We start from the raw sequence: 57,671 nt of genomic DNA, 5'->3' as shown, positions 1-57,671 counted from the left end.
TCAATTCTTCAATAGAAGACGGAGAAATAACTGGAGGGATGATTCCAAAAGTAAAATCCGCCATTTCAGCTCTAGAAGAAGGACTAAATACAATCAGTATTGTTTCGGGGAAAACAGGATTTTACGACGGTCAAAGTTGGCTTGGTACAGAAATCAGAAATAGGAAGGAGCTGCAAATATGAGTTATCTTTTTCCGGTATATTCAAAATGGGAAGTGGAACCTATTTCAGCTGAAGGAAGCAGATTAATCGATAAAAGCGGAAAGAACTATTTAGACTTCACTTCCGGGATTGGTGTCTGCAACTTAGGACATCGTCCTGCCAATGTGCAAAAGGCAATAGAAAACCAGCTTAATAGCTTTTGGCATGTATCCAATCTATTTATTCAGAGTAAACAGGATGAAGCTGCCAAGCTGCTGGCTGAAGCAGCAGGTCTCGACCTTGTTTTCTTTTCCAACAGCGGTGCTGAAGCAAATGAAGCTGGCATTAAACTGGCTAGAAAAGCGACAGGACGCAATAAAATTATCACATTTTCAAACTCATTTCATGGGCGGACATTTGCAGCCATGTCTGCAACCGGTCAGAAAAAAATCCAAACTGGTTTTGGCCCATTGCTTCAGACATTTAAACATGTGTCATTTAATGATCTAGCAGGACTAACTGAAGAATTGGATGAAGACACAGCTGCTGTTATGCTTGAGATTGTTCAAGGAGAAGGAGGCATCCATATAGCAGCAAAAGAGTTTTTGAAGGAGCTGCAGAATCTATGTCAAAGCAATGGAACATTACTGATTGTAGATGAAATTCAAACAGGAATGGGAAGAACAGGAAAGCCTTTTGCTTACCAGCATTTTGATCTGACGCCTGATATAGTGACGGTTGCTAAAGGACTTGGAAGCGGATTACCCATTGGCGCTGTCATCGGAAGTAAAAAACTTGAGGAAGCGTTTGGACCTGGCAGCCATGGATCAACATTTGGCGGCAATCCAATTTCGGTTGCAGCGGCTACAGTGACAATGCAGACTATATTTGAACCTGGCTTTTTGAAAGAAGTAATGGAGAAGGCTGATTACTTAAAGAATTCATTAAAAGAATTACTGAGCAATCCTTTTGTAGCGGATGTTCGGCAGCTAGGTTTGATGGCAGGTATAGAGCTAAGGAAAGAAGCTGCACCGATTTTAGCACAGTTGCGGGAGCAGGGTTTACTGCTGCTTCCAGCCGGTGAGAATGTGATTCGCTTATTGCCCCCATTAACGGCTACTTACGAACAAATTGATGAAGCAATGTACATTGTTAAAGCAGTATTAAATGAAGTGCACGCAAAAGTTTAAAAAGAATCCAGCGTCTTATCTCTGCGGAAAACAGAGGCCAATTTTTTGTTCGTTATGCATAAAAATAAATGTATATTAATAAAAATACATCGTTTGAGGTGTTCACATGGAAGGTTACCTGCACTTAGAAAACGGAGAGACCTATAAAGGAGAATGGCTGTCCCATTCATTAGATCATGAGGTAAAAGGGGAAATAGTCTTTTTTACTGGCATGACAGGCTATCAGGAAGTGATCAGTGATCCTTCGTACAAAGATCAAATCATTGTTTTTACGTATCCGCTAATTGGAAATTACGGAATCAATGAAGACCATTTTGAAAGCAAAAAACCGCATGCAGCGGGGGTTATTATTTATGAGAACAGTGAAATGCCATCACATTACAAAGCCAAATATACGTTTAAACAATATTTGGAGAAATGGAATGTACCGGTATTAGGGCACATGGATACAAGGGCGATTGTCAAGAAAATAAGAGCTCATGGCACAATGGGAGCTGTTATGACAAAAGAAGCTGACCTTGATAAAAAGAAATGCTCTTTAAAAAAGGATCAAAAGGTAAGGAAGGTAGTGTCATCTGATATTGAACATTTTGGAGATGGAAAAAAGCATATTTTGGTCATTGACTATGGTGCAAAGAAATCGATTGTCGACTGTTTGCTGAAAAGAAATTGCCGGGTCTCAACCATTCCATACTCTGCATCCATCAATGACATTCATAATCTTAAACCAGATGGAATAGTCCTCTCAAATGGTCCAGGAGATCCAAAAGAATTAGAACAGAAGCTACTTGTTATAAAGGAAATGGTGCAAAACTATCCCACGCTTGGAATTTGTTTAGGACATCAGCTGGTTGCCCTAGCTCTAGGTGCAAACACCAAAAAGCTGCGATTTGGTCATCGCGGGGCAAACCATCCGGTTGCTGATCTGGAAAGAGGAAAGGTATTTATGTCCTCACAAAACCATAGTTATGTTGTGGATGAAGACAGTTTACACGGTACTGGTCTTAAGAAAAGATTTATCAATTTACATGATCAGTCTGTTGAGGGCCTTGTACACGAAGAGCTGCCTATACAAACCGTTCAGTTTCACCCTGAAGCACATCCAGGGCCGTCTGATGCAGAATACATTTTTGATGAGTTTTTGAAATTGACTACGCTTAAGAAGAGGAGTTATATAAATGCCTAAAAACAACAGTATCCAGTCGATCCTTGTGATTGGATCAGGCCCGATTGTGATTGGGCAGGCTGCAGAATTTGATTATGCAGGCACACAAGCATGTGCAGCATTAAAAGAAGAGGGATATAAGGTTATCCTCGTAAACAATAATCCCGCAACCATCATGTCTGATGAAAAGTTTGCGGATCGTATCTATGCAGAACCGCTAACTGCTCTTAGTCTAACCAAAATTATTGAAAAAGAACGTCCTGATGGCCTGCTTGCAACCTTAGGAGGGCAAACGGGACTGAATCTTGCTTTTCAGCTGCATGAACAAGGTGTACTAACCAAATTTAATGTTAAGCTATTGGGCACAAGTATCGACTCCATTAAACGTGGAGAAGATCGAGAAGCTTTTCGTGCAACAATGAAAAAATTAAATGAGCCTGTGCCAGATAGTGAAGTGGTAACAGATGTAGCTGCGGCAATAAAGTTTGCTGAGGAGATCGGCTTCCCAATTATTGTTCGTCCAGCTTATACACTTGGCGGAACTGGAGGAGGCATTGCTGATAGTATGGAGGTGCTGAAACCTCTTGTTGAAGGAGGTTTGAAGGAAAGTACGATAGGTCAATGTCTCGTTGAAAAAAGCATTGCAGGATACAAGGAAATTGAATACGAAGTCATGCGTGACTCGAGTAATACGTGTATTACAATCTGCAATATGGAAAATATTGACCCAGTCGGTATTCACACTGGCGACTCAATTGTCGTTGCACCTTCTCAGACATTGACAGATGAAGAATATCAGATGCTGAGAACTGCCTCAATCAAAATTATTTCGGAATTGGGCATTATTGGTGGATGCAATATCCAATTCGCACTAGACCCTAACAGTCAGTCATACTATCTTATTGAAGTAAATCCGCGTGTCAGCCGCTCTTCAGCCCTGGCTTCCAAAGCAACCGGATACCCAATTGCAAGAATGGCTGCAAAGCTGGCAGTTGGTTATCAATTATCAGAATTGATTAATCCTGTAACAGGAGATACGTTTGCAAGCTTTGAACCTGCGCTGGACTATTGCATTGTCAAATTTCCGAAATGGGCTTTTGATAAATTTCCATATGTGGATCGAAAACTTGGCACACAAATGAAAGCGACAGGAGAGGTAATGGGAATAGATCGGAATTTTGAACGTGCTCTCCAAAAAGCAGTTCATTCATTGGAGCTGGACTGCATTGGATTATCTTTACCAGAGCTGCAGCAGTGTAAAACCTCTTTATTACTCCAATATTTAAAAGAGCAGAATGATCAGCGCTTCTTTATCATGATGGAATTGCTTCGCAGAGGTATGAAAACAGAGGAATTACATCAAGCAACCAACATGGATTATTTCTTTTTAGCTGCATTTGAACGTTTAGTGAAGATCGAAGGACAAATTAAAGGAACGTCAGCTGAAACCGTAACAGAGAAAGACCTTGCATTCTTTAAAGAAAAAGGTTTCTCTGATACATTCTTAGCTTCTGCCTGGAACAAAAAAGAAGCAGACATTCGCCTTTTGCGCAAAGAACTCGGTGTTTTACCTGTTTATAAAATGGTTGATACGTGTGCGGCTGAATTTGAAGCACAATCCAATTACTTTTATTCAAGCTATTATGGAGAAAATGAACAAACCTTTAGCGATAAACCTAAGGTGCTTATTATTGGGAGCGGTCCTATTCGGATCGGACAGGGAATCGAATTTGATTATTGCTCCGTTCAAGGTGTTTATGCGTTAAAAGATGCCGGAATTGAAACCATCATGATTAATAATAATCCCGAAACAGTGAGTACCGACTATACGACTGCTGATCGCTTATATTTTGAACCGCTGATACTAGAAGATGTTCTTAATGTAATCGAAGCTGAACAGATTGAACAAGTTATTGTTCAGCTAGGAGGGCAGACTGCATTGAACTTGGCAGAACAGCTTGAAGACTATGGGGTTACATTACTAGGCACAAGCTCAAAAGAAATAGCAAAACTAGAAGACCGGGAATTATTTTACCAGCTGCTCGATGAATTGCAGATCCCTCATATTGACGGAGATTTGGTTCATTCAAAGCAAGAGCTGGATAATGCTGTAGATAAGATTGGTTTTCCTGTCCTGCTTCGTCCTTCATATGTAATCGGCGGAAAAGGGATGGAGTTAATCAGAGATGGTGTTAGCTATAAAAACTACTTGCATTCTAAACGGATTGTCTATCCAGTTTTAGTGGATCGTTTCCTTGAAGCAAAGGAAGCAGAGCTTGATTTAGCAGCTGATGGAGTTCATATCCATGTACCAGCGATCATGGAGCATATTGAACATACAGGTGTTCACTCAGGCGATAGTATGTCAATGCTGCCTCCGCAAACCTTGTCACTAGCAGTACAGGAAAAGATGCTTACTTACGCAAAACAGATTGTCCAAAAACTGAATTACAAAGGCTTAATGAACATTCAGTATATTATAGACGGAGAACAGGTGTATCTGCTGGAGGTAAACCCGCGTGCAAGCCGGACAGTGCCTATTGTCAGCAAAGTAACTGGTGTTCCAATCGTACAAATTGCGACAAAAATATTGCTTGGGAAATATGACATGGAACAAGATCAATTTCCTGCACACCAATTTCCCTTTGTATGTGTTAAATATCCTGTATTTTCAAATTATGCGTTAAAAGGTTTGGATAGTTTTGTTGGACCGGAAATGAAATCAACTGGTGAAGGGATTGCCTTAGCTTCTGATATCACAGAGGCATTAAGAAAGGCATTCGAATCGAGTTTAAAACCAGGATTTGAAAAAGTAATCATTTCTGCTGATGTTTCCGTGATACAAGAATTTGCGGATGAATGCAGCAGTTACGGTGTGAAAATGGTTCCTGCAAATGCTTTTGATTGGAGTCATGATAAAGCTATAGCATTGTATAATCCCTTCGAAGGCAATCATGCTGCGGCTGAGAGGGAGCTTGCTGTAAAGAACAGATTAATTTCGTTCTCGAAGAAAGAATCATTGGAAGCCTTTTTACAGGCGTTAAAGAATACAGAGTGGGAAGTAACGAGTATGAATGAATGGCTGCTGAGAAGCGGGTTAAAAGTAAGTGAAGGAGTGAATGTATCATGACAGGACTTATAGCAGATGAAATCAATCTAAATATGAAAGGCAAAGATTTTTTAACACTGGCAGATTATAGCACAGAGGAAATTAAAGGTCTTTTATTGAAAGCACAGCAATTAAAGCAAGGTATCTATTCAGGGGAAGACCCCACGCCTTTAAAGGGTAAAATACTCGGCATGATTTTTGAAAAATCATCGACGCGCACAAGAGTATCTTTTGAAGCAGGGATGCTGCAATTAGGCGGGCATGCTCTCTATTTAAACAGCAGCGATCTGCAGATAGGCAGAGGAGAGAGTGTTGCTGATACTGCAAAGGTGCTATCGAGCTACGTTGATGGTATTATGATCCGCACTTTTTCCCATAAATTAATTGAAGAACTGGCAGAACATGCAACCATTCCTGTGATAAATGGGTTAACAGATCTTTACCATCCGTGCCAGGCGCTTGCCGATATGTTAACAATCCTTGAAGAGAAAGGAAGTCTGAAAGGAATCAAGCTTGTTTATGTCGGTGATGGAAATAATGTTGCACATTCTTTATTAATCGCATCCGCTAAATTGGGGATAAATATGACTATTGCTTGTCCTAAAGGCTACGAGCCACAACAGACTGTATTACAGCTGGCCAAAGAATTTGCACAGAAGAGCGGTGCAGAGATTGATGTAAACTACGATGTTGAGGAGAGTGTGAAAAACGCAGATGTCATTTATACGGATGTCTGGACGAGTATGGGACAGGAAGAAGAGAACGAAAAACGACTTATGATCTTTAAAGATTATCAGGTAAATGAAGAACTAATGGCATTAGCCAAGCAGGATTCAATTTTCCTTCATTGTCTGCCGGCTCATAGAGGTGAGGAAGTGACAGCAGCTGTTATTGATGGTCCAAACTCTTCAGTATTTAATCAGGCAGCAAATCGTCTGCATGTTCAAAAAGCACTTTTATCAGAATTATTATAAGCCTATTTATAAAAAATGCTCAATTCCGTTATAAGGAATTGAGCATTTTTGGGTCTAATCAGGAAAATACTAAAACGAGTGTCCCGGCGATAAAACAATAAAAAGCAAAGATCTTCAGATTGCCTCGAGCCATAATGCCCATAAACCATTTTAAAGAAAAATAAGAGGCAATTAATGAAGCAATAAACGCTATGACATATGGAATAGCAAGGGTAGAAATATTCGGATCGTTCAGCATGTCGCTAAAGCCTAATATAGCACTCCCAACACTAACGGGAATATACATTAAAAAGGAAAAGCGCAAGGCTGTTTCCTGCTTCATGCCTAACCCCATTGCAGCTACAATGGTAGCTCCTGATCTGCTTATACCAGGAATTAACGCTACTGTTTGTGCAAGACCAACAATAATTGCATCTTTTAAAGTAATGGTTGAATCATTTTTTCTTCCCCGCAGGTTTCTGATGATCCAGAGGGCAACCCCTGTAACTAACAATGTAATACCAACGGTTTTAATATTGCCTGTTAAATAATCACCAAATAGTACACCAATTACACCTGCCGGAATTGTTGCAACAATTAAATAAATAATAAAACGAAAGTCCGCTTCTGCCTTTTGGTCCTTCGTTTTTAAATAGAGCACACCATTTTTGACGAGCCTATATATATCTTCTCTGTAGATGAGAAGGACAGCAATTAAAGAGGCAGTATTGACAAGAATAGCAAAGCTCATTCCTTCAATATTTAAGTCAAAAAAATAAGCAGCAATTTCTACATGTCCGCTTGATGAAACGGGAATGGGCTCAGTTAAGCCTTGAAGTAACCCAAGGAATAAATATTTGAGCAAAGTAATAAAATCAGTCACATTGTTATCCTCCAGTATTAAGATGACACCATTTCATTAAACAATAAAAACAGTATATAAGTAAAGCAATAGCTTGAAGTTCAATGGAAATAATTTTACTAAATTGAATAAGACATAAAGGCAATACTAATAAAGCCTTATTTGAATAAGGAGGTTATTCTTTTGGGACAAAATCGACAATTTAAAGCAGGTCAGGCAGCACCTAACAATGGGATCTATATAGAAGTCGGCGAAACTGGAAGCAATGTCAACAACCCGCAAATGATCAAACTAAAAGCTGGTGATCATTTTCCTGAAAACTCAAATCATAATCGGATATGGACATACAAACGCAAACCTTAAAACACAGCAAAAGCCATTCAATGAAAAGTTGAATGGCTTTACATATATAAAAAAACGGATATAATAAAATAAAGGTCAATAATGGTCAAAGGAGGATGTGCGGATGGATATAAATTCAATGACACAGCATGTTCGGGAAGGGTTAATAAGTGCGCAAAACTTAGCTGTTCGCAAAGAACATCAGGAAGTTGATGATCTGCATCTGCTTTATTCACTTATTGTAAAAACAGAAGGATTAACTTCATCAATCTTAAAAGCAGCATCCATTAATGCGGATCAGCTGATCCATAATATTGAAAATCAACTACAAACAAAACCACAAGTTTCCGGCAGCGGAATTAAGGCAGGAACATTATATATTACAAATACACTTCAACAAGTATTAGCTGAAGCAGAAAACCTTATGAAAACGTGGCAAGACGAGTATTTATCTGCCGAACATTTTTTGTTGGCATTGTTAAAAGTGAAGAAATCGGCAGCAGGGAAACTGCTGAGAGAATCAATTAATGAAGAAGGTAAATTAGAGGGAATCATTAACCAAATAAGGGGGAATCAGCGCGTGACCTCGGAAAATCCAGAAGCAACTTATGATGTGCTGAAAAAATACGGAAGAGACCTTGTCGAAGAGGTAAGAGCAGGTAAGGTGGATCCAGTCATTGGCCGTGATCAGGAAATACGCAATGTTATTCGGATATTATCACGCAAAACCAAAAACAACCCGGTATTGATCGGTGAACCGGGAGTTGGGAAAACAGCAGTTGTAGAAGGACTTGCACAGCGGATTGTCAGAAAAGATGTTCCAGAAGGTTTAAAAGACAAAACGATTTTTTCACTTGATATGAGCTCTTTAATCGCAGGAGCAAAGTTTAGAGGAGAGTTTGAAGAAAGGCTAAAAGCGGTATTAAATGAAGTGAAAAAGAGCGATGGGAAAATACTGCTGTTTATCGATGAGCTTCACACCATAGTTGGCGCAGGAAAAACAGAGGGTGCTATGGATGCCGGCAACATGCTTAAGCCCATGCTTGCCCGAGGAGAACTGCATTGTATAGGGGCAACCACTTTGGATGAGCATCGCAAGTATATTGAGAAGGATCCAGCACTTGAACGGAGGTTTCAGCAAGTTTTAGTACAAGAGCCTAATGTGGAAGATACAATCTCCATTTTAAGAGGGCTAAAAGAACGGTTTGAAATTCATCATGGAGTAAATATTCATGACCGTTCTCTAATTGCTGCTGCCACCCTATCTGACCGCTATATTACAGATCGATTTTTGCCAGATAAGGCGATTGATTTAATAGATGAAGCATGTGCAATGATCCGTACGGAAATGGATTCAATGCCAACTGAGCTAGATGAGGTAACAAGAAGAGTCATGCAGCTGGAAATTGAAGAAGCTGCACTGCAAAAGGAGAAAGATGCCGTAAGTAAAGAACGGCTTGTTATCCTGCAAGAAGAACTTTCTGCTTTAAAAGAAAAAGCAAAAACCATGCAGACAAAATGGCTGCTCGAAAAAGAAGGAATTCAACGATTACAGGAGAAAAGAGAACAATTAGAAAAGCATCGACGTGACTTGGAAGATGCGGAAAATAAATACGATTTAAACACCGCTGCTGAATTAAGACATGGGAAAATACCAATGCTGGAAAAAGAATTGAAGATGCTTGAGAAGGAAGTTAATGAAGGACAATCAGATAAGCTGGTACGGGAAGAAGTAACAGAGGAAGAAATTGCAGGGATTGTCGCCAGATGGACAGGCATCCCTGTTGCAAAGCTAGTAGAAGGAGAACGTGAGAAGCTGCTTCGGCTGGAGGAAATCTTACAAGAAAGAGTTATTGGCCAAAATGAGGCAGTTCAGCTTGTGTCTGATGCAGTAATTAGAGCACGTGCTGGTATTAAAGATCCCCATCGTCCAATCGGTTCTTTCTTATTTCTGGGACCAACAGGAGTAGGTAAAACAGAGCTGGCCAAAGCATTGGCACAAGTGTTATTTGACAGTGAAGATCAAATGATTCGTATTGATATGTCGGAATATATGGAAAAACATTCAGTGTCAAGATTAGTTGGTGCTCCTCCAGGGTATGTTGGCTATGAAGAAGGAGGACAGCTTACTGAAGCAGTAAGACGAAAACCGTATTCGGTCATCTTATTAGATGAAATTGAAAAAGCACATCCTGAAGTTTTTAATATTTTACTGCAGGTGTTAGATGATGGACGAATTACTGATTCACAAGGAAGAATGGTTGACTTCAAAAATACAGTGATTATTATGACATCCAATATAGGTTCAAATTTCTTACTGGAACGCGATGAAGTGCGAGAGAGTGACTATATTATAGAAGAAACTAGAAATAAAGTACTTCATCAGCTTAGAAATCACTTTAAACCAGAGTTTATCAACCGCATAGATGAGATTATTCTCTTTAAACCTTTATCGCTTGCCGATTTACATGGAATTGTAAGAAATATGCTAAATGAACTTCAAGAAAGATTGACCGATCAGCAAGTGAATTTACGAATAACGGATCATGCAGTTGAATATATTGCTGAAAATGGCTATGACCCTATTTATGGTGCTCGACCGTTAAAACGCTATATTCAAAAAAATGTAGAAACAGCACTGGCAAAGGAAATTATCTCTGGGACGATAAAAGAAGAAAGTGACGTTGTCATTGCTCTGGAGGAAAATAAACTGACAGTAGCCGTAAAATGAAAAATCTTATCAAATAAAATATCGTCAGCCTGAAAACAGGCTGACGATATTTTAACAATTAATGAATCGCTTTTTTCTCTGCAGGCTCGTCTGGAATGATGGCAGGAATAACATAAATTAATAGAGTTGCTGCAACTGCAAGGATCGCACTAGTTTGAAAATCATAAGAAGCGCCTAGCATATTACCCGCAACATACGATAGCATTTGAACAAGCAGAAATGTCCAAATGAAAGTCCACAAATACTTCATCAATAGTTCACCTCTTACATAATTGAATCCCTTTACATCTTACCATAACAACCCAAAATAATAAACTTGAATGTGGCAAGAAAAGCGGAAGCGCCTTGCTCAGCTCCGACAAGCTTAAGGCGAGCCTGGCAAAAGGTCGTACTTTGACCTTATGCCAGGTTTGACTTAAGACCTCGAGGGGCTAGGCGCTGCAGCTGGACAGAGAAAAGCGGAAGGCGCTTGCCCAGGGGCGACAAGCATAAGACAGGCCAGGCAGAAGGTTGTTCTTTAACCTTTTGACTGGAATGGCTTATGACCTCGAGCCCCTAGCGCCTGGAGCTGGACAGAGAAAAGCGGAAGCGCCTTGCTCAGCCCCGACACCTCAAGTGGCTAGCCGCTGAGAGATTAATGATGCTTTGGTATTCTCCAAAAATAGGTAATATCCCATTCCAATTCAACTATCCAAGCATACATTGAATATGAACGAAAAATAAAAGGAGTTTTTGGAAATGAAACACCGAAACTTTAAGATGGATACTGAATGGAGCATGATTCATTACCCTGATAAGCCAAGTGGTTTCGGTATATTAATTATCGGGGATGAAAGGCACTTCGTAGACGAAAACAGCAGTTTTTGGACTCAAAATGAAGGAAAAGCAGCATTAATTCACAAACTTGAAGAAGCAGGATATACGATCTTTTATTCCAATTTATTCGGAAGAAACTGGGGAAGCAATGAAGCGGTTCAAATGGCGAAAACCCTGTATGGTTATGTGACACGGACTGAAATTCTTAATGATAAAATTCATATAATTGCAGAAGGTATGGGGGCTTTGGCCGGATTAAAGTTAATGGACGTGATGGGGGACAAAATCCGTTCAGCGGTATTTATTAATCCTATATTATCTGTAAAAAACCACCTTAACCAAGAGAAAGAACATAAATTCTTTTATAAAAAATTATTAAAAGAACTTGCGGCCTCATATAAAACGGAAAGCAGTAAAGTCATTGAATTGGTCAATACCTATGATGAACAATATTTAATTGAAAACTTAAAATCACCAGTAAAAATCATTCATGTATTATCCGGGGGAAAAGCGTATAAGCAATCAAATATGCTCAAACAGCTTTCTGTAAAATGGAAGGATGAAGAAGCGCCGATATCCGTCTATTATATTGTTCCTGAGAAAATGCAGCTGATGGGGACGCAAATGATCGGTTTTTTTAAAAAATATGAGAAAGTGCTGTGAATCTTGTGCATACGCTACAGTAAGGATGTACTTGGGAGGATTTATATGAATGATTCAGTAATCATATATGGCGGTTTTGATTTTATTGGTTTTCATCTCACTAAAGGGCTGCTTGATGAAGGTTATAGCATATCATCAGTAAGATCAGACTTAATCGCTGATGATATGCTTGAAAACAAGCGTCTTGAGCTAGGGAGAAATGCAAACTTCTTAGAATGGGATGACTTAAAAGAACCATTTGGCAGCGAGGTGCCAAAACACATTTTTTTTGACTTTTATAGTTTGTACTTGCGCAATGACACGAAAAGAATTAAAGAGATGTATGGCAAATGGATAGAACATGCAAAAAGTGCGGCAGGAGCAGATACAGAGATTACGCTATTATTGCCAGTTCAGATGGAGATAAATCAAGATATCTGCAAGTCAGAAATAAAAGAAGCTTTTAAGGAACACGAAAATAAGTTATGTTTCATCTTTTTGCCGACTATTTATGGTGAATGGCAGCCTGAAGAATTTGCCTTTCAACAGGCATGTTTAAAAAAAGCAGATCAAGCTGGCACTTTAACGATCAGTGGCCGCGAATGGCAAGAGGATGCTATTTATGTTCAGTATACCATTAAGGCGATATTGGATATCTTCGAAAAAGGATCATCTGGAGATTGGTTCGTTCGAAATAAGATTGCTGGGCAATGGCAGCACTGTGCTGCACTCTTAGAGATTGAAAAAGAATACATTCGAAATACAGAGAGAGAAGCAAAGCTTCCAGAACACCTGCACATTTATGAAATCGAATCCGATGAAGAGAAATGTGAGGGCATAAAAAAACAGAAGCAACATATTGTATTCAACCGTATATAGCTGTGCATACTCTGCAGTGAAAAATCAAGTATAAAGAAGCCTGTATAAGTGATATTGGAAAAAAATCTTTTCAAACAGCGTCATAGCAAGGTAAAATAGGACTAGTGCAGGAAAATTTCACCTAGATTGAAAGTTTTGCAGCTTTCCAAATGAGAGGCGGAGAAAGAAGAGATGCATCTTTTATTCAAGAAATTCGGGTTCCTTCTTTTGTGCCTTATTTTTTTATCTTCATGCGGACAGGCTATGTCGCCAGGAACATTGCAGAAGGCTGGTTTATTAGTGCCTGACACAGTGAACGATCAAGTATGGGGAACAAAAGGCTATAAAGGAATGCTAAAGATTCAATCTCATTATAATATTGAGGTTTATTATAAAGAGGGGATGAACTCTGCAGCGATCGTCCAGCGTGCAGTAGAGGAATTTGATCAAAAAGGTGTCAACCTTATTTTTGGGCATGGAAATGAGTATGCTGAATATTTTAATGATTTTTCCGAAGACTATCCTCATATACAGTTTGTCAGCTTTAATGGTGATGCAAAAAACAAGAATACGACAAGCCTGGGATTTGAAGGATACGCAATGGGGTTTTTCGGTGGAATGGTCGCGGGTCATATGACAAAAACAAATACGGTTGGCGTGTTGGCGGCTTTTGAATGGCAGCCTGAAATAAAGGGATTTGCTGAAGGCGCAAAATTCCAAAATAAAGATGTTAATGTTAAAATAGAATACGTCGGAGGCTGGGACGATCATGAAACAGCCAATATCATGCTGGGGAAGCTAAATAATACAGGTGCGGATGTTATTTACCCTGCTGGAGATGGCTACAATGTCCCGATAATCGAAAAAATAAAAGAAAACGGGCAATATGCGATCGGTTATATCTCGGATCAGAGTGATCTTGGGGAATCAACGGTGTTAACAAGTACCATTCAGCATGTCGATGTCTTATATGAGCTTGTTGCTGATAAGTTTAACAATGGAGAGCTGCCATCAGGGAATTTATCTTTTGATTTTCAAGATGATGTCATTTCATTAGGTAAGTTTAGTCCAGTGGTGGATCAAGTTTTTAAAGAAGAAATGAACCAAGCAATCAATCAGTATAAAAGCACAGGAAAGCTGCCAAATAATGAGCAGCAGTAAAACGGAGGATCTAACTATGCAAGCAAATGATAAAACGATGGAATTTATGGCGATCGCAATGAAGTACTTACCGGAAGCGAAGCAGCAGCTTGAAGAGGCTGGAGTAGAGCTTTCTATGGAAATGATTCAGCCATTTATGTCGTTATTTACAAAAGTTATGAATGAGGCGTACGAGCTAGGAAAAGAAGATGCATTAAAAGAAGACTAAAACCGGCTGATGCCGGTTTTTTTGCATTTTACATTAGCAGTGCAGAAAATAACCGGCACTGGACAACTTACAACGAAGTATATTTGCTTTTATGGTTTCCTCTTTACTCAAGGAGAAATGTGATTTGATTAGTCTTTTTTATTTAAAAACTTTTGCAGTAGCGGCCCGGCTTTTTTCATCAATGGCTTCAATTCACCAACAGATGACATCAATGTGCCAAGATTATTCATTAGCCCATCCAAATCAACATTTTCAAGGATCTGTTCAATCTTTTGCTGTGCAGCGCTATTAACGTCTTTATCCTCTTTATCCTCTTTAAACTCTATGTCTTCAGCTTTTCTTCTGCCTAAAATCCAGTCCTGCTTTACAGAACGCTCTTGTCTATTGCTCCCAAACATTAACTGAGAGAAAGGGTCCTGTCTAAATTCTTTGTCTTTATCACTCACTTGAGTCTCCCCCCGCCTACACTCATTGCTTTTTACTAGAATGAGTCTGAAATAATCGAAAACAGCACAAACTAAAAATATATAAAAGGTTTTAAAGAATTCTACATACAGATCTTCTTTTAGTCATAGTATATGTGTTTAATTTCAAAGTGTATGGACATTCATATCAATTAGTTGCAAAAGTGGCCCTATTTTTGATAAAATTAGTACCAAGTCATAATAATTGATAATAATATTAAATATTGGATTGCAATGACCATTATGTTGGGAGTGGAAAATATGAATGCAGGTGTACTAGGTCTCGGCAGAGCATTACCTGAAAAAATTTTAACAAATAGTGATCTTGAAAAGATGGTAGATACATCTGATGAGTGGATCCGAACACGCACAGGTATTCGTGAAAGAAGGATCGCTGATGATCAGACAGATACGTCTGATTTAGCTTACCAATCTGCAGTAGAAGCATTAAAAAATGCGAATATAACAGCGGAAGAACTTGATTTGATTCTTGTAGCGACAGTAACACCAGATCAGCCTTTTCCAAGTGTAGCATGCATGCTGCAGGAACGGCTTGGTGCTAAAAAAGCTGCAGCTATGGATCTTAGTGCAGCATGTGCTGGGTTTATGTATGGCATGATCACAGCGCAGCAATTCATTAAGACTAACGCCTATAAATACGTCCTAGTTGTCGGTGTAGAGAAACTTTCTAAAATTACAGATTGGGATGACAGGAATACAGCTGTCTTATTTGGAGATGGAGCAGGTGCAGCAGTAATGGGACCGGTGTCAGAAGGAAGAGGAATTTTATCTTTTGAACTGGGAGCTGATGGATCTGGCGGAAAGTACCTTTACCAAGATGAGAATATTGTTATGAATGGCCGAGAGGTCTTCAAATTTGCAGTAAGACAAATGGGTGAAAGCTGTATTAATGTCTTAGAAAAAGCAGGATTATCAAAGGAAGATGTTGACTTTTTAATCCCTCATCAGGCTAATATAAGAATTATGGAAGCTGCTCGTCAACGCCTTGACCTGCCGGTTGAAAAAATGTCAATGACCGTTGAAAAATACGGAAATACCTCTGCTTCCTCTATTCCCATTGCAATGGTAGAAGAGCTGGAGGCCGGAAAAATTAAAGATGACGATCTGATTGTTATGGTCGGTTTTGGCGGCGGTTTAACATGGGGTGCAATTGCACTTCGCTGGGGAAGATAAATTTTAATCACAATAACATTTAAAGGGGCGGTATGATTTATGAACAAGAGGAGAGTTGTCGTTACGGGAATTGGTGCTGTAACACCACTCGGGAATAATGCACAGACATCTTGGGGTAATGTTAAAGAAGGTAAATCAGGTGTCGGACCATTAACGAGGTTAAATGCAGATGAATATCCAGCAAAGGTAGCAGCAGAAGTAAAAGATTTTAATGCTGAAGAATTTATAGATCGTAAAGATGCACGTAAAATGGATAGGTTTACCCATTATGCCATTGCAGCTTCATTAATGGCTGTAGAGGATGCTAAGCTTGAAATCAATGATCAGAATGCGGAACGTATTGGGGTATGGATTGGTTCAGGGATTGGCGGAATGGAAACATTTGAAAATCAGTTTGAAACCTTTTTAAATCGCGGATACCGCAGAGTCAGCCCATTTTTTGTTCCAATGATGATACCAGATATGGCAACAGGGCAGGTTTCTATTACATTAGGTGCAAAAGGCTTTAACTCTTGTACCGTAACAGCATGTGCAACAGGTACAAATTCAATCGGAGATGCCTTTAAGGTCATACAGCGCGGAGATGCTGATGCCATGATCACTGGAGGTGCAGAAGCACCAATTACAAGGATGTCTGTTGCCGGTTTTTGTGCAAATACTGCTTTATCAACGAATCCAGATCCACAGACAGCGAGCAGACCGTTTGATAAAAATCGTGACGGGTTTGTTATAGGAGAAGGTGCCGGAATCCTTGTACTAGAGGAAATGGAGCATGCATTAGCACGAGGAGCGGAAATTTACGCAGAAATTGTTGGGTATGGCGCAACTGGCGACGCATATCATATAACAGCTCCTGCGCCAGGCGGAGAAGGCGGAGCACGAGCGATGAAAATGGCAATTAATGATGGAGGCTTAACTCCAGAAGATATCGATTATATTAATGCCCATGGAACAAGCACAGATTATAACGATAAATTCGAAACATTAGCCATTAAAGAAGTGTTTGGAGACCATGCTTATAAACTTGCTGTAAGTTCTACAAAATCAATGACTGGCCATTTATTAGGAGCAGCTGGCGGTGTTGAAGCTATTTTCACACTGATGGCAATGAAGGAAAACATTCTTCCTCCTACCATTAATTACGAAACACCTGACCCAGAGTGCGATTTAGATTATGTGCCAAACCAGGCAAGAGAAAAAGAAATTAAAGCAGCTATGAGTAATTCACTAGGATTTGGCGGCCATAACGCAACCATCGTCTTTAAGAAATTTAGTTAAAAATAAACGAAAGCTGACTCCATTGAAAATGGGAGTCAGCTTTTTTGCATAAATGGCACACACGAACCAAGACATTCGTTCTTTCATAACCTATTGAATGAGGAAAGTAAAGGAGACGATTGACTTGGGATTATAAACACCAGTGAATGGCTGGAACAGCATTTTGATAAACCATTAGACATCATCAAAAAGATTATGCCGCTTTTTCATGAAGATGAGCCTGAAAAGCTATATCAGTACTTAAAGAGCTTTGGCATGTATACTCCTAACCGCAAAACCTATGATTATGTTCAGAAATTGCAAAAACAAGATGTATGGCTTCAGGTGAATGAGCTATTTAAAATGTATCAAAGGAAATGGAATGGACCAGATATCCCCATTTATATTTTTCCTGTTGAAGCAAAGCAATCCCTTTTTGTGAGACATCAGCTTGGAAAGTCAGGCGTTTCTTTTAAAGATAAAGTTTTTCTCTTTTTATCGCCTGCAGAAGACCCCAAAGAACTTGAAGCTTTATTCGTACATGAATACCATCATGTCTGCAGAATGAATAAATTAAAGAAAGCAGTTTCCGAGTATACCCTGCTGGATTCCATTGTATTAGAGGGTTTGGCAGAACACACAGTAAAGATCTGCTGCGGTGAAGATTATGTTTCTGACTGGTGCACATATTATACGGAAAAAGAAATTGAAGCCTATTGGAAACAGTTTATTAAACCATATTTAACGAAGAAGAAAAAAGAAAGGCTTCATGATCATGTATTATTTGGAAAAAGAAATGTGCCAGACATGCTTGGATATGCAGCTGGTTATGTAATTATTTGTAAATATGCAGAAAATAATCAAATTACCTTGTCAGATTCCCTTACAAAACCTACTGATGAATTTATATCTGCTTGGAATGCTGACACAGAAGCATTTGAGTAATATACCAAAAAGGAGAATGAAAATATTCTCCTTTTTTATTTAATCTGGAAAGCGTTGTCATTATTGGTTTATTTGCAATGTATTTAATAATAAATTTATTTTAAATTAATCAAAAAAGAATAATTTTAAAAAAACTTCTTGAACTCGTAATGTTTTTGTAATAATATACAGATAATTAATCTGAAAATTTCCGAAATTAATATATTCTAAAAAATAGAAAAACGCTATTTTAATATATTTATCGGAGTCTATTTTTTAAAGATGGACGGGGGATATTATGACAGCACTATTAGAACTCAAAAATTTAAAAACACACTTTATGAAAAAAAAGGCCAATATTCCAGCCGTTGATGGTGTTGATTTAACAATCCAAAAAGGAGAAACAGTAGCACTTGTTGGAGAATCCGGTTCTGGAAAAAGTATTACATCTCTCTCCATTATGCGGCTCATTCCTAGTCCGCCAGGTAAAATTGTTGATGGTCAAATTCTATTTAATGGACAGGATTTAGTTACACTTACAGATGATCAAATGTGTAAAATCCGCGGAAATGACATCTCAATGATCTTTCAGGAGCCAATGACATCATTAAATCCGGTTTTAACAATCGGAGAACAAATTATAGAAGTGCTGATGTATCATCAGAAATTGAATAAAAGCCAAGCAAGGACAAAAGCGGTTGAAATGTTAGAACTTGTAGGATTCTCAAGAGCAAAAGCTTTAGTCGACGAGTATCCTCACAGACTGAGCGGAGGCATGAGGCAGAGGGTCATGATCGCAATTGCGATGAGCTGTAACCCAAAACTTCTAATTGCTGACGAACCTACGACAGCATTGGATGTAACAATTCAAGCGCAAATTTTAGACTTAATGAAGGACTTGAGCAAAAAATACGATACTTCCATTCTACTGATCACACATGACCTTGGTGTCGTTTCAGAGGTGGCCGATAAAGTAGTCGTTATGTATTGTGGACAGGTAGTTGAAGAAGCAATGGTAGAAGATCTTTTTGATGAACCGCTTCACCCATATACAATAGGCTTAATGGGTTCCATCCCTTCATTAGATGATGATTTAGACAGACTGCAATCCATTGAAGGAAATGTGCCGCCACCCGAGCATTTTCCACAAGGCTGCCGATTTGCTCCACGCTGTCCGCATGCATTTGATAAATGCAGAAGCGCACTTCCAGCATTAATGGATGTTGAAGGCGGCTCACGGAAGGTACGTTGTTTCTTGCACGGAGATAAGGAGGCTACTTCATGAGTACATTAACAAAAAAAGATTCTAATTCTAGCATTATTACAGATTCAGACTATATCTTAGAAGTGAATGATCTAAAAAAACATTTTCCTGTTAAAGCGGGAATTCTTCAGCGCAATGTGGGTTCTGTTAAAGCAGTCGATGGATTGTCATTCAAAGTTAAAAAAGGGGAAACCATTGGGATTGTTGGAGAATCGGGCTGTGGAAAATCTACTGCTGGCCGTACACTAATAAGACTATACGAGCCTACTGCTGGAGATATCTTTTTTAAAGGCAGAAATATTAGCAAAATGAGCGAATCAGAATTGCGCAGAACAGTGCGTAAGGATATTCAAATGGTCTTCCAGGATCCTTATGCATCATTAAATCCAAGGAAAACATTAAAATCAATTTTATTAGAACCAATGAAAACTCATAACATGTATAAAGGAAAAGAACGTGAGGATAAACTTGATGAACTATTGGACCGTGTTGGTTTTAATCCATTGTTCATTAACCGATACCCACATGAGTTTTCCGGAGGGCAAAGACAGAGAATCGGGATTGCCAGAGCATTGACACTAAACCCAGACTTAATCATTGCAGATGAAGCTGTATCTGCTCTTGACGTGTCGATTCAAGCTCAAATTATTAACCTGATGAAAGATCTGCAGGAAGAAATGGGACTAACCTATGTATTTATCTCACATGACTTAAGTGTTGTCCGTCATATTAGTGATCGTGTTGGGGTTATGTACTTAGGGAAAATTATGGAGTTTGCTCCGAAAAAGGATATTTATGAAGAGCCGCTTCACCCATACACTCAAGCTCTATTATCAGCTGTTCCAACTCCGAGAAAGAAAGGCGCTGCACCAAGGGAGCGCATTATCTTAAAAGGTGATCTGCCTAGTCCGGCAAATCCTCCTGCAGGGTGTGTATTTCATACACGCTGTCCTGCAGCAACAGCAATGTGCTCAGAGAAAGTACCTGAATTTAGAGAAGTGAAAAAAGATCATTTTGTTGCATGTCATTTGTATTAACTTACTTAAAACAAATACCATTAGTTATTTTCCCTCTATATAGGGAAATAAACATAAGTTTTCAAAAATATTTGAAAGGGGGCGTTGCTGCAATAGCATACTCCGTTTCTAAAGATTTGCAATATTCACAAATAATATTTAGGGGGAAGATGAATGAAAAAGCAAGCATGGTTACTTAGTGTTCTTTTAGTATTATCAATGTTTCTTGCGGCATGTTCTGGAGGAGGCAATGATGCAGCAGATACTGAACCAGAAGAAGAGCCGGAAGCTCCAGCAGAACCAAGCGGTGAGCCAGTACAAGGCGGCGATTTGATCATTGGTTCATCTGGTGCACCAACAATGTTTAATGGTTTATATTCAAGTGATGCATCAAGCTCTGACATTGAAGGTATGATCTTTGATTCCCTAGTTGGATCAGATTTAGAATTCAATCCAGTAACTGACGGCGGTCTTGCTGAAGAAGTTGACGCAGCAGAAGACGGCTTAACTTATACAATCAAACTTAAAGAAGGCGCAACATTTCATGATGGTGAAGCATTAAATGCAGATGATGTTGTTTTCACATACAACATTCCATTAAGCGATGAATATGATGGCCCTCGTAAATCTTATTTTGAGGCAGTAGAATCTGTAGAGAAAATTGATGATTACACTGTTCAGTTCAACATGAGCAAAGTAGATGCTCAATTCCCAGTAGTTGGTCTAGGTTTCGGTATCCTTCCTGAGCATATCTTAGGAGACGTTCCAATTCCTGAACTTGGTGAGCATGAATTTAATACAAAGAACCCAATCGGTTCTGGTCCATTCAAGTTTGAAGAGTGGAGAGATGGCGAGTACGTTAAAGTTGTAGCTAATGAAGATTATTGGGATGGACGTCCATATTTAGATTCAGTAACATACAAAATTGTTCCAGATGCAAATGCTATTTTAGCACAGCTTCAAGCTGGAGATATTCATTATTATGCTGGAGTTGCTCAGCCTGACGTACCAACAGTTGAAAGCTTTGCAGATGCTGCAGGTATCCGTTTAGAAAGCGGCCTTGCTCTTTCTTACACATTCTTAGGACTTAACCAGCGTATGGAAATGTTCCAAGATGTATCAGTTCGTCAAGCAATTACACATGCAATCGATCGTGAAGCTATTGTTGAATCAGTTATGGCTGGATATGGTGAAGTAGCACACGTACCTGAAAGTCCATTAAGCTGGGCTTACAATCCAGATGTACCAAAGTTTGAATATGATGTAGAAAAAGCGAAGCAAATGCTTGCAGATGCTGGCTGGACTCCTGGCGATGACGGCATCTTAGAAAAAGACGGCGAAAGATTCTCTTTTGAAGTAAAAACAAACCAAGGTAATAAAGTGCGTGAAGATATCGTTGTTATTCTTCAGCAGCAATTAAAAGAAGTAGGAATTGAAATCGTTCCTCAAATCGTTGAGTTCAGCTCATTAATCGCTGATATCGACCCAGGCGTTTGGAACTTCGAAGGAATTGTATTAGGATGGAGCCTTGGAACTGATCCAGATCCAAGCGGAATCTTCCATACGAAAGAAATTGAAGCAGGATTAAACTTTACTGCATACTCTAATCCTGATCTAGATGTTCTTATGGACCAATCTCTACAAGAACTAGATAAAGAAAAGCGTAAAGAACAAATCGGTCAAGTTCAGCAAGGTCTTGCAGAAGATCAAGCATACACATTCTTATACTACCCTGAAGAATTCCGTGCATTGCCTGCAAACTTACAAGGTTATGAATTCCATGCGAAAAACCAACTTTACAAAATTAACAAATGGTGGTTAGAGCAAGAGTAATTCGTTTTACTGAAGAAAGGGAATGGAAATACCCTTCCCTTTCTTTATCTTTGAGTATAGGAAAATAAAAAAAATAGTTGTTAATTTAAACACGCGGACAAGCTTTTTAAATACTGAAAACCCTACAGGTTATATGTGATAACTGTATTTAGGATAAATAATAATTTATTAAGAGAAGGAGAATAGGCGATGGTCTCATATATTATTCGGCGAACAATAATGGCTATTCCCTTGCTATTTGGAATTACCATCCTATCATTTGCAATCATTCAAGCTGCACCAGGAGATCCAACATCATTAATGATGGATCCATCCATGAAACCTTCAGATAAAGAAGCGTTTCGAGAAAGATATGGACTAGATGAACCTATCCATATCCAATATATTACGTGGCTTGGAAATATGGCGCAGGGTGATTTTGGAGATTCAATCATTAAGCGGGGAACTCCTGTAAGTGAATTAATCATGAACAGGCTGCCAAATACTTTATTACTGATGCTGGTTTCAACTATTCTGGCAATTTTAATTGCTATACCTTTTGGAATATATTCGGCCATGAGGCCTTATACCAAGCTGGATTATACAGTCACTGTGACTTCTTTCTTAGGAGTAGCGACACCGAATTTCTGGCTCGGATTAATGTTAATCATGTTCTTATCCGTAACATTAGGCTGGTTTCCAACTGGTGGGGTAGCGACATTAAACGCCGACTTTAGTTTATGGGATCGAATTCATCACTTAATTCTTCCGGCTTTTGTGTTAGCAGTAGCAGATATGGCTGCACTAACAAGATACACACGTTCTTCAATGATGGATGTATTGAAACAGGATTATATCCGAACTGCAATGTCAAAAGGTTTTAAAGAGAAAAAAGTAGTTTTAAAACATGGTCTTAGAAATGGGATGATCCCAATCATTACGATTTTTGGTCTAATGCTTCCATCCTTTATTGGCGGAGCTGCGATTACGGAGAGAGTATTTGCATGGCCAGGAATTGGACTTTTATTCATTGAATCAGCCTTCCAGAGGGATTATCCAGTCATTATGGCATTAACAGTTATTTCAGCAGTATTTGTTGTCATTGGGAACTTATTAGCAGACATACTATACGCGGTCTTTGATCCGCGAATTGAGTATTAAAGGAGGGGTTACAGTGTCACAAGTTAATCCAGAAATATCACAAAAAGAATTAGAACTGAACCCCAATTTAATGGAAAAACCAGATACATTAACGAAAATCTTTATTAGAAAGTTTATGAAAAATAAATTGGCGGTTGTTGGAGCAATCTTTTTGCTCGCCATCGTATTAATATCAATTCTGGCGCCAATCATTTCTCCGCATCCATATGATCAGCAAAATTTGCTTGCCAAATTACAGCCTCCAAGTGCGGATTACTGGCTTGGAACTGACCGTTATGGCAGAGACATATTTACAAGGTTAATTTATGGAGGCAGAGTATCTCTCCTAGTAGCATTTGGTTCGGTATTAGGAGCAATTGTTATTGGAATTACAGTGGGAGCTCTAGCTGGCTATTTTGGAGGAATTGTAGATGCCGTTCTAATGCGCTTTGTAGATGTAATCATCTCTATTCCAAGTATTTTCCTACTAATTACAATTGTAACAATCTTCGGATCTAGCTTACAAAATCTAATCATTGTATTTGCTTTAACCAGTTGGACAGGGACGGCAAGACTTGTGCGAGGAGAGTTTTTATCACTAAGATCAAGAGAGTTTGTCCTTGCATCTAAAACAGTAGGAACTAAATCATATAAAATCATCTTTACACATATTCTTCCAAATGCAATGGGACCGATCATAGTTGCAGCTACATTGCTTGTTGGAGGGGTAATCTTATCAGAAGCGGCTCTCAGTTATTTAGGATTGGGAATACAGCCTCCGACTGCAAGCTGGGGGAACATGCTTCAGGATGCTCAGAACTATACAGTAATGCTAACAGCTCCATGGTATCCATTCTTCCCGGGATTCTTAATTCTGTTAACAGTACTAAGTGTTAACTTCATAGGTGATGGATTAAGAGATGCACTCGATCCTAAGACATTAGAATAGGCGGGCAAAACCACTGACAGTGTTAATGTCAGTGGTTTTTTTGTTTAAAAACGGCTTTTCAATGTTGCTTAGAAAAATTATATGGAAGGATTTGGAAAAGCCAATGTCCTTTGGATAGGATTAAAAGGGTCTTACATGAGGGATAAGGAGAATATGCAATCTTAAGTCATAGAAGATCAATCAACAGAATATATTAGATTAAATTGAGTTAAATCTATAATGGCTATATTTATTGTAGGAATAAATTTACTATTACATGCCCATACTGAGTGACAAATAGTTAGTGAAGTGGGGGTAAGTATATGTTATATCTTCATGATGTTTGGGTGAATTGGTTTGAAGGGGAAGAGAACGGATATAATGTATGCCATTTTCATGAATGGCGTAAGGACGATGGTGTTGAACTTCTGGATCAAGTGCCATTGCTGAAGGTTGACTCTGTATTATTCAATTATATTGAAAATGATCTCGCAGACATTCCACAGCAGCTTCTTGATGATATTTATCAAAAAGCGTATTTGAGAAAGAACCATGAGCGCGTTCAATTGGAATATTGCTTTGTTGTCACAGATGGGACAGGCATTGTTGCCGTTGATACAATAGGATATAGTATCCCAATCCGAAAAAGCCGTCTTATTCCAAGACAGGAACAGCTTGCATATGAAATGATTGCTGATCAAGATACAATTTCTTACTCTTTTTCATCATCAGCTGGAAAAGGTTTTCATATCCTTTCTCCATCACCTGACTTAATGGCAGGGCTAACAAGAAAAGAAAGACAGCTTAAACAGCTTTTGTTTATGGCATTGGATCAGCTGCACTCCTCCAAAAACGAAGCGGAAATTCGATATTGGTATACCGAATGGAGACCGGAAATTTATTCTGACATTCAAGCCATGAATTTTGAACATGCATGGGATCACCTTTTTGAAGAGAGCAAATATGGCTGGTCAAAAAAGCATGAAAGATTCTGTGAAAATTTAATAAAAGGACAGCCATTCTTTGAAAAATTATGGGAGATTGAGCATGGTTCGAGAGTGAATTAATAAAAAAACCTTCGATAAATGTCGAAGGTTTCAGATTGTAGACAAAAGGGGTTCGGAATGGTCTCATTCCGAACCCCTTTTGAAAGTTTTTTTCTATTTTTATTCCTTTAGAGGACAGAATGCAGCTATCCTATCCTCAGATTTATACTGTTTTTGGGTCCTGCCACGTCCAGTTGGCTATTTTCTTTAAATTCATGGACGCGAAAGTAAGCATCGCTTGCATCGACAATTTTTTAAGTCCCCTTAACGTTGTCCAACGCATTCCATGCTTTTCTTTTGCATCAGCGAAAACACGTTCAATCGTTTCCTTTCGCTTTGCGTATATTGGTTTTACATCTTTGTGATGGCGAAGATGTTCCACTTCCTCCACATATTCCTGCCAAATATGCCGGGTCACCACTTTTTGGTGATTCTTACTCTGTGTACATTGGTGCAATAATGAACAAGTGCCACAAGTCTGTTTCGATGATTTGTATTCACGGTAACCTTCCTTGGTGGTAGTTGAATAGTTCAAAATTTTGCCCGCTGGGCAAATATAACAATCAAAATGTTCATCATAAACATATTCGTGCTTTCGGAAGAATCCATCCTTTGTACGTGGTCTTGTATAAGGGAGTGCAGGTGTTATTTCATGTTCAATTAAGTACTTCGTGATGGCAGGTGTTTTATAAGCTGCGTCTGCGGCAACGGCTTCAGGTTTTCCAACTCTATCAATCACTCGTTCAACTAAAGGCTCAAGGATTCCACTATCATGAATGTTTCCTGGTGTAACTATATTTCCTAAGATAAATCCGTTGCGATCAGAGGCGGCATGAAACGAATAAGCAAACTGTTTAGTGCGTTCGTCTTTGACGTAGTAGCCACTTTCTGGGTCTGTGGTACTTTCTTTGATCTCTTTTGTTTCCTCTTTTTCAAATTTATCAGGTGGAAATGGCTTCTTCCCATGATCTTCACGGTCATCGTTGATTTCTGTCTGAAGCTGTTCTTGATATGCGCGTGTTTCCTTACGCACAACTTTCTTCGCAAATTTATGTTTATTCGCGCTTGCTTTTACGTGTGTCGAGTCAATAAAAACATGTTCAGCGCTAATTAATTTCTTTTCCGTGGCCGTTTTTAAGATTCGATAGAAGATCTGTTCAAATAGATCAGTATCTTTAAAACGACGCTCATAGTTTTTACCGAAGGTAGAGAAGTGAGGAACTTTATCATAAAATCCATATCCTAAAAACCAGCGATAAGCCATGTTTGTTTTTAGTTCCTCAATGGTTTGGCGCATGGACCGAATACCGAAGGTATATTGAATAAAAGTAAGCTTTATTAAAATTACCGGGTCAATACTTGGACGACCTACTTCTGAATATGTATCTTTCACTAAATCATAAATGAAGGAGAAGTCAATTGCAGCCTCCATTTTTCGTACTAAATGGTTTTCAGGTACCAGTTGATCTAACGTAACCATTTCAAGCTGATCACGTTGAATCGAATTATGTTTGGAAAGCATCTTTCATCACCTCTAACCTTATTCTCCTTTTATTCTAAAACAAAAAAGACTGTAGGCAAACTCGATTTTCATCGAGTTTGTCTACAGTCTGAAACCTTCGATAAATGTCGAAGGTTTTTTCTTGTTTATAAACTTAAAATAAGAATAGGAATGTTCGATATAAGAAGAATTATTTATCTGCGTTTTCTTCCAAGTCCCATCGCATTTTCCATTTTTTTAATCATCTTTTGAGCTACTTTATTTGCTTTATCTGCTCCATTATCCAGAATGATATCCAGTTCTTCTGAAGACATTAATTCATGATATTTATCTTGGATTGGTTTTAAGGCATTTACAACTACTTGTGCTAAATCACCTTTAAAATCTCCATATCCTTTCCCTTCATATATCGCTTCAATATCACTAATTTCTTTTCCAGTGAAGATGGAATAAATCGTTAATAGATTTGAAACACCAGGTTTAAGGTCTTTATCATATTTCACAATGCCATCAGAGTCTGTGACTGCGCTTTTAATTTTCTTTTCAATCACTTTTGGTTCATCTAAGATCGAAATAAACGATTTTGTATTCGGATCTGATTTGCTCATTTTCTTCGTTGGTTCTTGGAGGGACATAATTCTGGCCCCAACTTTAGGGATACGAACTTCAGGAATAGTGAAGATATCGTTATACTTTTTATTAAATCTTTCTGCTAAATCTCTTGTTAATTCCAAATGCTGTTTTTGATCTTCTCCAACTGGAACTAAATCAGTGCTATAAAGCAGAATATCAGCAGCCATTAATGGGGGATATGTTAATAATCCAGCAGATACTGCATCTTTGCCTTCTGATTTATCCTTAAATTGGGTCATTCTTTCTAATTCACCAATGTAAGATACACACTGCATCATCCATCCTGCTTGCGCATGTGCAGGAACTTCGGATTGGACGAACAAAGTTGCCTTTTCTGGATCAATACCTACAGCAATATAAAGTGCAGCAAGGCTGCGAATATTTTTTCTCAGTTCCAGACGATCTTGAGGAACTGTTATGGCATGCTGGTCAACAATGCAAAAATAACAGTTGTATTCATTTTGCAGTTCAATAAATTGTTTGAGTGCACCAATATAGTTGCCAAGCGTGATGGTACCGCTTGGCTGGATACCTGAAAAGATAGTTTTCATGTTATATTCCTCCTTAAATTATGGATGAGAAGAGAAAAAAAGGCAGCAAAAAGACCATTCGTCCCTAATATTTAGGGACGAATGGTCCGCGTTGCCACCCTAATTACTCAAAATGAGTCACTCTGTACCCGCAAAACTGCAGGCTGCCTAATAACGCAGACAATACGTAAAATAAAGAAATTAATTCTTTATACTTAAGCTCCAAAGTCCATTCTATTTACCCGGATTCCTGTTCCCACCAGCCACAGGATCTCTTAAAACCAGACAGTAAATGTACTACTCTTCATCATAGCCATTCTTTTATTAGTTAGTAAGATTATTATATAAGAAACTTAATTTGAATTCAAATGCATTGACTGATATTTTGCCCATTTTAAAATTCATTTCAATTTATTGAATAGAGGAGAAGGAGAGATTTGTCGAAAAATGACCCTTTTCGTAAAAAAAATTTAATCTTCAAAGTGTTAGTATATTAATATTTTTCAGCAAATTAAGACCTATGGTAGAACTTTCCTACTAAAAACTTACTTGCAATCAAGAAATAAAATACTTATAATAAAAATCACCAAACAATTTCTTTACAAAAATGTTACATTCTCAATAAAATTTGATTGTCTATCAGCATATTTTTTGCAAAACTCAAACTCTGATGTAAGTTTTTCATACTTATAACTCCAAAACTAGTATTAACTTTTATATTTCGATATAATTATCAGAATATAGAGGATAATCAATCTTTGAGCATAGGTTAACTTATTTTACGACGAGAGAAGTGGTTTGCACTTTTTTCTTTAATGTAAAAAGACAGACTATTTCAGCAATATATGTCAGGAGGACAATTGTATTTTAGGAGATTTTTGTACAAGTACAGTTTGGGGAAAAATAATAGGGGGTTTTACCGTGAACAAAAAGAGATTTTCATTTCTCTTCAGCATCTTGCTTGTACTAAGCATGTTCCTTGCAGCATGTAGCGGCGGCGATGACAACGCTGATGGCGGCGATAGCGGCGACGGCGGATCTGATGTAGAACAAAATTTAAGTGTTAATATCAATACTGAACCACCTTCTTTACACCCAGGTTTAGCTAAGGATTCAACTTCTGGTACTGTACTTCGCCAAACAATGGAAGGATTAACTCGTATTGGCAAAGAAGGTACACCTGAAGAAGCAATGGCAGAGAGCTGGGAAGTTTCAGATGACCAAACAGTTTACACTTTCAAAATTCGTGAAGCTCAATGGTCAAATGGTGACCCTGTAACTGCTAACGATTTTGAAGCAGCATGGAAATGGGCTATTGACCCAGCTAACCAATCTGAGTATGCATACCAATTAAACTACATCGCTGGTGCTGAAGCAGCTAATACTGGCGAAGGTTCACTTGATGATGTAGGCGTTAAGGCAATTGATGAGAAAACTTTAGAAGTAACTCTTGCAAATCCAACTCCATTCTTCTTAGAGTTGACTGCATTCTACACTTACTTACCATTTAACAGCAAAGTAGCTGAAGCAAATGCTGAGTGGGCTAACGATGCTGGTGATGATTATACAACTAACGGTCCTTTCCATATGACTGAATGGGCTCACAGTGATAAAATTGTTCTTGAAAAGAGCGATACTTACTGGGATAAAGATGCTGTAAAATTAGACACAATTGAAATGATCATGGTTAACGATCCAAATACAGAACTATCTATGTTTGATAACGGTGAACTTGATTGGGCAGGAGCTCCAACTGGTGCACTTCCACTAGATGCTCTTCCTGCATTAAAAGATGAAGGCCGTCTAATTACTGAACCAATTGCAGGAACTTACCTGTACAAATTTAATACAACTGTTGAACCATTCAACAATGCAAATATCCGTAAAGCATTTGCACACGCAATGAACCGTCAAGAATTAATTGACAATGTTACACAAGGTGAACAGCTACCAGCAATGGCGCTTGTACCACCGACAATGTTCCCAGAGAACGAAGAAGGCTACTTCCCTGATAACGATATGGAAGCTGCGAAAGAATATTTAGAAAAAGGTTTAGAAGAGCTTGGTTATAGTGATGCTTCTGAACTTCCTGCAATTACTCTTTCTTACAACACATCTGAAGGCCACCAAAAGATTGCACAAGCAATCCAAGATATGTGGACTCAAAATCTTGGTGTTGAAGTAACACTTAACAACCAAGAGTGGGCTGTATACTTAGACAGCGTACATGCTTTAGATTACCAAGTTGCTCGTATGGGCTGGTTAGGTGACTTTAACGACGGAATCAACTTCCTTGAAGCTTATCGTGATGCTGATGGCGGTAACAACGATACTGGCTGGGAAGATCCTGAGTTCCAAGAATTACTTGCTCAATCTGCGACAGAAACAGATGCAGATGCTCGTCAGCAGCTATTAAAAGATGCTGAAGCGATCTTTATGGATGCAATGCCTGTAGCACCTATCTATTTCTACACAAATAACTGGGTTCAAAACGAAAACTTAAAAGATGTTGCAATTTCTGGTCTTGGAGATGCTCAATTCAAATGGGCATATTTTGAATAATCGATAGTAATTTGACGAAAGGTATATGGGATCAAGTTTCCCATATACCTTCGTTTCTGTAACTTGAAGCTGCGAATTCGACCAATAAATGACAAATTTACTTTGTTTTGTAGTTGTGGTCTTTCTTATAAAAAGTATTAATATGGAGGTGTTGTCAATGGCTAAATATATAGGGAAGCGTTTGTTGTACATGCTTATTTCATTATGGCTAATTGTTACAGCAACGTTCTTTTTTATGCGCATGGCACCTGGAAACCCGTTCACATCTGAGAAGCAGTTACCTCCCGAAATTGAAGCAAACTTAAATGCACACTATGGATTAGATCAGCCATGGTACGTTCAATACGGAGAGTATTTACTAAGAATCTTAAAATGGGATTTTGGTCCGTCATTCAAGTATAAGAGTCAAACAGTTAATGACTTGATCAGTGAAGGTTTCCCGGTATCATTTCTATTAGGATTGGAAGCGATCTTTTTAGCAGTTGCAATTGGTGTTTTATTAGGAATTATTGCTGCCTTGAAACACAATAAGTGGCAGGATTACACAGCAATGATTGTCGCAGTTCTAGGTATATCTGTTCCATCATTTATAATGGCATCATTCCTGCAATATTTCCTTGCAATCAAATGGGGCATATTCCCTGTTGCCAGATGGGAAGGGTTTATGTACACAGTTCTTCCAGCACTTGCACTTGCTTCTACTCCAATGGCATTTATCGCTCGCTTAACTCGTTCGAGTATGCTGGAGGTACTTGCAAATGATTATATTAAAACAGCTAAATCCAAAGGTTTAAGTAGTGGTGCAATTACGGTCAAGCATGCGATTCGTAATGCTATGCTTCCTGTTGTTACATACATGGGTCCGCTTACGGCCAGTATTTTAACAGGTAGCTTTGTTATTGAAAGAATCTTTGGTTTACCAGGACTAGGTGCACACTTTGTAACAAGTATCTCTAACCGGGATTACACAGTTATTATGGGTGTAACGGTATTCTATAGTATTCTATTACTTGTATCTATTCTCCTTGTAGACATTGCATACGGAATCATCGACCCACGCATTAAGCTTGCCGGCGGGAAGAAGGGAGAGTAAACCATGGAAATATCAAAAGATAAGTTCAAAGTAGTTGGAACCCAGCTGGAAGATGCTGAAAAGATATCGAAACCGAGCCTCTCCTTTTGGAAAGATGTTTTCGTTCGTTTCCGTAAAAATAAACTGGCATTATTCGGTTTAGTTTTATTAGCAATTCTCATCTTTATGGCGATCTTTGGTCCAATGATGACAGAATATGATTATAAGCAAAATGATCTGGCTAACAAAAACCAGGCACCATCTTCAGAGCATTGGTTTGGAACAGATGATTTAGGCCGTGACGTTTTTACTCGTACATGGGAAGGTGCCCGCATCTCGATCTTTATCGGTGTTGCAGCAGCTCTAATTGACCTATGTATTGGTGTTATCTGGGGTGGAATTGCCGGCTATAAAGGCGGTCGTACAGATGAATTTATGATGCGCTTTGCCGACATTCTCTATGGAATCCCATATTTGCTATTAGTTATTCTATTAATGGTTGTGTTAGGTCAAGGTTTAGGAACAATGATTCTGGCCATGACGATTACCGGCTGGATTAACATGTCACGTATTGTACGTGGACAAGTTCTCTCGCTGAAAAATCAAGAATACGTGCTTGCTGCTAAGACACTAGGGGCAAATACAACAAGAATTATGGGTAAACACTTAATTCCAAATGCTATGGGACCAATCTTGGTTACCATGACGTTAACTGTACCATCTGCTATCTTTACTGAAGCATTTTTAAGCTTCCTTGGACTTGGTTTAACACCGCCGCTTGCGAGCTGGGGAACAATGGCTAATGATGGATTGCCTGCATTGCGTTACTATCCTTGGCGTTTATTCTTCCCGGCGATCTTTATCTGTTTAACTATCTTTGCATTTAATGTAGTTGGCGATGGCTTGCGCGACGCTCTTGATCCAAGATTACGTAAATAGGAGTGAGAATATGGAAAAAATACTTGAAGTCAAAGATTTAAAAGTCTCATTCCAAACTTATGGAGGACAAGTTCAAGCAGTTCGTGGTGTGAGCTTTGATCTTCATAAAGGTGAGACGCTTGCTATTGTTGGTGAATCTGGTTCTGGTAAAAGTGTAACTTCCCAGACGATTATGAAATTAATTCCAATGCCTCCTGGACAAATTACCGGCGGACAAATCCTTTTTAATGGCGATGACATTGTTCCAAAGTCAGAAAAAGAAATGGAAAATATCCGCGGAAAAGAAATCAGTATGATCTTCCAAGATCCAATGACTTCTTTAAACCCAACAATGCGTGTTGGAACTCAAATTATGGAAGTTCTTATTAAGCATCAAAACATGTCCAAGCAAGAAGCGAAAAAACGTGCAACTGAATTGCTGCGTCTAGTTGGTATTCCAATGCCGGAAAAACGTGTTGTTCAGTACCCTCACGAATTTTCTGGCGGTATGAGACAGCGTGCAATGATTGCGATTGCTTTGGCAGCTAGTCCTAAGCTTTTAATTGCCGATGAGCCAACAACAGCATTGGATGTAACAATTCAAGCGCAAATTCTTGATTTAATGAAAGAATTGCAAAATAAGATGGATACTTCAATCATCTTTATTACGCATGACCTTGGTGTGGTAGCAAATGTTGCTGATCGTGTTGCTGTCATGTATGCTGGACAAATTGTAGAAATGGGAACGGTTGATGAAATTTTCTATGATCCACGTCATCCATATACATGGGGCTTGCTTGCATCAATGCCAAGTCTTGAGAACGACAATGATGCAGAGCTGGCTGCAATTCCAGGAACACCTCCGGATTTAACAAATCCGCCAAAAGGTGATGCATTTGCTGCTCGTAATCAATATGCATTGGCAATTGATTTTGAAGAAGAACCGCCAATGTTCCAAATTTCTGAAACTCATTTTGCAAAAACATGGCTGCTTCATCCGGATGCACCGCAGGTAAATCCGCCTGAATCTGTAATGAAGCGTATACGCAAATTATCCTCTAACTTTGAGAAGCCTGTTCTTGTTAAGGAGGGTAAATAACAATGGCTGAAAAGCTTTTACAAATTAAAAACTTAAAGCAGCACTTTAATGTGGGAAAACCTAATATGGTTAAAGCCGTTGATGGAATCACATTTGATATTTACAAAGGTGAAACTTTAGGACTTGTTGGCGAATCTGGCTGCGGTAAATCAACAACTGGCCGTACCATTATTCGTCTATATGATGCAACAGACGGTGAAGTGCTGTTTGAAAACGAAAATGTTCATGGAAAAAAATCTGCAAAAGAACTGAAAAAGTTCAACCGTAAGATGCAAATGATTTTCCAGGATCCTTATGCTTCTTTAAACCCTCGTATGACTGTAGCTGATATTATTGCTGAAGGCATTGATATACACGGTCTTGCAAGTTCAAAGAAAGAGCGTATGGAAAAGGTTTATGAGCTATTAGAAACAGTTGGTTTGAATAAAGAACACGCCAACCGTTATCCGCATGAGTTTTCCGGCGGTCAAAGACAGCGTATCGGAATTGCTCGTGCACTTGCAGTAGATCCTGAATTCATCATTGCTGATGAGCCGATTTCTGCACTGGATGTTTCGATTCAAGCTCAAGTTGTTAACCTAATGAAAAAGCTGCAGCGTGAAAAAGGACTTACGTACTTATTTATCGCCCATGATCTTTCAATGGTTAAATATATAAGTGACCGAATTGGAGTAATGTACTTCGGGAAGCTTGTTGAACTTGCTTCTGCCGAAGATTTATACAATAACCCTATTCATCCATATACGCAGTCGCTTCTGTCTGCTATTCCACTTCCAGATCCTGAATCTGAACGTACACGTAAGCGTAAATCATATGATCCAGCTGTTCATAACTATGCTTCAGATGAAAAGATTGAGATGCGCGAAGTAGCCCCTGGCCACTATGTGTATTGCTCTGAAAAGGAATTAAAGCAATATCAAGCACAATATAAGCATTAAACTCGAAACGATCTCTTTTTAAGGGATCGTTTTTTTTATAAAAGGACGTTGAAGCATATGTTAATTATAAAGTTGTTTAATTAACAGTATAAATAAAATATTCAGTTATTCTTTAGTCCTTTTATCCACTAACTTACTTTTTACTATCATACACTAAAACTAATGTAATTACTATTATAAATTTTCAATTAATTGTATTAGTTTTAACATTTCCCTCAATTAAAAGAAAAATGCATTTAATAAAAAATTTTGTCTATAAATGTATTAATTTCTTGTCGAAAGATTGATAAACTGTATGAAAGGGTACGGAGAGAAGGAGGGGAGGACAACAGCTATGAACAATAAAAGTGTATTCAGTGTTATTAGTTTAATCGTATTTCTATTGGTCTTAAATCTATCACCACAGCATTCTTTTGCAGTGGAAGAGGATTCTGTCAAAATGAACGGAATGATGCCGCAAAAAGAATTCTATGACTTGAAAAAAGAGCTGCCAGAAGTTATCAATAGGTTTAAATTTGATTCAGGTTATACGTTCACTTATCCAGATGCTGTTAGAGGCGTATATGTTACAGGGCATTCTGCAGGTGGGGAAAGATTTAACACATTAATCAATCTCATTAATGGAAGTGATTTGAATGCAATGGTCATTGATATTAAAGATGATTGGGGTAATCTAACTTACATACCAGAGGAAAATTCCCCTTACTCTCCGATTGGAAAGCCATATATTAAGAATCCTAAAACAATGATGGATACTCTGGAAGAAAATCAAGTTTATCCGATTGCAAGGGTAGTTGTGTTTAAGGATACGGAGCTTGCTAACAAAAAACCTGAATGGTCTTTTAAAGATGGTAATCAAGTATGGAAAAACGGCCGCGGGGAGTCTTTTGTAAATCCATTCTTAAAGGAAGTCTGGGATTATAATGTAGATTTGGCGATTGAAGCGGCAAAGATGGGCTTTCAGGAAATCCAATTTGATTATGTGCGTTTTCCAGAAGGGTTTGAGACTCGAGATAATGAATTAAGCTACAATCATGGCGATTATACGGATGAGTCCACTGAAAACGTGCAAAAAAGGGTTAGTGCTGTAACTGATTTTGTAGCTTATGCGAAAGAAAAGTTAAAACCTTATGGTGTGAAGGTGTCTGTTGATATCTTTGGCTATTCAGCAACATTGCCTGAGGCACCGGGGATTGGGCAAAATTTCTCTAAGATTTCTGAAAATGTTGATGTCATTTCCTCTATGATTTATCCAAGCCATTGGACATCTTATTTTGGGATTGCAAAACCTGATCTAGAGCCATATAAACTGGTAAGTGAATATGCGAAGCTTGAGAATAAAAAGCTTGGTGAACTAGAATCTTCCCCAGTCTCAAGGCCATGGCTTCAGGATTTTACTGCTTCCTATTTAGGAAGTGGAAATTATCTGGAATATGGAAAAGAAGAGGTTGAAGCGCAAATTAGAGCTTTGAATGAAAACGGCATAGATGAATTTCTATTATGGAATGCAGGAAATTCGTATACTGAAAATGTGGATTATACACCTTTAGACTAGCAAGTATTTCAATAAGGTATGACCCATAAGGGAGCAGTTCCGATTGTAGGTTTATCAACAGATAATCGGGCTGCTTTTTCTTTAGTCTATTGTGTCATTTGACAAACTATATTAATACGTTATGATGAAAGAGCCAAGCGATAAAGGCTTGCATCATCCAAACTTCCAGTACCTTAAATCTTTTGCTGCAGCTAATCAGTAGACAAGAGGCAGATAAAGCAGCGTGCAGAGATCTAGAAGATAAACCTCCACCTTTCTTCTCAAAATGTATCCTTTATAATTGAACAGTTTTCATTTAATATCGTTACCCTCACACGATTTGAAGAGAATGTTTCTTTTCATTGAAATCATGCATGAACTGACTGTTATTTACGAATACTTCATTTGATGCGTTACTTCATAACGATCGAATGCTTAAACGGTATATACAATAAATGAGCGGAAAGCTGGGAGCTTATCATGCTGGAAAGAATACTTCGCCTAGGTTGTACTAGGTAAAAAAAGGAGAAGATCCATGCATTGGTATGAAAAATTAAATCAATATTTTCCTATTGAAGAAATGAAATCAAAAGAGCATATGGAAACTTTGCTTGATGAACAGTCAGAAATTTATCATAAAGATGAAGGACCACATCATGTCTTGATGTATGTGGAACTTGACCATTTTGTTTTTATTGATTATTTATTTGTATCCAAGGATGCCCGGGGGATGGGCCTTGGCAAAAAGCTGCTTGGCAAGATGAAGGATAAAGGGAAGCCAATCATTTTAGAGGTTGAACCAGTTAATTATGACGATACGGATACAGAGAAGCGCCTGCGTTTCTATAAGCGTGAAGGCTTTAAACATGCACAGTCTATTGGATATCGCAGAAGATCACTGGCCACGAAAGAAATCAATGCAATGGAAATCCTCTACTGGGCACCGAATAATGAATCAGAAGATACTATTTTTGAAGCAATGAAGACAACCTATGAACTTGTTCACACATATAAGGATAAGCAATTTTATGGAGAGTCTTACCAGAAAGTAGATGAAGTCCTGACCTTTGATGAAGGAGAGAGCGGAAAAAACGTCCTTGATCGCCTATAAAATAACCGGTGGAATATAATGTTTTCTTAAAATAAGCGTTTCAGCTCACGATAAAACCGAACAATTAACAGATTTCTTATCATTATCTGTTAAATCGTTCGGTTTTTATTTTGGTTTCTGATCTTAAAAAATAGATACTCATCTCATGAGTAAACTTTGATATGCTGGGAATAGCGGCATGCATGCTGTGAAAGTTAGCTTTACTCCTCAGGGAAAGCCCTTTCAAGCAGTGAAACTATTCAGTGACGTTTAATCCTTTTTTCAATTTAATAGCTTTAATTGAGAAAATAATAGTGAATTTAAGTTTAAAACTTGTAAAAAGGGGTACCTATTGAATATAAACTACCCTAATTAAAAGAGGAAATGTGAATACTTTGTGAACGTTTTATCGTTTTAAATGAAAAATGAAACTTTTTCACGCTTCAATCGTCTTATATAGTGTAACAGAGAATTTACTGTTTAACCTAAAAGATCATCTCATACTTTTAGGGTGTTTATAAAAACTTATATCCAATGGGCTTCTATTAGTGTATAATAGATAATACAAATTACTTTTTTAAAGTGATTTTAATTTACAAAGCTCCAAGTTTTATAAACAAGAAAAAAATCTAACAATAGATCTAATAATATGTCTAAATTAAGGGAGTGTGAATTTGTAAAATGGTCACATTATACACTTCACCAAGTTGCACATCTTGCAGGAAAGCGAAACAATGGTTAGAGGAGCATGAAATTCCTTATAAAGAAAGAAATATTTTTTCTGAGCCATTATCAATTGAAGAAATTAAAGAAATTCTTCGAATGACAGAGGACGGAACAGATGAAATTATTTCAACTCGTTCAAAAACGTTCCAAAAATTAGATGTTAATCTTGAGACGATGCCTCTTCAAAATTTATTTGAATTGATTAAAGATAATCCCGGCCTGCTTAGACGCCCAATTATTATTGATGAGAAACGTTTACAGGTTGGTTATAATGAAGACGAGATTAGACGATTCCTTCCAAGAAAGGTACGTACGTATCAGCTTCGTGAAGCACAACGACTTGTTAATTAAATTTTTAAACCTTCTTTCAATTGATGAAAGAAGGTTTTTATTTGTTTTTTATAAACGCAGAAACACACTGGATCACCCGTTTTAATGCCACAATTCTCTTTTCTTGTAGATGCGCTATATTTCTGTTAAAATACATTAACCACTTTTAAAAAGAGGAATTAGGCATATAACGGTTTTTAATGAATCATGCTTTTTTAATTCCCTTTATTCTGTTTTTATCATAAAATATAAGTACAAGGCACATAATTTGGACTTAATCGTAGGCCTTTGCTCTAAAAGAATGGTTAAAACAGATTAACCTGTTCTATACTGGGTATATGGAGAAAAAGTAACTATTTAAGGGTCTTTAGTCCCTTCAACCATAGCCAGAAGGGAGAGTTGTTGTATGGAAATTGAACGTATTAATGATAATACAGTTAAGTTTTACATTTCTTACATTGATATAGAGGAAAGAGGCTTTGATCGCGAGGAAATCTGGTATAACCGCGAAAGAAGTGAAGAATTATTTTGGGAAATGATGGATGAGGTTCATCGGGAAGAAGATTTCTTTGCAGAAGGTCCGCTTTGGATACAAGTTCAGGCGCTGGATAAAGGCTTAGAAGTACTTGTCACAAGGGCACAGCTCTCAAAAGATGGCCAAAAATTAGAACTTCCTGTTCCAGATGAAAAAGCGCAGGATCTTCCGGTTGATGAAAGAATTGAAGAGTTGCTTGATCATCACTTTAATTCTGAAGATGCAACTGAAGAAAATGAACAGTATGAAGGCAATTTGGAATTTCTAATAACCTTCAAAGACTTTGAAGATATTATTTCTCTGTCAAAAAAATCAGAGCTTGATTCCATCAAAACAACATTATATTCTTTTGAAGGCAGCTACTATTTATTTCTTGATTTTGACGAAGAATTGTTTGATGAAGAAGATATCGACAATCTTCTCAGCATTATGCTTGAATATGGTTACGAAACGCAAGTAACAATCCACCGTATTACTGAATACGGAAAAACGATTATTGAAAGTAATGTTTTTGCAGAACTTCGTAAATATTTCAAATAACCAAAACGATTTCAATATTGAAATCGTTTTTTTTTGCATTTTAAAAATTGTATATACTTTGACAGTAACATAATTATCCATAAATTTTTCAAACATAAAGGAGTTAGATGTATGATTCACGAATACCTACTAGAAAGAAAGGAGGAAGAATGATGTTAACTGCAGTAAACAGCTCAGGGGAAGTTGTTTCACTTTTTAGGTCATACACTAGAGCCGAGGCTATATCTCTCAAGGAGAAGGGACCTTACTTTTGCCGTGAGTGTTCGGAAACATTGTTATTAAAAGCTGGCACAAAACGCATTCCGCACTTTGCTCATCACATGCATTCGAGGTGTCCGGAAAGCTATGAAAATGAGTCGCAATATCATTTGAATGGAAAAATTAAGCTATACAATTGGCTGCGGCAAAAAGGAGTCACTCCCGTAATGGAATATTATTATCATGAAATTCAGCAGAGGGCAGATATAGGATTTATATATAAGGAACAATCATTTGCCATTGAATTTCAGTGCTCGCCGATTTCAGAGGATTTGTTTTACAAGCGAACCCAGTCCTATCTCCAAGCTGGCATCATCCCAATCTGGATCATAGGAGCTAACAAAATCAAACGGATCGATCACAACAGAATTGCACTTACCTCATTTAATTATCTATTCCTTTCACTATATGAAAGGAAGTCATGGGAAATCCTAGCGTTTTGTCCAAACACAATGCATTTTGTTTTTCTTAAAAACCCGCTTCCATATTCCACGAAAAACACATTCGTCAACCTGCAAATTAAACCGCTCAAAAATCTTGATCTCTCTACATTACTCCATCTTTCAAACGAATCTTCATCTATATCTTTTCAGCAATGGCAATCTGTCATCAGAAAGCAAAAAGACTTTGCAGCAGTTAGAAATAGCTCTTTCGGTAAAGCAATGTTAGCCGAATTATATAATCATCGTATCTCTCCATCACAACTTCCTTCAGAAATTGGTCTTCCTGTTTTTCATTCACCCTATATTTCCACACCACCTTTGCAATGGCAAACGTTTCTAATGATGGATGTAATAATGAAGAAAAAGACATTTACGATAAGCGACGCCAAAACCTCCTTTTATAAGAGGGTTCGGAGTAAAAGTATTTCAGTGAGAAGATTCCCTCTTTTCGATGAATCTGAGGAGTTTCGAGCTGTTGAGGAGTATTTCAGCTTATTAGAACATTTATATATAATCTCCAAAACAGACCAGGGAGGATATTTTGTTTCTAATAAACTTATATTTCCTTATAGCCAAAATGAACAAGTGCAATATGATCAATCTTTAAACAAGCGATTTGGAAAATATATAATGAAACAAGCCAGTCAAAACCAATTTAATAAATGAAATACAGTCTTTTAGCACAGAATAGGATGAGACGCTGATAAAAATATCGGAAAATAGCAGGAATTTTCGCAGTAAAGGAGAAGTAACCTATAGTGCTATTGTTAAAATTACCACTACTATTTATCGCATTATTTACTGGAGGGGACAATACAATGACAAATGAAACTGCCGCTGTGCAAAAATTGCCGGCCAGAAGTGAAATTGCAGTTGAAGATACTTGGAGGCTAGAAGATATTTTTGAGACAGATGAGGTTTGGGAAAAGGAATTTAAAGCAGTTGAAGCTTTAATACCTGAAGCATCCAAGTATGAAGGTAAGCTTGGTGAAAGTGCAGACGTATTGTATGAAGCACTTCAGTATCAAGATCATTTGTTTTCAAGATTAAGCAAGCTCTATACATATGCTCATATGAAATATGATCAGGATACAACTAATTCGAAGTATCAGGGAATGGAAGACAGAATTAAAACTGTATACTCGAAAGCAGGCGCTGCACTGGCTTATGTTGTGCCAGAACTTCTTGCCATTGAAGAAAAAAAGGTAGAGGGCTTTTTAGAGGAAAAAGAAGAGCTCAAGCTTTATAAGCAAGCTCTTGATGAAATTAATTTACAGCGTCCACATGTGTTATCAGCCGAGCAGGAGGCTTTGCTTGCCCAAGCGTCAGAAGTGCTTGGGGCATCCAGCAATACATTTGGAGCACTGAATAATGCCGATCTTGAATTCCCGGCTATTAAAGATGAAAACGGCAATGAGGTGGAGGTCACACATGGCCGTTACGTGCGCTTCTTAGAGAGTGATGACCAACGGGTGCGCCATGATGCATTTAAGGCAGTATACGGCACATATGGACAGTTTAAAAATACCTTTGCAAGTACTTTAAGCGGAAATGTGAAAAATCATAACTTTAATGCTCAAATCAGGAAATATGAATCAGCAAGACAAGCAGCACTTGCCAATAATAATATCCCAGAGAGTGTTTATGATAACTTAGTCAGCACAATCAATGATAACCTTCACCTGTTGCACCGCTATGTAAAACTGCGCAAGAAAGTCCTTGGATTAGAGGAATTGCATATGTATGATCTCTATACACCTCTAGTAAAGGATGTAAAGATGGAGGTTTCATATGATGAGGCGAAGGAGCATATCTTAAAGGGGCTTGCACCATTAGGAGAAGACTATTTAAATGTGCTCAAAGAGGGCTTTGAAAACCGCTGGGTGGATGTACACGAGAATAAAGGGAAAAGAAGCGGTGCTTATTCATCAGGAACTTATGGGACAAATCCATATATACTAATGAACTGGCAGGATAATGTAAATAATCTGTTTACTCTAGCTCATGAATTTGGTCATTCTGTACACAGTTATTACACAAGAAAAAACCAGCCATATCCATACGGAAATTATTCAATTTTTGTTGCTGAGGTTGCATCCACATGCAATGAAGCTCTTTTAAATGATTACTTGCTTAAGACAATTGATGATGACAAGAAGCGTCTGTATCTCCTAAATCATTTCCTTGAAGGATTCAGAGGTACTGTTTTCCGTCAAACGATGTTTGCCGAATTTGAACATTTAATTCATGAGAAGGCTCAAAACAATGAAGCATTAACAGCAGAATCATTGACTGAAGCTTATTATGAATTAAATAAAAAATATTTCGGGGAAGAAGATATCATTATTGACGAAGAGATTGGTCTTGAATGGTCTAGAATTCCTCATTTCTATTACAACTATTATGTTTATCAATATGCTACAGGCTATAGTGCCGCTACAGCACTAAGCAAGCAAATTTTAGAAGAGGGACAGCCGGCAGTCGATCGCTATGTCGAATTCTTAAAAGCTGGAAGCTCTGATTATCCTATTGAGGTTCTGAAAAAAGCAGGCGTTGATATGACCAGCAAGCAAGCTATTGAAGATGCATGCAAAGTTTTTGAAGAAAAACTAAATGAGATGGAAGAACTTCTATCTTAAAAACTTTAATTAAAAAAGGCAGCTAAGCTACGTTCAGCTTTGGCTGCCTTTTATTTTTAGCTTTAATATAAAAGTGGGCAATGAAGCCTTGAAAAAACCATCATATAGCTATGGCAATATGTTAGAATCCTTTAAATCGATTTCTGTTATTTAAGAAAGATATGAATGTTATTAATGAAGCAAACAATAGAGGTGCAGTAATAAAAAGGGGAACAAGCTTTAATAAACCTAATACATTTAGAAAAAAGCAAAAAATCAATACTGCCAGGATTGAAAAAAGTTGGATTTTTTTCATCTTTACACCTCCTATTACGAGATAACTTAAACGGAAATACAATTTATTCTACTTTATGAATTTGTCCAAGAAAAAATGAATTTGATATGTGTTTTGAATTTTTGACAATAATGTGAAAAGAAGCACAAAATGGTTGATGTTAATTGTTCCACATGATATATTATGGTTGTGAAGTTAATCACAAGCAAACATATACCCCTTTGTTTGATCGTGAAAAATTTCTCCCATCCCCTTTGTTCGTTTATGTATATGAAGAGCCGTGCAAAAAAGCATGGCTTTTTCATTTTAATCTCTCCTTTTAACCATGTCACGATTCTGTTTAATCCCCAGCAAATATCTTGCTTAGTTAAGTTCTATTTATAAAAAAAAGCTATGTCAGAAAGACATAACTTAAATTTTTTCACAGTATTTCCAAAAATGTCCGTATTTTGCCGGCACAGGTTCAGCTATTTGTTTAAGCTGCAGCTTTTTCATTATTCTATTTACTTCCGTTTCAGTCATATTATAGACAACGGCAATTTCTTTTGCCGCGACAAGTTTAAAGTAAGCAAGAAAATCTTCAATATCAGGCAAAGGAGATTTCTCCGGCTGCTCCGGAAGCATTTCTTCTAAAATCTGTTCGTAAATATCGTACGGATAATAACCTGTTACTTTAATCCCTTCCTCTTCAATATTTTCATTGAAAAAGACGAGCGTTGGAATTTCTTCAACTTCCATTTCAGCAGTGATTTTCAAATCGCATTGAAAGGCTTTTGCCGCACTTTCAGAGTGCATATCAGCGACAAATTCCACTACATCTAACCCAGTATCTCTAGCGCAATCTTTTAGCACTTCAAAGCTGGAAACATTTTGTTTTTCTAGAAACAGTGCTTCTTGCAGCTTCCGTAAAAAGCGAATGCCTGATTTCCTTCCTTGCAGCTCTGCCGCCTTAATGGCAATAGAGGCCAAATATGGAGAGGAGATTGGATTTTCAAACCATAAATTCCCATCGCAGGACATACCAGATCGACTCGCTGTTTTTTCCCAAAGCTCTGCGATGTTTTCATAATTTTTTTTGCGGCCCATATTTAAAGCAGCCAGCTTGCCGCTTAATACATGTTTAATGGAAAAATAGCGTCCATACTCAATCGTCAGCTTTTTTATAATCGGCTCCAACGCCCAGCATTCAGGACATAAAGGATCAAGGAACATGTACAATTCCAATGGTTTCTTTTCATTGCCATGGCAATGGGGAGACGCCATCTTTGTTTCAAATCGTTCATGATTGTTCAAGAGCTCTCACCTTTCATTTCATCTTTATCTGGAGTATTAATCATATGCTGGGCAGTCAGGTTAAGCCTGGCAAAAAAATCCTCTCTTAATGGGCCGGTCAGCTCTACTTCATCCATTGCATTATGCATACATGAAACCCATGCACGAGCACGCAATGGCGTTATTTCAAAAGGCAAATGCCTGGCTCTTAGCATAGGGTGCCCATGCTCTGCTGTATAAATTTGTGGTCCGCCTAAATACTGAGTTAAAAATTGTTTTTGTTTCCTGGCTGTTTCTTCTAAGTCTTTTGGAAAAATAGGAGCGAGATCAGGATGCTCTGCAACTCTAGTGTAAAAAGCGTCGACAAGCTGATGAAGCTTATCTTCACCGATTATGTCAAATGGTGTCTGCATTTTTCCTGTCATATTCATTACTCCCTTTATTAAATTAGCTCAATGCCTGAATGATAGACACAGCATGAGCCACATTATCGTCTCGCAGTACATTTGCTGGAATATATTAAAAGTGGTGTATAGATGTAAATATGATTACAAATAGGTGTAACATGTTTATCGAGATATCTGTTTATATTTTATCAATGTAATCAAGATATCTCAAACAAACCGCATTTTGGGAATGAATTAGACTAGAATGCGATATATGGATAATGTTAAATTCGTGCATATTTAGGCTGGAGAATAGCAATGGGATTGTAAGTTGAAGAATAATTGTGGATAAAGACAGGAATAAGCCTGCAATCAAAGTCAGCAGGCTTATTTTTTACAAAGAGATCATGTTTAGTTATCTTTTAAGCAAAGTACGAGTTAGTAACCTTTTTAACATAATTTCTTGTCTCATTAAAAGGAGGGATGCCATTGTATTTGTCAACATTGCCTGGTCCTGCATTATAGGCTGCTAATGCAAGTTCAACATTGTCATCATATTTATCCAGCATTTGCCTCAAGTATTTAGTGCCAGCAAAAATATTTTCCTGAGGATCAAAGATGTTTGTCACACCCAGCCCCCTAGCAGTGCCGGGCATGAGCTGCATTAAACCGGAAGCACCAGCATGGCTTACTGCATTTGCATTAAAATTTGATTCTTGTTTTATCACAGATTGAATTAGCTTAACGGGTACATTATATAATTCTGAGGCTTTTTCAATCAGATCATTGAAGCTTCCATTTGTCTTTGTGCCAGAAAGCTTAGATAAGCTAAGAGGCATGAGGTTATTAGACGTACTCATCAAGGAATTCTTGTTTGCGAGCGGCTCAAGAGAAGCGACTGCGCCAAGAGTATTTGGTATTTGCGATTGCAGTGCAGATGTACTGCCGCTTGATAAGAAGTTGGTTAAAAGGTCATTGAATAATGAATCCTCACCTTTAGACGAGCCAGAGGCATTAAAATTCTGCAATGCCTGCAATTCAAGCATTACTTTTAATTGATTGACATTCATCTGTATGCGATCTCCTTCAATAGAAGTATAAAATATACGAACTGGCAGTTTATAGAATTATAATGAAGTCTTTCGGTTATATAAACGTTTAACCTTATTTTCTGTTTCCCTCATAGGAATGCGATATTCAGCAAGTAGCTCCTTAAAAATAACTTCTCCATTTGCTCGATCACTTACCTCATATTCTAACTCAAAATCCTCTTCATTTAAATAGTAACTATTGTCCAGTACTAGCAGTCCGCCTTTATATTCTTTTTCAGCTCTGAGCGTTTTTAATGAGCCAAAAAGGGTTATATCTTCTAAGGAAATGCCATTTTCAGTCAAGATCGAGAAAAGTTCATGGTGTAAAAATTCAGTTTGGTTTAAGCTTTTGGCATTAATTGCTATTTCAGCAGCTTCTTTAGTTAATATATCATTTGTTTCTAATAAACCATTCTCATGCGGCTGTTTTAAAGTAAGTTCATAGTGTCCATTCTTTTCCCGGATCCTTAAGGCACTTTTCTGTTGTTTTAATTGGAAATTGGCTGTGTCAAAATAATAATTTGTTTGAGTTTGAAAATCTCCTTCAGTAAAGTTCAGAGATGATTTCAATAAATCAAACTCACTTTTTGTCAGCAGGTTTTTAAATTCAATTTCAATATGTTTATCCATATTTCAGTTCCTTTCATTGCTAATATTCATTATTATGGCAATCTAAAGCCAAAACTGCAATGACTGTCACCCATTAAATACTATTGTGCTGTCCTTGTATTTAAGGCTCGCCAATCGTCAAGTTTTCTTTATACTTTATAAGGGATAAATTAGCTAGCGCAGGAGTAAAACGGCGGAGGAGCTAATTTGGAAAAAAGTATAAGTGCAACTAAGACTCTGTCATCGCCATGCGGCTCGCCAATCGTCAAGTTTTCTTTAGTTTTTTGTGGATGATATGATAAAATAGGGGGGAGTCTGGAGGTATAATAATGAAAAATAAATTGACGATTTCAGCTGTACATTATCAAGAAGAAGTTAACGAACTTGTTTTATCCATTGATCGTGAGATTGACCTTTCTAACATAAAGCCGATGGAACAAATGTTAGTAGACTCTGATCACTTGGCTTTTGTTTACATATTGGAAGTGGATAACGATTATACATATTTAGTACTCCCAGAGCATTCGTGGAGTGATTTAAAGAAAGCTCATCAAACTGAAGCTGCAGTAAAATTGACAAACGGCAAAACGGAGATTTTATTGACTGCATTCCAAGAAGAACTTTCCTACCTTATCGAAAATATTACCGGTAACAGCAATTATGGTGAAGTTATGGTAGAAAAAGTTGAAAGTATTTTTCAAGGTATAACTCAAGAATAAAAGCAAAATTGAATTACTTATTTTCTTGACGTCTAGTGTAATGCGTCTTTGCTTTGAATTGGCAAAAGCAAGCGCCTTACGCTTTTCTAAAAGGGTGGTATTTATGCATTGGGATCTTTTTTTGGCTCCATATAAACAGGCCGTTGATGAGTTAAAAGTAAAGCTTAAAGGAATGAGAAGTCAATTCGAGATGAATTCTGATCATTCTCCGATTGAATTTGTAACTGGAAGGGTAAAGCCCATTGCAAGTATATTAGATAAAGCAAATCAAAAGGGTATTCCATTGAATCGGCTTGAATCAGACATGCAGGATATTGCTGGCTTAAGGATGATGTGCCAGTTTGTAGATGATATAAGAAAAGTAGTAGAAATTTTGCGGCTGCGGAATGATTTTGAAATTGTTGAAGAACGAGATTATATTTCGCACAAAAAAGCAAGCGGATACCGTTCTTACCATGTCGTCATTGCTTATCCAGTGCAAACAATCAAAGGCGAAAAGAAAATTTTAGCTGAGATTCAAATAAGGACACTTGCCATGAACTTTTGGGCAACGGTTGAGCATTCATTGAATTATAAATATAAAGGACTTTTCCCAGACGATTTAAAGATGAGGCTCCAGCGAGCAGCAGAGGCTGCTTTTCGCTTAGATGAAGAGATGTCAGCCATTAAAGGCGAGATACAGGAAGCGCAAGCATTCTTTACTCGCAATAAGAAAAAGCAGTAGTAAATAGATAGCATGATCCTCAAATGAATGTAAAAGAGGTGCTTTAGACGATGAGATTTGCCATAACTTCTAAAGGGAATTCTGAATCCAATACCCTGATGCACAAAATGAAATCCTATCTACTTGATTTCGAATTAATCTATGATGAAGAAGAGCCGGATCTTGTTATTTCAGTTGGAGGTGATGGCACTTTATTGTATGCCTTCCACAGATATAGCAGCAGGCTTGACCGAACAGCTTTTATTGGTGTACATACTGGTCATCTGGGCTTTTATGCGGATTGGGTTCCAGAAGAAATTGAAAAGCTCGTTATTGCCATTGCAAAAACTCCTTATGAGATAGTAGAGTATCCGTTACTTGAAACGGTTGTAAGGTATCAGAATGGCGGCAAGGAAACAAGATATCTGGCCCTAAATGAATCTACAGTTAAAGCAGATGACGCAACTCTTGTTATGGATGTAGAAATACGGGGGCAGCATTTTGAAAGATTTAGGGGAGATGGTCTCTGTCTTTCAACACCATCTGGAAGTACTGCTTATAATAAAGCGCTCGGCGGAGCGATTTTGCATCCATCACTGCCTGCCATTCAGCTGGCGGAAATGGCGTCTATTAATAATAAGGTTTTCCGGACAGTCGGTTCACCACTAGTTTTGCCAGCACACCATACTTGCATGTTAAAGCCAGTGAATGAACAAGATTTTAAAATAACCATTGATCATCTTTCCTTACTGCATAAAGACGTCAAATCAATACAATTCAGAGTGGCGGAAGAAAGAGTTCGGTTTGCAAGGTTTAGACCGTTTCCATTCTGGAAACGAGTTCATGATTCTTTTGTAGCAGATTGAAAAAACAGATGAATAGAGGCAAGATGTTGTGGCATCTTTTGAACTAGAATGGATAATTGAAAAGGATAGCAGCGGAGTAATGCTGAAACAATTTCTTTTCGAAAAAGGGATTTCCAAATCAGCTTTAACGGATATAAAATTCAGCGGCGGTTCTATCTTTGTAAACGAAGAAATAGAAAATGTCCGTTATGTTTTACAAGAACAGGATCGTGTGAGGGTTGTATTCCCTAATGAAACCACTAGTGAGGGGTTAAAGGGAGAAAGGCTGCCCATTTCGATTGTTTATGAGGATTCTTATGTTATGGTCGTTGACAAAAAGGCAGGCATGAGTACGATCCCTTCACGTGAGCATCCCGCCGGAAGCCTGGCTAATGCCATTATTGGCTACTATGAGGACATTGGTTTACAATCCACCGTCCATATTCTGACAAGGCTTGACCGCGACACGTCAGGTCTAGTGCTTATTGCAAAGCACAGACATGTTCATCATCTTCTGAGCAAACAGCAAAAGATTCATGAGATAAAGCGAACATATGAAGCACTGGTAGAGGGCTCTTTAGACGACTATGGCATCATTGAGGAGCCAATTGGGAGAAAGAAGGAAAGTATCATTGAACGAGAAGTCAGAAGTGATGGTGCTTTTGCACGTACTCGGTACGAAGTAAAGAGAAGGTATGATCAATTTACTCATGTACAGCTCATGTTAGATACTGGCAGAACTCATCAGATTCGTGTTCATTTATCTTTTCTAGGCCACCCGCTTCTTGGAGATGATTTATACGGGGGAAGCGTAGCAAAGATCAACAGACAGGCACTGCATTGCTGTCATCTAACGTTTTACCACCCCTTTTTGAAGAAGGTTCTTTCATTTTCGTCACCGTTGCCTGATGATATTAAAAGACTGCTGCATAATGCAGGTGAATAATAGAAAAGGGTTATGTCTGGAACCAATCTAACTATATACGGACATGATAAAGCCGGAATGTGATTTTCCCGGCTTTTTCTTTTGCTGAAATGATCATTTATCCATTAGATAGGGGCAACATAAGTTTATATTTGATTAGAGGCGCAGATGCTGACGTATTCAGCAAACAAAATCCATTATATAAGGTCATTTTAATGTTTATTTAAGTTTATGAAACTTTTCGCTGGCACTGTATGCGCTATCATTGTTAAGATTGGCGTGTACATTTTGCTTACAAAGAATTCATGGCTAAAAGGCTATTGGAATAAAGGGAGGGATTTGATGGAACACGGTGCATCTGTTGCATCATTAGTAATTGTTATTATCGTTGCATTTTTAACACCTATTATTTTGCATCGTTTAAAATTTAATGTTCTTCCGGTAGTAGTTGCAGAAATTTTAATGGGACTCATTATCGGGAAAAGCGGATTTAATATTGTACAGGAGGATATGTGGCTAGAAACATTATCAACACTTGGTTTCATATTTTTAATGTTTCTGAGCGGACTTGAAATAGATTTCAGTGCGTTTTCCACAAAGAAAAAAAGGGAAAAGCTGCCTAGCGGCAAGCTCGAACCCAATGCTTTTTCAGTAGCCACTATCGTATTTATTGGAATTTTTGTTGTATCACTAGGGCTATCGTATTTATTCGTCCTTGCTGGATTTATTGATAATGCCTTCTTGATGACCTTAATCATTTCAACGATTTCTTTAGGTGTAGTTGTGCCGACTCTGAAGGAAGCACATATTATGAAATCAGGGATAGGCCAGATCATCTTACTAGTCGCTGTTATTGCGGATTTAGTGACAATGATTTTATTAGCAGTATTTGTTTCCGTTAATGATGGCGGGGAAGGCAATACATGGCTGCTTCTTGTCTTATTCGCAGCTGGAGTCGTTTTATACTTCATTGGAAGCCGCTTTAAAAATCGCAGCTTTATTGAATCTTTGTCAACAGGAACTGTACAAATTGGCACAAGAGCAGTTTTCGCTTTAATCATCTTCCTTGTAGCCCTCTCTGAAACAGTCGGTGCAGAGAATATCTTAGGGGCGTTTTTAGCAGGAGTGCTTGTGTCGCTATTATCTCCAAATCAAGAATTGGTACATAAGCTCGATTCATTTGGGTATGGTTTTCTGATTCCGATTTTCTTTGTAATGGTTGGGGTAGATCTCGATATTTGGGCATTGTTCAGTGACAAGAAAATGCTGCTGCTTATCCCGCTGCTGCTAATCGCCTTGCTGCTTTCAAAATTGATTCCGATTTTGTACTTGCGTAAATGGTATGACATGAAAACAGTGATTGCATCCGGTTTTCTATTAACGTCTACGCTTTCGCTTGTTATTGCAGCAGCTACAATTGGAGAGCGCATGGGTGTGATCACCGCTGAAATGTCAGGAACACTTATTTTAGTTGCGGTAATCACTAGCATATTTACTCCTATTGTATTTAAAAAGGTTTTCCCGGTTGATACACAAAAAGAAAAGAAATTAAGGGTAGCGTTTGTTGGAGCAAATCAGCTGACTATGCCTGTTTCAAGAGAACTAGAATCCGGTTTATATCAAACAAGCTTGTATCATAAGAAACAAGAGAAAGCTGATAAGCAAATTGCTGATTCAGTATTTAATATCAATGAGATTCCTGACTTTACAATGGATTCATTGGCAAATACTGATATATTAGAATCTGACATTATTGTTATATCTACTGGGGATGAAAAGATTAATGTTGAGCTAGCAACAGGATTTAAGGAAAAAGGCGTTAATCGTGTCATTGCGAGAACAGAAAGTCCGCAAATGGAAGATTTACTGCGTTATAAGGAGGTTGAGGTATTCTCGACCATTCTTTCAACCAAAACACTATTGCGTTCTCTGATTGAATCACCTGGTGTAATCAACATCCTGACGAACCAGGAAACAGCATTATATGAGGTCAAGTTACTGAATCCTCAGTTTGACGGCATGCTGCTTCGAACGTTTCCGTTTACGGGTGATGTTATCTTCGTCAGAATCCTAAGAGGAAAAGATGCCATCGTCCCACATGGAGATACAGAGCTTCATCTGAATGACAGACTGATTATTACAGGTTCTAAAGAATATGTAGATGAACTAAAACGTGAGCTGGAGCTAGTGTAAACATATGTATTCACAAGTGATCACGCGAGCGTAATTAATCAACTCAGTGATACCCGAATGATTAGAAGATAATATCTAATCATTCGGGTTTTTTTATTAAAATACATACAAAGCTAAGACGAATCATCCTTTTGCCCTTTTCTTTTTACAACAATTCATGTAAAATTAGGACTAGGTATTAATATCATGTATTAGTAATGGAGGCTGTTTAATTTGACAATTTCTTTAAAAGATAAAACATATGTTGTTATGGGTGTAGCTAATAAACGCAGTATTGCATGGGGAATTGCAAAATCTTTGCATGAAGCAGGGGCAAAATTAATTTTTACGTATGCAGGCGAGCGTCTTGAAAAGAGTGTGCGTGAATTGGCAGAATCATTAGAGGGAGCAGATTCCCTTGTGTTACCTTGTGATGTAACAAGTGATGACGATATTAAAAAATGTTTTACACAAATCAAAGAAGCTGCTGGCAGCATTCATGGAGTTGCTCATTGTATCGCTTTTGCCAATAAAGAAGAATTGCAGGGTGAATACATGAATACAACTCGTGATGGCTTCCTGCTTGCTCATAATATCAGCTCATATTCTTTAACAGCTGTTGCAAAAGAAGCAAGAGGTCTTATGACAGAAGGCGGCAGCATCGTAACGTTAACATACTTAGGCGGAGAGCGTGCAATTAAAAATTACAATGTTATGGGTGTAGCAAAAGCATCTCTTGATGCAAGTGTAAAATATTTAGCATCCGATCTTGGAGTAGATGGCATCCGTGTAAACTCCATTTCAGCTGGTCCTATTCGTACACTTTCTGCAAAAGGTGTAAGTGATTTCAATTCTATATTAAAAGAAATTGAAGAGAAAGCACCATTGCGCAGAACAACTACGCCAGAAGAAGTTGGCGATACTGCCTTGTTTTTATTCAGTGATTTAGCAAGAGGGATTACTGGAGAAAACATTCATGTAGATTCTGGGTTCCACATTTTATAAGAGAATTTTGAGACTGGGACATAAGTAACTAACATACCTATTGAACCGAATGGTAAGGAAGATCATCTTTCTAATCATTCGGTTTTTTATTTAAAATTATAAAATATATTTTATTTCATGAGTGAAATGGAACGGTCTTGATTAAATACCGAAACTAAGATATTGAATATTCGTGTTTTAGAAATATTAATTTCGTTTTGTCCCAGCCTCTTTTTTACATTTAACCGATAATTAACACTTTAAAACTTGAAGAAATTTTTAAGTGGAAAAGAACGCCTAGTTTCAGCATACATATAATACGATGAATGAGTGAAAGAAGGAGGGAAGTTTATGCTTGCTAAGGATAAAAAAGAACCGCTTCTATATATCAATCAGCCGAATATCCACTATCCTGAAGTGAATATGCAAAGTGTTTTCTCATCAAAGAAATCAAAACCTGCTGTAAAAGAAATGCAGCTGCAATTTGAAGAACAGGAATCAAATGCTAAAGTTGATACATTTAAGGAAACAAAGCTGTCAGATGTTAAAGTGGCTCCAGTTGAAAATAAACAAGAAGTAATAGAAGAGTATGAAGAACAGCAAAGAGGACATTCCAATCCGTTTTCAAAAGAAAGAAGGTCCTCTTTTAAGAGAGTAAAAAGCTTTAAAGAAATGAATGTAATGGAAAGATTGCACTATTTAGATCACTTTCCACATCAGCTGCCGCCAGTAGCTTGTATTTTTGAATGTACTGATGTTTCAGTAAAAGGAATTCTTATCAATAAAACTGACTTCGAAATTGAAGTAAAAACATTCGATAACAATGTTGAAAAAATGTATATAGCTGATTTGATTTCAGTTAAGATGATCGGCATGAGATAATCGCTTGCAATGATCAAGGCAATGTCCAAAAAGCAATTACGAATGAACTGCGGGCTTGCATCAGTATAATTTTACAAGTTCCTTTCTATATAACTAAAAATGATTGTTCCTGCAGATGTAAAAAAAGCCAGCCGATTCACTCGGCTGGCTCTAATTGCATATTAATTAGTCTTCGCAAACATCAAGATCTACGTCTGCGATACATTGAACTGCACAGAAGCAGCTAAGGTCAACTGTAATGCAATCGTCTGTACTGCGGAAGCCATCAACTTTGCATACTTTCTTCAAATCGATGCAGCAATCATCTACAATATCTACTGTTTCGAATTTTGGTCTGCCGCCTTGCCCTTCACATTCTGAAACTGGCTCAAGTACTCGAAGAACAGCACAGCAGTTATCGAACACATCCTCTACGCGGAAGAAGATTGAAACGCATGCACAATCACTTCTGTTTGTAAAGAACGCGTGGAATGGTGACCCATCAGCAGTTTTTAATACGAAAACACGAGTATCAGGACTTTTTCTCTTTTTATTATTACTTGGTGAAATGGCTCCAAGAGGCTCTAAGAAACAGTTGGAAGGGCATTCGCACGTATCTTCTGCATTATCTTGAATATCTTTAATAGCACGAACTACTTCACATACACAGCTTTGGCCTTTGAAGTCGTCTTTCTTTCCACAACCCATATTTGTTTCCTCCTTTATATTTCTTGTGATCTACATTAATAACATATTGCGGGGGAGCCCTTTAGGACACGGGCAAAAGCCTTGTTATGGGAAAAATAGGCGCTTTTTTATAAGTTTGGAAAGGGGAGTTATGATGGAATTGACATGGCTGGAATTATTCATCATTGTCCTGGCTAGCTTTCGTCTTACACGGTTATTGGTCTACGATCAAATCACGCAGTTTATCCGGTCGCCGTTCTTCAATGAAGTGGAGGAAGTAGATGAGTTTGGTCAGAAAGAAACCTATTTGGTTCCAAAGAATAGGGGAATTAGAGGGTTCTTCGGTCAGCTTTTAAGCTGCCATTGGTGTACAGGGGTGTGGTGCTCCATTTTTATATGTTCCTTATTTTTTGTTTATCACAGCATTGCATTTCCCTTGCTTTTAGTGCTCGCTGTGGCAGGATTGGCATCCATAATTGAAGTGCTTGTGCAAAAATGGCTGGAAGACTAAGAGAAGGTAGGCATTTACTTCACACAATAGAAAGCATGTGCACATAAACTAACAGCAGGAACAATTTAATCATTAGGGGGCATTTATATGTTCAAAAAAGCAACGCAACCTGTTAAAGCAGCACCAGTTCAGCAGCAGCCCAAGAAGAAAAATAGTGGCTGCGGCTGCGGCAAAAAGACAAAGAAATATTAAGGATATAAGCCGGCTGAATAAGCTGGCTTTTTTTCATGGGCTTTTTCTTGCAAGATTAGATGTCTTCTAATGGCAAGCAGGCATGGCTGTTTTTTTCTTTAGATAGCTGTGAATGCCAATAATAGGATGAACATTTTTTGTCATAATTTATATTCTTATCCGAAACAATATAGATATGATACTTACTTAGGAAAGGGATCGCTTATGAAAAAAATTATCTTTTTTTGTTTCTTCATCGTCACCATGAGCGGGTGCAGCCATCATGATTCAAAAAATTCACCAATGTCTTTAATAAGAGAAATTCATCCTACTCCAGCTATCATTGGCAGCAAAGAGAGCGATGACATCGACATGCTTAACAAGGTGAAAAAAGATGTTGAAGATATGGAGGAATTATTTGATGTCGCCGTTATTAAGGGTGAAAAGGAAATTCTAGTTGCTTATAAAGTTAAGCATCTGCAGCGATTTCATATGGTCAAGATAGAAGAGAAATTAAATAAGATGCTTGAAGAGGATTACCCGGATGAAGATTTTATCGTCTCAAGTGATTTCAAGATTTTTCTTGAAGCTGTCGAGCTGCATGACAAGATGGAGGAAGACAAAGACTACAGTGAAGAAAAGGCACAAAAGAAGTTTGACAAGATCATTAAGCTGAAAAAAGAAATGACTTAATAAAAGGGAGCTGATTTCATGGGAAAGAAGGCGCAAAAGACACCAGAGCAAAAAAGCTATCAGCAGCTGGAGCAGCAGCATGAAACAAAGCGGCCCGTTTTAAAAAACTGTCTGCGGGCATTCTGGGTAGGTGGCTTATTTTGCATTGTTGGACAAGCGATCTCTTTATTCTATATATACTTTTTTAATTTTACAGAACAAACTTCTGGCAATCCGACAGTTGCCACAATGGTTTTTATCGCCATGCTTCTGACAGGGTTTGGGGTCTATGACCGAATCGGTCAATATGCGGGAGCAGGGAGTGCAGTGCCTGTAACTGGGTTTGGCAATGCGGTCATTTCTGCTTCAATAGAACACCGTACAGAAGGATTTGTACTTGGAGTAGGCGGCAATATGTTTAAATTGGCGGGCTCGGTATTATTATTTGGAGTATTTTCAGCATTTGTCATTGCTTTAATTAAGACTATTTTAATTCGATGGGGTGTGATCTGATGCTGAAGGGTAAACAATCCTGGGTTTTTGAGAATCGCCCTGTTATTGCTGCAACTGGGGTTTCAGGCGGTCCGTTTGAAGCCAATGGCAAGTTAGCAGACGATTTTGATATTCTCCATGATGATCTCTGGATGGGTCAGGATTCATATGAAAAAGCTCATCGGATCCTGCTTGAGGAAGCAAGTCAAACTGCTATCCAAAAAGTAAATCTGCAGACAAGTGATATTCAATTTATGATTGCAGGGGATTTAATTAATCAAATTACACCGACAAGCTTGGGGGCAAGGACATTAAGCATTCCCTATATGGGCATCTTTGGAGCCTGTTCAACATCAATGGAAGGATTAGCACTTTCGTCCTTTATTATTAATTATAATGGTGCAAATCATATCCTGACAGGAGCTTCCAGTCATAATGCAGCAGTTGAAAAGCAATTCCGTTATCCTACGGAGTATGGCGGGCAAAAACCTCCTACTGCTCAATGGACAATAACTGGAGCTGGAGTTGGGATTCTGAAAGCAAATCAAGGTGAAACTGGTGTGCCAGTCACGACATCTGCCACAATTGGAAAGGTCGTTGATCTTGGGCTGACAGATCCTTTTAATATGGGTGGTGCTATGGCTCCTGCTGCAGCTGATACTATTTCCGCTCATTTTGAAGACTTACAGATTGATCCATCCTATTACGACCTTATTGTTACAGGAGATCTAGGAAAAATAGGGCAAGAAACAACATATGACCTCCTTTCTAAAAAAGGAATTACGCTCGACCGGGAAAAGTTTCAGGATTGCGGGCTGCTGATCTATAAAGAGGGTCAGCCAGTTCAATCAGGAGGAAGCGGTGCAGGCTGTTCTGCGACCGTGCTCTACGGCCATCTTCTAAATGAAATGAAAAAAGGCACGTATAAAAAAATATTAGTTGTTGCAACGGGTGCTTTACTGTCACCACTCACGTTTCAGCAGAATGAAAGTATTCCATGTATTGCACATGCAGTATCAATCGAGATGAATTAGAAAGGAGATGTGAGTATGCTGCCAATGTTTTTTTGGGCTTTTGTAGTTGGAGGGCTCATTTGTGTCGCTGGTCAAATTTGCTTTGATATATTTAAGCTGACACCTGGCCATACGTTAAGCCTATTTGTTGTTATTGGAGCAGTACTTGATGGACTGGGATTATACGAGCCACTGGCAGACTTTGCTGGAGCTGGTGCAACGATTCCGATTACAAGCTTTGGTAATTCCCTTGTTCATGGAGCTATGCAGGAAGCAGAGCAGCACGGATTAGTTGGTGTCTTAACGGGCATGTTCGAGGTTACAAGCTCTGGTATTTCGGCTGCGATTGTCTTTGGATTTATCGGTGCTTTGCTCTTTAAACCAAAAGGGTAACTGGCCTAATTTCCAAGCCGGAATAAAAAAACTTCCCGATTAACTAGTAGCTTGCCTATACACTTCATAGTTGTTTTACATACGTTGTAGAGAACAAACAATGTGAGGTGATATTGATGGGTTACGGATTTTGCGGTGGCGGCTATGGCTACGGCGGAGGATACGGTGGCGGCTATGGCGGCGGCTACGGCAGCACTTTTGTTCTAATTGTTGTGTTGTTTATCCTTCTAATTATTGTTGGTGCTAGCTTCTAATGGAATAAAAAAGGTAAGGCAAATGCTGTTACAGGCATTTGCCTTATAATTTTTTTCAGCGTCATAC

At 38.1% G+C, this 57,671-nt stretch carries 55 protein-coding genes and 1 other annotated feature (1 of these 56 running past the window's edge); of the genes, 44 read left to right on the top strand and 11 right to left on the bottom strand.

What is annotated here, in order from left to right; genetic code table 11:
• The 5 genes from argB to argF form a co-directional block, all read left to right on the top strand.
• Positions 1–182, top strand: the 3' portion of a protein-coding gene (gene argB, locus A6754_RS15430; RefSeq protein ID WP_066447589.1) for an acetylglutamate kinase. Its footprint begins 592 nt before the window's first position; the window shows 182 of its 774 coding nt (coding positions 593–774); its start codon lies off the left edge, out of view; its stop codon occupies positions 180–182.
• Positions 179–1,330 carry an acetylornithine transaminase gene (argD, locus tag A6754_RS15425; protein WP_066447587.1) on the top strand — a complete coding sequence of 384 codons (1,152 nt, stop codon included), beginning with the start codon at positions 179–181 and terminating at the stop codon, positions 1,328–1,330. Before argB ends, argD begins: the two co-directional genes overlap by 4 nt.
• A 106-nt stretch (positions 1,331–1,436) precedes the next feature.
• Positions 1,437–2,516 carry a carbamoyl phosphate synthase small subunit gene (locus tag A6754_RS15420; RefSeq protein ID WP_066447584.1) on the top strand — a complete coding sequence of 360 codons (1,080 nt, stop codon included), beginning with the start codon at positions 1,437–1,439 and terminating at the stop codon, positions 2,514–2,516.
• On the top strand, positions 2,509–5,625 hold the full coding sequence (gene carB / locus A6754_RS15415) for a carbamoyl-phosphate synthase (glutamine-hydrolyzing) large subunit (RefSeq protein ID WP_066447581.1): 3,117 nt from the start codon (positions 2,509–2,511) through the stop codon (positions 5,623–5,625). The genes A6754_RS15420 and carB overlap by 8 nt, the downstream gene beginning before the upstream one ends.
• Positions 5,622–6,578: an ornithine carbamoyltransferase gene (argF, locus tag A6754_RS15410; protein ID WP_066447579.1), complete on the top strand. Its 957-nt coding sequence runs from the start codon at positions 5,622–5,624 to the stop codon at positions 6,576–6,578. Before carB ends, argF begins: the two co-directional genes overlap by 4 nt.
• 58 nt (positions 6,579–6,636) lie before the next feature.
• Here the strand turns inward: argF and A6754_RS15405 are convergent, their stop codons facing one another.
• Entirely contained in the window at positions 6,637–7,440 is an 804-nt protein-coding gene (locus A6754_RS15405) for an undecaprenyl-diphosphate phosphatase (protein ID WP_066447577.1), read from the bottom strand.
• Positions 7,441–7,596: 156 nt separating this feature from the next.
• On the opposite strand from A6754_RS15405, the gene A6754_RS15400 reads away from it, so the two are divergent.
• Positions 7,597–7,782, top strand: coding sequence for a YjzC family protein (locus tag A6754_RS15400; protein ID WP_180320287.1), 186 nt, complete (start codon positions 7,597–7,599; stop codon positions 7,780–7,782).
• Positions 7,783–7,885: 103 nt separating this feature from the next.
• Entirely contained in the window at positions 7,886–10,492 is a 2,607-nt protein-coding gene (gene clpB, locus A6754_RS15395; protein ID WP_066447573.1) for an ATP-dependent chaperone ClpB, read from the top strand.
• 58 nt (positions 10,493–10,550) lie between these two features.
• On the opposite strand, the gene A6754_RS15390 is transcribed toward clpB, so the two are convergent.
• Positions 10,551–10,742: a YjzD family protein gene (locus A6754_RS15390; RefSeq protein ID WP_066447571.1), complete on the bottom strand. Its 192-nt coding sequence runs from the start codon at positions 10,740–10,742 to the stop codon at positions 10,551–10,553.
• A 488-nt stretch (positions 10,743–11,230) separates the two neighbouring features.
• Here A6754_RS15390 and A6754_RS15385 point away from each other — a divergent pair, with 488 nt between their 5' ends.
• From A6754_RS15385 to A6754_RS15370, 4 genes are all read left to right on the top strand, one after another.
• On the top strand, positions 11,231–11,971 hold the full coding sequence (locus A6754_RS15385; protein WP_066447570.1) for a hydrolase: 741 nt from the start codon (positions 11,231–11,233) through the stop codon (positions 11,969–11,971).
• A 45-nt stretch (positions 11,972–12,016) separates the two neighbouring features.
• Positions 12,017–12,829 (top strand): hypothetical protein, encoded by an 813-nt coding sequence (locus tag A6754_RS15380; RefSeq protein ID WP_066447568.1) that lies wholly within the window; start codon positions 12,017–12,019, stop codon positions 12,827–12,829.
• A 171-nt stretch (positions 12,830–13,000) separates the two neighbouring features.
• Entirely contained in the window at positions 13,001–13,969 is a 969-nt protein-coding gene (locus tag A6754_RS15375) for a BMP family ABC transporter substrate-binding protein (RefSeq protein WP_066447563.1), read from the top strand.
• A 16-nt stretch (positions 13,970–13,985) separates the two neighbouring features.
• A complete protein-coding gene (locus A6754_RS15370) occupies positions 13,986–14,177 on the top strand; it encodes a ComZ family protein (RefSeq protein WP_066447561.1) in 192 nt (63 codons plus the stop codon).
• Positions 14,178–14,305: 128 nt separating this feature from the next.
• Here the strand turns inward: A6754_RS15370 and A6754_RS15365 are convergent, their stop codons facing one another.
• Positions 14,306–14,623: a hypothetical protein gene (locus tag A6754_RS15365; RefSeq protein WP_066447559.1), complete on the bottom strand. Its 318-nt coding sequence runs from the start codon at positions 14,621–14,623 to the stop codon at positions 14,306–14,308.
• Between the two features lie 279 nt (positions 14,624–14,902).
• Here A6754_RS15365 and A6754_RS15360 point away from each other — a divergent pair, with 279 nt between their 5' ends.
• The 9 genes from A6754_RS15360 to A6754_RS15320 all read left to right on the top strand — a co-directional run bounded on the left by A6754_RS15360 (position 14,903) and on the right by A6754_RS15320 (position 25,243).
• On the top strand, positions 14,903–15,835 hold the full coding sequence (locus A6754_RS15360; protein WP_066447557.1) for a beta-ketoacyl-ACP synthase III: 933 nt from the start codon (positions 14,903–14,905) through the stop codon (positions 15,833–15,835).
• A 39-nt stretch (positions 15,836–15,874) separates the two neighbouring features.
• Complete coding sequence (gene fabF / locus A6754_RS15355; RefSeq protein WP_066447554.1) at positions 15,875–17,113, top strand: beta-ketoacyl-ACP synthase II; 1,239 nt, start codon at positions 15,875–15,877, stop codon at positions 17,111–17,113.
• A 195-nt stretch (positions 17,114–17,308) separates the two neighbouring features.
• Complete coding sequence (locus A6754_RS15350; RefSeq protein WP_082851704.1) at positions 17,309–18,037, top strand: DUF2268 domain-containing putative Zn-dependent protease; 729 nt, start codon at positions 17,309–17,311, stop codon at positions 18,035–18,037.
• A gap of 277 nt (positions 18,038–18,314) precedes the next feature.
• Positions 18,315–19,301: an ABC transporter ATP-binding protein gene (locus A6754_RS15345; protein WP_066447546.1), complete on the top strand. Its 987-nt coding sequence runs from the start codon at positions 18,315–18,317 to the stop codon at positions 19,299–19,301.
• On the top strand, positions 19,298–20,317 hold the full coding sequence (locus A6754_RS15340; protein WP_066447545.1) for an ABC transporter ATP-binding protein: 1,020 nt from the start codon (positions 19,298–19,300) through the stop codon (positions 20,315–20,317). Before A6754_RS15345 ends, A6754_RS15340 begins: the two co-directional genes overlap by 4 nt.
• A gap of 153 nt (positions 20,318–20,470) precedes the next feature.
• Positions 20,471–22,129, top strand: coding sequence for a peptide-binding protein (locus tag A6754_RS15335; protein ID WP_066447542.1), 1,659 nt, complete (start codon positions 20,471–20,473; stop codon positions 22,127–22,129).
• Positions 22,130–22,318: 189 nt separating this feature from the next.
• The gene (locus A6754_RS15330; RefSeq protein ID WP_066447539.1) at positions 22,319–23,269 is read left to right on the top strand and encodes an ABC transporter permease; all 951 of its coding nucleotides are present in this window, start codon (positions 22,319–22,321) and stop codon (positions 23,267–23,269) included.
• A 13-nt stretch (positions 23,270–23,282) separates the two neighbouring features.
• A complete protein-coding gene (gene opp4C, locus A6754_RS15325) occupies positions 23,283–24,197 on the top strand; it encodes an oligopeptide ABC transporter permease (protein WP_066447535.1) in 915 nt (304 codons plus the stop codon).
• Between the two features lie 302 nt (positions 24,198–24,499).
• On the top strand, positions 24,500–25,243 hold the full coding sequence (locus tag A6754_RS15320) for a YjbA family protein (RefSeq protein ID WP_066447532.1): 744 nt from the start codon (positions 24,500–24,502) through the stop codon (positions 25,241–25,243).
• Between the two features lie 142 nt (positions 25,244–25,385).
• On the opposite strand, the gene A6754_RS15315 is transcribed toward A6754_RS15320, so the two are convergent.
• Together A6754_RS15315 and trpS are read right to left on the bottom strand one after the other, a co-directional pair.
• Positions 25,386–26,744, bottom strand: coding sequence for an IS1182 family transposase (locus A6754_RS15315; RefSeq protein ID WP_066441451.1), 1,359 nt, complete (start codon positions 26,742–26,744; stop codon positions 25,386–25,388).
• A gap of 173 nt (positions 26,745–26,917) precedes the next feature.
• Positions 26,918–27,907 (bottom strand): tryptophan--tRNA ligase, encoded by a 990-nt coding sequence (gene trpS / locus A6754_RS15310; RefSeq protein ID WP_066447528.1) that lies wholly within the window; start codon positions 27,905–27,907, stop codon positions 26,918–26,920.
• Between the two features lie 70 nt (positions 27,908–27,977).
• Positions 27,978–28,206: a binding site (T-box leader), on the bottom strand.
• Between the two features lie 652 nt (positions 28,207–28,858).
• On the opposite strand from trpS, the gene A6754_RS15305 reads away from it, so the two are divergent.
• From A6754_RS15305 to pepF, 11 genes are all read left to right on the top strand, one after another.
• The gene (locus A6754_RS15305; protein WP_066451662.1) at positions 28,859–30,448 is read left to right on the top strand and encodes a peptide ABC transporter substrate-binding protein; all 1,590 of its coding nucleotides are present in this window, start codon (positions 28,859–28,861) and stop codon (positions 30,446–30,448) included.
• Positions 30,449–30,605: 157 nt separating this feature from the next.
• Complete coding sequence (locus A6754_RS15300; protein ID WP_066447525.1) at positions 30,606–31,541, top strand: ABC transporter permease; 936 nt, start codon at positions 30,606–30,608, stop codon at positions 31,539–31,541.
• A gap of 3 nt (positions 31,542–31,544) precedes the next feature.
• Complete coding sequence (locus A6754_RS15295; protein ID WP_066447523.1) at positions 31,545–32,459, top strand: ABC transporter permease; 915 nt, start codon at positions 31,545–31,547, stop codon at positions 32,457–32,459.
• Positions 32,460–32,469: 10 nt separating this feature from the next.
• Positions 32,470–33,537 (top strand): ABC transporter ATP-binding protein, encoded by a 1,068-nt coding sequence (locus A6754_RS15290; protein ID WP_066447520.1) that lies wholly within the window; start codon positions 32,470–32,472, stop codon positions 33,535–33,537.
• Between the two features lie 2 nt (positions 33,538–33,539).
• Positions 33,540–34,475: an ABC transporter ATP-binding protein gene (locus tag A6754_RS15285; protein ID WP_066447517.1), complete on the top strand. Its 936-nt coding sequence runs from the start codon at positions 33,540–33,542 to the stop codon at positions 34,473–34,475.
• 334 nt (positions 34,476–34,809) lie between these two features.
• Positions 34,810–36,030: a putative glycoside hydrolase gene (locus A6754_RS15280; protein WP_066447514.1), complete on the top strand. Its 1,221-nt coding sequence runs from the start codon at positions 34,810–34,812 to the stop codon at positions 36,028–36,030.
• A gap of 514 nt (positions 36,031–36,544) precedes the next feature.
• Positions 36,545–37,120, top strand: coding sequence for a GNAT family N-acetyltransferase (locus A6754_RS15275; RefSeq protein ID WP_066447512.1), 576 nt, complete (start codon positions 36,545–36,547; stop codon positions 37,118–37,120).
• Between the two features lie 660 nt (positions 37,121–37,780).
• Positions 37,781–38,176, top strand: a complete 396-nt coding sequence (gene spxA / locus A6754_RS15270) for a transcriptional regulator SpxA (RefSeq protein ID WP_066447509.1) — start codon at positions 37,781–37,783, stop codon at positions 38,174–38,176.
• A gap of 385 nt (positions 38,177–38,561) precedes the next feature.
• Positions 38,562–39,230: an adaptor protein MecA gene (gene mecA / locus A6754_RS15265; RefSeq protein ID WP_066447507.1), complete on the top strand. Its 669-nt coding sequence runs from the start codon at positions 38,562–38,564 to the stop codon at positions 39,228–39,230.
• A 107-nt stretch (positions 39,231–39,337) separates the two neighbouring features.
• Positions 39,338–40,597: a competence protein CoiA gene (locus A6754_RS15260; protein ID WP_082851703.1), complete on the top strand. Its 1,260-nt coding sequence runs from the start codon at positions 39,338–39,340 to the stop codon at positions 40,595–40,597.
• Positions 40,598–40,749: 152 nt separating this feature from the next.
• Positions 40,750–42,570 carry an oligoendopeptidase F gene (gene pepF, locus A6754_RS15255; protein ID WP_066447501.1) on the top strand — a complete coding sequence of 607 codons (1,821 nt, stop codon included), beginning with the start codon at positions 40,750–40,752 and terminating at the stop codon, positions 42,568–42,570.
• Between the two features lie 121 nt (positions 42,571–42,691).
• Here the strand turns inward: pepF and A6754_RS23030 are convergent, their stop codons facing one another.
• From A6754_RS23030 to A6754_RS15235, 5 genes are all read right to left on the bottom strand, one after another.
• Positions 42,692–42,865: a hypothetical protein gene (locus A6754_RS23030; protein ID WP_180320235.1), complete on the bottom strand. Its 174-nt coding sequence runs from the start codon at positions 42,863–42,865 to the stop codon at positions 42,692–42,694.
• Between the two features lie 390 nt (positions 42,866–43,255).
• Positions 43,256–44,107, bottom strand: coding sequence for a ClpXP adapter SpxH family protein (locus tag A6754_RS15250; RefSeq protein ID WP_066451660.1), 852 nt, complete (start codon positions 44,105–44,107; stop codon positions 43,256–43,258).
• Positions 44,108–44,133: 26 nt separating this feature from the next.
• Positions 44,134–44,541, bottom strand: coding sequence for a globin domain-containing protein (locus tag A6754_RS15245; protein WP_066447497.1), 408 nt, complete (start codon positions 44,539–44,541; stop codon positions 44,134–44,136).
• Positions 44,542–44,924: 383 nt separating this feature from the next.
• Entirely contained in the window at positions 44,925–45,572 is a 648-nt protein-coding gene (locus tag A6754_RS15240) for a lytic transglycosylase domain-containing protein (RefSeq protein WP_066447494.1), read from the bottom strand.
• A 57-nt stretch (positions 45,573–45,629) separates the two neighbouring features.
• Complete coding sequence (locus tag A6754_RS15235; protein ID WP_066447491.1) at positions 45,630–46,223, bottom strand: CYTH domain-containing protein; 594 nt, start codon at positions 46,221–46,223, stop codon at positions 45,630–45,632.
• Positions 46,224–46,531: 308 nt separating this feature from the next.
• Between A6754_RS15235 and A6754_RS15230 the strand changes: the two genes are divergently transcribed.
• From A6754_RS15230 to A6754_RS15200, 7 genes are all read left to right on the top strand, one after another.
• Complete coding sequence (locus tag A6754_RS15230) at positions 46,532–46,921, top strand: UPF0738 family protein (RefSeq protein ID WP_066447486.1); 390 nt, start codon at positions 46,532–46,534, stop codon at positions 46,919–46,921.
• A 103-nt stretch (positions 46,922–47,024) separates the two neighbouring features.
• A complete protein-coding gene (yjbM, locus tag A6754_RS15225; RefSeq protein WP_066447483.1) occupies positions 47,025–47,645 on the top strand; it encodes a GTP diphosphokinase in 621 nt (206 codons plus the stop codon).
• 50 nt (positions 47,646–47,695) lie between these two features.
• On the top strand, positions 47,696–48,490 hold the full coding sequence (locus A6754_RS15220; RefSeq protein ID WP_066447481.1) for an NAD kinase: 795 nt from the start codon (positions 47,696–47,698) through the stop codon (positions 48,488–48,490).
• Between the two features lie 79 nt (positions 48,491–48,569).
• Positions 48,570–49,415 (top strand): RluA family pseudouridine synthase, encoded by an 846-nt coding sequence (locus A6754_RS15215; protein WP_066451658.1) that lies wholly within the window; start codon positions 48,570–48,572, stop codon positions 49,413–49,415.
• A 321-nt stretch (positions 49,416–49,736) separates the two neighbouring features.
• Positions 49,737–51,587 carry a monovalent cation:proton antiporter family protein gene (locus A6754_RS15210; RefSeq protein ID WP_066447478.1) on the top strand — a complete coding sequence of 617 codons (1,851 nt, stop codon included), beginning with the start codon at positions 49,737–49,739 and terminating at the stop codon, positions 51,585–51,587.
• A 213-nt stretch (positions 51,588–51,800) separates the two neighbouring features.
• Positions 51,801–52,571, top strand: coding sequence for an enoyl-ACP reductase FabI (gene fabI, locus A6754_RS15205; protein ID WP_066447475.1), 771 nt, complete (start codon positions 51,801–51,803; stop codon positions 52,569–52,571).
• A gap of 330 nt (positions 52,572–52,901) precedes the next feature.
• A complete protein-coding gene (locus A6754_RS15200) occupies positions 52,902–53,432 on the top strand; it encodes a CotO family spore coat protein (RefSeq protein WP_066447472.1) in 531 nt (176 codons plus the stop codon).
• 165 nt (positions 53,433–53,597) lie between these two features.
• On the opposite strand, the gene A6754_RS15195 is transcribed toward A6754_RS15200, so the two are convergent.
• Positions 53,598–54,119: a CotY/CotZ family spore coat protein gene (locus tag A6754_RS15195; protein WP_066447470.1), complete on the bottom strand. Its 522-nt coding sequence runs from the start codon at positions 54,117–54,119 to the stop codon at positions 53,598–53,600.
• Between the two features lie 133 nt (positions 54,120–54,252).
• On the opposite strand from A6754_RS15195, the gene A6754_RS15190 reads away from it, so the two are divergent.
• The 6 genes from A6754_RS15190 to A6754_RS22445 all read left to right on the top strand — a co-directional run bounded on the left by A6754_RS15190 (position 54,253) and on the right by A6754_RS22445 (position 57,604).
• Positions 54,253–54,609 (top strand): DUF1360 domain-containing protein, encoded by a 357-nt coding sequence (locus A6754_RS15190; protein ID WP_066447467.1) that lies wholly within the window; start codon positions 54,253–54,255, stop codon positions 54,607–54,609.
• A gap of 396 nt (positions 54,610–55,005) precedes the next feature.
• Positions 55,006–55,473: a sporulation protein gene (locus A6754_RS15185; protein ID WP_066447464.1), complete on the top strand. Its 468-nt coding sequence runs from the start codon at positions 55,006–55,008 to the stop codon at positions 55,471–55,473.
• 18 nt (positions 55,474–55,491) lie between these two features.
• Complete coding sequence (gene spoVAC, locus A6754_RS15180; RefSeq protein ID WP_066447454.1) at positions 55,492–55,965, top strand: stage V sporulation protein AC; 474 nt, start codon at positions 55,492–55,494, stop codon at positions 55,963–55,965.
• Entirely contained in the window at positions 55,965–56,978 is a 1,014-nt protein-coding gene (spoVAD, locus tag A6754_RS15175) for a stage V sporulation protein AD (protein WP_066447452.1), read from the top strand. The genes spoVAC and spoVAD overlap by 1 nt, the downstream gene beginning before the upstream one ends.
• 15 nt (positions 56,979–56,993) lie before the next feature.
• Positions 56,994–57,350, top strand: coding sequence for a stage V sporulation protein AE (spoVAE, locus tag A6754_RS15170; protein ID WP_066447449.1), 357 nt, complete (start codon positions 56,994–56,996; stop codon positions 57,348–57,350).
• Positions 57,351–57,460: 110 nt separating this feature from the next.
• Complete coding sequence (locus A6754_RS22445) at positions 57,461–57,604, top strand: YjcZ family sporulation protein (RefSeq protein WP_151572550.1); 144 nt, start codon at positions 57,461–57,463, stop codon at positions 57,602–57,604.
• The last annotated feature ends 67 nt before the right edge of the window (positions 57,605–57,671 follow it).

The organism is Cytobacillus gottheilii (genome assembly GCF_001636345.1).
Classification (GTDB): domain Bacteria; phylum Bacillota; class Bacilli; order Bacillales; family Cytobacillaceae; genus Cytobacillus; species Cytobacillus gottheilii.
The sequence above is the reverse complement of the archived record's forward strand: the minus strand, read 5'-3'. Positions and strand labels throughout refer to the sequence as shown.

What these genes read in the sequence shown, in the direction of transcription:
- A6754_RS15330 (WP_066447539.1), top strand. Translation starts at nt 22,319, where the DNA reads ATGGTCTCATATATTATTCGGCGAACAATAATGGCTATTCCCTTGCTA.
- clpB (WP_066447573.1), top strand. Translation starts at nt 7,886, where the DNA reads ATGGATATAAATTCAATGACACAGCATGTTCGGGAAGGGTTAATAAGT.
- A6754_RS15420 (WP_066447584.1), top strand. Translation starts at nt 1,437, where the DNA reads ATGGAAGGTTACCTGCACTTAGAAAACGGAGAGACCTATAAAGGAGAA.
- A6754_RS15220 (WP_066447481.1), top strand. Translation starts at nt 47,696, where the DNA reads ATGAGATTTGCCATAACTTCTAAAGGGAATTCTGAATCCAATACCCTG.
- A6754_RS23030 (WP_180320235.1), bottom strand. Translation starts at nt 42,865, where the DNA reads ATGAAAAAAATCCAACTTTTTTCAATCCTGGCAGTATTGATTTTTTGC.
- A6754_RS15335 (WP_066447542.1), top strand. Translation starts at nt 20,471, where the DNA reads ATGAAAAAGCAAGCATGGTTACTTAGTGTTCTTTTAGTATTATCAATG.
- A6754_RS15210 (WP_066447478.1), top strand. Translation starts at nt 49,737, where the DNA reads ATGGAACACGGTGCATCTGTTGCATCATTAGTAATTGTTATTATCGTT.
- yjbM (WP_066447483.1), top strand. Translation starts at nt 47,025, where the DNA reads ATGCATTGGGATCTTTTTTTGGCTCCATATAAACAGGCCGTTGATGAG.
- A6754_RS15295 (WP_066447523.1), top strand. Translation starts at nt 31,545, where the DNA reads ATGGAAATATCAAAAGATAAGTTCAAAGTAGTTGGAACCCAGCTGGAA.
- spoVAC (WP_066447454.1), top strand. Translation starts at nt 55,492, where the DNA reads ATGGGAAAGAAGGCGCAAAAGACACCAGAGCAAAAAAGCTATCAGCAG.
- spxA (WP_066447509.1), top strand. Translation starts at nt 37,781, where the DNA reads ATGGTCACATTATACACTTCACCAAGTTGCACATCTTGCAGGAAAGCG.
- A6754_RS15360 (WP_066447557.1), top strand. Translation starts at nt 14,903, where the DNA reads ATGAATGCAGGTGTACTAGGTCTCGGCAGAGCATTACCTGAAAAAATT.
- A6754_RS15375 (WP_066447563.1), top strand. Translation starts at nt 13,001, where the DNA reads ATGCATCTTTTATTCAAGAAATTCGGGTTCCTTCTTTTGTGCCTTATT.
- A6754_RS15315 (WP_066441451.1), bottom strand. Translation starts at nt 26,744, where the DNA reads ATGCTTTCCAAACATAATTCGATTCAACGTGATCAGCTTGAAATGGTT.
- A6754_RS15185 (WP_066447464.1), top strand. Translation starts at nt 55,006, where the DNA reads ATGAAAAAAATTATCTTTTTTTGTTTCTTCATCGTCACCATGAGCGGG.
- A6754_RS15340 (WP_066447545.1), top strand. Translation starts at nt 19,298, where the DNA reads ATGAGTACATTAACAAAAAAAGATTCTAATTCTAGCATTATTACAGAT.
- A6754_RS15290 (WP_066447520.1), top strand. Translation starts at nt 32,470, where the DNA reads ATGGAAAAAATACTTGAAGTCAAAGATTTAAAAGTCTCATTCCAAACT.
- A6754_RS15305 (WP_066451662.1), top strand. Translation starts at nt 28,859, where the DNA reads ATGTTCCTTGCAGCATGTAGCGGCGGCGATGACAACGCTGATGGCGGC.
- A6754_RS15250 (WP_066451660.1), bottom strand. Translation starts at nt 44,107, where the DNA reads ATGGCGTCTCCCCATTGCCATGGCAATGAAAAGAAACCATTGGAATTG.
- A6754_RS15370 (WP_066447561.1), top strand. Translation starts at nt 13,986, where the DNA reads ATGCAAGCAAATGATAAAACGATGGAATTTATGGCGATCGCAATGAAG.
- spoVAD (WP_066447452.1), top strand. Translation starts at nt 55,965, where the DNA reads ATGCTGAAGGGTAAACAATCCTGGGTTTTTGAGAATCGCCCTGTTATT.
- fabF (WP_066447554.1), top strand. Translation starts at nt 15,875, where the DNA reads ATGAACAAGAGGAGAGTTGTCGTTACGGGAATTGGTGCTGTAACACCA.
- A6754_RS15190 (WP_066447467.1), top strand. Translation starts at nt 54,253, where the DNA reads ATGGAATTGACATGGCTGGAATTATTCATCATTGTCCTGGCTAGCTTT.
- A6754_RS15235 (WP_066447491.1), bottom strand. Translation starts at nt 46,223, where the DNA reads ATGGATAAACATATTGAAATTGAATTTAAAAACCTGCTGACAAAAAGT.
- A6754_RS15300 (WP_066447525.1), top strand. Translation starts at nt 30,606, where the DNA reads ATGGCTAAATATATAGGGAAGCGTTTGTTGTACATGCTTATTTCATTA.
- A6754_RS15350 (WP_082851704.1), top strand. Translation starts at nt 17,309, where the DNA reads ATGCCGCTTTTTCATGAAGATGAGCCTGAAAAGCTATATCAGTACTTA.
- A6754_RS15280 (WP_066447514.1), top strand. Translation starts at nt 34,810, where the DNA reads ATGAACAATAAAAGTGTATTCAGTGTTATTAGTTTAATCGTATTTCTA.
- spoVAE (WP_066447449.1), top strand. Translation starts at nt 56,994, where the DNA reads ATGCTGCCAATGTTTTTTTGGGCTTTTGTAGTTGGAGGGCTCATTTGT.
- A6754_RS15285 (WP_066447517.1), top strand. Translation starts at nt 33,540, where the DNA reads ATGGCTGAAAAGCTTTTACAAATTAAAAACTTAAAGCAGCACTTTAAT.
- A6754_RS15385 (WP_066447570.1), top strand. Translation starts at nt 11,231, where the DNA reads ATGAAACACCGAAACTTTAAGATGGATACTGAATGGAGCATGATTCAT.
- argD (WP_066447587.1), top strand. Translation starts at nt 179, where the DNA reads ATGAGTTATCTTTTTCCGGTATATTCAAAATGGGAAGTGGAACCTATT.
- A6754_RS15215 (WP_066451658.1), top strand. Translation starts at nt 48,570, where the DNA reads ATGCTGAAACAATTTCTTTTCGAAAAAGGGATTTCCAAATCAGCTTTA.
- A6754_RS15320 (WP_066447532.1), top strand. Translation starts at nt 24,500, where the DNA reads ATGTTATATCTTCATGATGTTTGGGTGAATTGGTTTGAAGGGGAAGAG.
- A6754_RS15345 (WP_066447546.1), top strand. Translation starts at nt 18,315, where the DNA reads ATGACAGCACTATTAGAACTCAAAAATTTAAAAACACACTTTATGAAA.
- pepF (WP_066447501.1), top strand. Translation starts at nt 40,750, where the DNA reads ATGACAAATGAAACTGCCGCTGTGCAAAAATTGCCGGCCAGAAGTGAA.
- A6754_RS15240 (WP_066447494.1), bottom strand. Translation starts at nt 45,572, where the DNA reads ATGAATGTCAATCAATTAAAAGTAATGCTTGAATTGCAGGCATTGCAG.
- carB (WP_066447581.1), top strand. Translation starts at nt 2,509, where the DNA reads ATGCCTAAAAACAACAGTATCCAGTCGATCCTTGTGATTGGATCAGGC.
- A6754_RS15195 (WP_066447470.1), bottom strand. Translation starts at nt 54,119, where the DNA reads ATGGGTTGTGGAAAGAAAGACGACTTCAAAGGCCAAAGCTGTGTATGT.
- A6754_RS15260 (WP_082851703.1), top strand. Translation starts at nt 39,338, where the DNA reads ATGTATGATTCACGAATACCTACTAGAAAGAAAGGAGGAAGAATGATG.
- trpS (WP_066447528.1), bottom strand. Translation starts at nt 27,907, where the DNA reads ATGAAAACTATCTTTTCAGGTATCCAGCCAAGCGGTACCATCACGCTT.
- A6754_RS15275 (WP_066447512.1), top strand. Translation starts at nt 36,545, where the DNA reads ATGCATTGGTATGAAAAATTAAATCAATATTTTCCTATTGAAGAAATG.
- A6754_RS15390 (WP_066447571.1), bottom strand. Translation starts at nt 10,742, where the DNA reads ATGAAGTATTTGTGGACTTTCATTTGGACATTTCTGCTTGTTCAAATG.
- A6754_RS15230 (WP_066447486.1), top strand. Translation starts at nt 46,532, where the DNA reads ATGAAAAATAAATTGACGATTTCAGCTGTACATTATCAAGAAGAAGTT.
- A6754_RS15200 (WP_066447472.1), top strand. Translation starts at nt 52,902, where the DNA reads ATGCTTGCTAAGGATAAAAAAGAACCGCTTCTATATATCAATCAGCCG.
- A6754_RS15245 (WP_066447497.1), bottom strand. Translation starts at nt 44,541, where the DNA reads ATGACAGGAAAAATGCAGACACCATTTGACATAATCGGTGAAGATAAG.
- A6754_RS15380 (WP_066447568.1), top strand. Translation starts at nt 12,017, where the DNA reads ATGAATGATTCAGTAATCATATATGGCGGTTTTGATTTTATTGGTTTT.
- mecA (WP_066447507.1), top strand. Translation starts at nt 38,562, where the DNA reads ATGGAAATTGAACGTATTAATGATAATACAGTTAAGTTTTACATTTCT.
- argF (WP_066447579.1), top strand. Translation starts at nt 5,622, where the DNA reads ATGACAGGACTTATAGCAGATGAAATCAATCTAAATATGAAAGGCAAA.